The sequence below is a fragment of the Micromonospora sp. genome (genome assembly GCF_048594385.1).
In the GTDB taxonomy this organism is placed as follows: domain Bacteria; phylum Actinomycetota; class Actinomycetes; order Mycobacteriales; family Micromonosporaceae; genus Micromonospora; species Micromonospora wenchangensis.
The window spans coordinates 1-55,552 of record NZ_JBMDWU010000234.1; the positions used below are offsets into that span (position 1 = coordinate 1).

The following is a 55,552-nucleotide window of genomic DNA, read 5'->3' on the forward strand; positions in this document are numbered from 1 at the left end:
GGTCGTCGGGGCCGCCGGGGTCGGGGCGGCCGGGGTCGGCGCGGCGGCGGCCGGCACCACCGGCGGCGGGGAGCCGCCACCGCCGAGCACGCCGGTGGCGAAGAAGACCCCCAGCAGTACGCCCGCCAGGCCGGCGGCCAGCGCGAACCGCATCAGCGGATCGGCGGGCAGCCCGGGGCGGGCCACCCGACGGGCCCCGTACACGGTGCCGGACGGATCGTGGTGGGGATCGGGGACGGCCATGCCAGCATGGTGACCCACCGGGCGGGCCGACGGCCAGTCGGCCCGCGGGCCGGCGGGATCAGTCGACGACCCGGACGTCCTTCCAGAACGCCACCCGGTCGCGGATCTGCTCCGCCTCGGGCTTCGGGTCCGGGTAGTACCAGACGGCGTCGGGGCTCGTGCGCTCACCGTCGGTGAGGGAGTAGTAGGAGGCGGTGCCCTTCCAGGGGCAGACCGTCTGCGTCGCCGACTCGGTGATCAGGTCGTCGCGCAGGGTGCTTCGGGGGAAGTAGTGGTTGCCCTCCACCAGGACGGTGTCGTCGCTCTCGGCCACGACCTGGTCGTTCCACACGGCTTTCGGCATGTCACCACGCTACGCCCCCGGTGGGCCCCGGTCGCGGGCCCCTCGTGGACCGTCCCCTCCGCCGGTGCCGGGCGGGGTGGCCAACCCCGCTGAGCAGCCCGGCGAGGACACCACGTCGGAGGTTGCCGCCTGATCCGAAACGGTCAGCGGTGCGGTCCCCCGGAACGGCACATCACGCGTAAGGTGATCTCATGCGCGCGCTGCGTGATCATGAGCTGGCGGTGGACGCGTTGCGACGGTCGTACGCCGCCGTGCCCCCCGGGCATCCCGTACGCCTGGCCAAACGCACCTCCAACCTGTTCCGGCCCCGATCGGCCACCGGCACCCCCGGGCTCGACGTCAGCGGTCTGGACGGTGTCCTGTCGGTCGACCCGGTGGCCCGCACCGCCGACGTGCAGGGCATGTGCACCTATGAGGACCTGGTCGACGCGACCCTCCCGCACGGGCTGATGCCGTTGGTCGTGCCGCAGTTGCGCACGATCACCCTGGGTGGCGCGGTCACCGGGCTGGGCATCGAGTCGACGTCGTTCCGCAACGGGCTCCCGCACGAGTCGGTCATCGAGCTGGACGTCCTCACCGGCGCGGGGGAGATCGTCACCGCCCGCCCGGACGGTCCGGACGCCGAGCTGTTCGCCGCCTTCCCCAACTCGCTGGGCAGCCTCGGGTACGCCACCCGGCTGCGCATCGAACTCCAACCGGTCGGGCGGGCGGTGGCCCTGCGCAACATCCGGTTCACCCGGCTGGAGGAGCTGACCGCCGCCGTCGCCGACGTGGTCGCCAAGGGCGAGTGGGAGGGTCGGCCGGTCGACGCGATGGACGGCGTCATGTTCAGCCCCGGCGAGTCCTACCTGGTGCTCGGCTCGTTCACCGACGAGCCCGAGCGGCCCAGCGACTACACCGGCCAGGACATCTACTACCGCTCGCTGCGCCGCCGGGTGCGTGACACCCTCAGCGGCCACGACTACCTGTGGCGGTGGGACACCGACTGGTTCTGGTGTTCGGCCGCGTTCGGGGTGCAGCACCCGGTGGTACGCCGGCTCTGGCCGGCCCGCTGGCGGCGCAGCGACGTCTACCACCGGCTGGTCCGGCTGGAACACCGTCACCAGGTGGCCGCCCGGGTGGACCGGTGGCGTGGCCGGCCGGCCCGGGAACGCGTCGTGCAGGACGTCGAGATCCCGCTGGACGGCACGGCCGACTTCCTGCGCTGGTTCGACCGGAACGTGGGGATGACCCCGGTGTGGCTGTGCCCGTTGCGGCTGCGCGAGCCCGACGGCCCCGGCTCCGCCCGCGCCTGGCCGTTGTATCCGCTACGCCCCGGCCAGACGTACGTCAACATCGGCTTCTGGGGCAGTGTGCCGATCGCGGAGGGCGCCGCGGACGGCGAGGTGAACCGCTCCATCGAGCGGATGGTGTCGGAGTTCGGCGGACACAAGTCGCTCTACTCCGACGCGTACTACGACCGGGCGGCCTTCGACCGGCTCTACGGCGGGAAGACCTGGCGTGCCGTGAGGGACCGCTACGACCCGGACCATCGGCTCACCGGACTCTACGAGAAGGCGGTTGCACGAGAATGAGCCTGACCGACCGAGAACAGGGGGCGGCGAGCGCCCCGGCCAGCCCGCCGGCGGGGGGTCGGCGGGCACCGACCGTCGCCGACGTCGTCCGCGCGGTCACCATGCGGGACCTGCCGGTCCGCATCACCGGCTACGACGGCAGCGCGATCGGCCCGGCCGACGCCGGGATCACCCTCGACATCCGTTCCGAGCGGGGGCTGTCCTACCTGCTCACCGCCCCGGGCGACCTGGGTATGGCCCGGGCCTACGTCAGCGGCGACCTCGGGCTCGGCGGGGTGCACCCCGGTGACCCGTACGAGGCCCTGCGGGTGCTGACGGACCTGCGGCTGCGCATCCCCTCGCTGGCCGAGGGGCTGGCCCTGGTGCGCGGGCTCGGCTGGGAGCGGCTGCGGCCCCCGCCGGCCCCGCCGCAGGAGGCGCTGCCCCGCTGGCGGCGGGTGATGGGCGGGCTCCGGCACTCCCGCAGCCGGGACAGCACCGCCATCTCGCACCACTACGACGTGTCCAACGCCTTCTACGAGAAGGTGCTCGGCGACTCGATGACGTACACCTGCGCGGTCTACCACAGCCCGACCGACACCCTGGAGCAGGCCCAGTCGGCCAAGTACGACCTGGTCGCCGGCAAGCTGGCGCTCAAGCCGGGGATGCGCCTGCTCGACGTGGGCTGCGGCTGGGGCGGCATGGTCCGGCACGCGGCCCGCGAGTACGGCGTCACGGCGCTCGGCGTGACCCTGTCCCGGGAGCAGGCGCAGTGGGCCCAGGAGGCAATCGCCCGGGAGGGGCTGACCGGGCTGGCCGAGGTGCGTCACCTCGACTACCGCGACGCGCCCCGCGAGCAGTTCGACGCGATCTCCTCGATCGGGCTGACCGAGCACATCGGGGTACGCAACTATCCGGCCTACTTCCGGGCGCTGCGGGAGCGGCTGCGTCCCGGCGGCCGGCTGCTCAACCACTGCATCACCCGGGCCGACAACCGGGCCCCGCACCGCTCCGGCGCGTTCATCGACCGCTACGTCTTCCCCGACGGTGAGCTGGCCGGGCCGGGCCGCCTGATCAGCGAGGTGCACGACGCCGGGTTCGAGGTGCACCACGAGGAGAACCTGCGGCAGCACTACGCGTCGACGCTTGCCGCCTGGTGCCGCAACCTCGTGGCGAACTGGGACTTCTGCGTCGACGAGGTGGGCCGGGGCACCGCCCGGGTCTGGGGCCTCTACATGGCCGGGTCGCGGTTGGCCTTCGAACGCAACGGCATCCAACTGCACCAGGTGCTGGCCACCCGCAACGGCCTGGACGGCGTGAACGGCTACCCGCTGCGCCCGAACTGGACGCCCTGACCGCACCGCCCGTACCGGTCCGACGGGAGCCGCGCCACGGTGGCGCGGCTCCCGCCGTCCGCCGACGCATCGCAGCGCCCGCGCCCCGCACGGCGGACGCACCGGTACGGAGTTGTCCGCCGGTGGTTCCCGGGGCGTCGGGCTGGGTAATGCCCGGCGATGTTCCTCATCTTCGGACTCCGTACCAGGGTCACCCGGTCGGGGGTGGTGACCGCCGTCTGCCGGCACTGCGGCAACCAGGCCGCACAGGTGATCAGCCGCCGGTCGACGAAGTTCACCCTGTTCTTCGTCCCGCTGATCCCGATCCGAACAAAGTACGTGCAACAGTGCTCGTTCTGTGGCGTCGAGTCCGTCGTCGACGCCGACGAGGCCCGTCGCCTCCCGGTCGGCTGACCGTGGCCCGCTTCCTCTGCTGGCTGATCGGCCGCCCGCCAGGTCCGCCGACCGCGCCGGTGCACACCGCCTCCCGCCCGCCCTGCACCCCCGGTCGTCGCCCGTCGCGCCGCCGCCGGCGGCCGACAGCCGGTGCCCGTTCCCCCCGTTCGCCCTGGAACCGGTCCGCCGGCCGCTGACCCGGCCGCCCCGCAGCGGGCGTCGGCTGCCGGCCGGGGTCGGTCGGGGCGGCTATCGTGGCCTGTCGTGACGAGCACCGCGCAACGCCTGGCCGCGATCCGGGGCGACGTGCCCCCGAAACGGCACAACGCCCGGACCATCGCCGCGCTCACCGGAAACCCCGGCTGCGCCCGCCGGGCCGTGCTGGACGGGGCCGGGGTGGACAAGTCGGCGCTCGCGCAGCGGGTCGGCTTCCCCGCCCGGTTCGGCCAGTCCCGGTTCGCCATCACCCGGGGCAACGCGTTCGAGGCGCAGGTCAAGGCCGACGGTGGGGCGGAGCTGCTGCGGCTGGTCGCGCAGCGGTTGGGCGTACCGGTGCCGCAGCGGGCGAGCTGGACGGACCTGGGCGGCGCGGACGACCTGCCCGACCGGCGGGAACGCTCGCGGGCCGCGCTGACCGCCACCGGGCCGGACGCGGCGCTGTTCGACCATCCACTGCTCGGCCTGGACGTGGCCGGTCAGCGGGTGCACCTGGAACCGGATCTGGTCGCCGCCCGGCTCGGCGGCCGGTTCCACGTCGTGGAGATCAAGTCGTTCCCGGTGATCGACGGGCAGGCCGACCCGGCGAAGGTGTCCGCCGCGGCCGTCCAGTCCGCCGTCTACGTGCTGGCGCTGCGCGACCTGCTCGCCGCCGAGGGGCGGGACCCGGAGTCGGTGTCGCACGACGTGGTGCTGGTCTGCCCGCGTGACTTCGCCAACCAGCCGATGGCCAGCCTGATCGACGTCCGCAAGCAACTGCTGGTGCTGCGCCGCCAACTGGAGCGGATGGCCCGGCTGGACGACCTGCTCACCGCCGTGCCGGCCGGGTTCACCGTCGACCCGGCCGTCGACCCGGTGACGCTGACCGCCGCGCTGCACACCGTGCCGGCCCGGTACGCGCCGGACTGCCTGGCCGGCTGCGAGCTGGCGTACTTCTGCCGGGACGAGGCGCGCGGGCAGACCGGGGCGTTGGGCCGGCCGGTGCGGGAGGCCCTGGGCGGCATCGCCGAGGTGGCCGAGGTGCTGGCCCTGGCGGCCGGCGGGCCGGCCGTCGACCCGGAGCGGGAGGAGGCAGCCGCGCTGCTGCGCTCCGCCGCCCGGCTGCGCGCCGACGCCCTCGCCGGCCACCGGTCATGAGTACGCTGCGCGCGCTGGCGAAGGCGCAGGCGCTCGCCGCGGGGGTGGCCCAGCCGGTCGCCACCGTCCGGCACCTGCACCTGGCGCAGCGCCCGCTGGTGCTGGTGCCGCTGGCGATGGCCGGTGAGGCGCACGCCCCGCTCGCCGCGCTGGTCGGCACCGACCCGGCCGACGCACGGCTGCTGGTCGTGCCGCAGCCCCGCAACCGGGACCAGCGGTTCCGGTTCGTCACCGAGCTGGCCGCGACCGTGCTGCCCTGGCTCGACGGCTTCCGGGGTGTCTCGGAGGCGGTGGCCGTGGACCGGGGCCGCGACGTCCGCTACCGGTACGCCGACGCCCCGCAGCTGTGGGTGCCGAACCCGGCCGGGATCACCTTCCTGCGGCTGCTGGGCCGCTCCACCCGGTTCCGCCGCCCCGACGGGGAGTATCCGGTGCACCCGGCCGTCCCGCTGCTCGGCCGTTGGCTGACGTTCTTCGCCGAGCGGGCCGAGCAGCCCGGCTCGTCGGCGCTGCTGGCGATGACCGACGCGCTCACCCTGCACTGGGCGACCGGGCAGAGCGCGGTGGAGGACCAGCACCTGCCGGCGCTGCTCGGCTGGATCGACCCGCCGGCCGGCTCGACCGGGGCCGAGGCCGCCGCGCGGGCCGAGGACCCGGCGGTGTGCCCGCCGGCCGGCCCGGCCACCGACCCGGAGTTCGACAACGTGGCGCTCGCCCCGGTGATGGCGGCCTGGGCGGCGGCCGACGACGACCCGACCGCCCGCGACGAGGCGTACGCGGAGCTGGTGCGGTTGCTGCGCGGGCAGCTCGCGCCCACCTGGGAGCTGATGTGGCGCGGCCTGGGGCTGCTCGACGGGCTGCCGCCCGGTGCCCGGGTGGCGGCCCGATGGGCCGGTGACCGGGACGCCTTCACCGGTTACGCCGAGCACCTTGACGCCGACGGCGGGCCGCAGCCCCGGCACGACGGCGCGGTCGCGGCGGCGGTCCGGCTGCACCGGCTGGAACGTGCCGCGACCAGCTACGCCGTGCAGCGCGCCTATGACGACCCGCTGGTGATGGCCGAGCACCGGCTGGCCGGGGAGGCGTTCGTCGCCGACGTGACCCTGGCCGACCCGGGGCGGGTGGACGACAGCGGCAAGCGGCCGGTGCTGCGGCCGAGGATCCAGGTGGTGACCACCGAACCGGTGCGGATGCCGGTCGGGGCGACCCTGTGGTCGACGGCGCGGCCGGCCCAGAAGGCGACGGTGGTCTTCGTGACCCCGGCGGCGGACGGCCGGACCGAGGTGGTGCTGGAGCTGTCGGGCGGGATGGGACGGGGGCTGACCGCGCCGCCGGGCAGCGTGCCGCAGGTGGGGGAGCGGCTCTGCCTGACCACCCTGTCGGAGGCGTACCTGCCCGCCGGGACGTTCCCCACGGCCGAGGAGACACCGTGGACGCACGGGGGACCGCCGACCTACGAACTGCCCGAGGCGCTGTCCTCAGTGGTCGGATAGCCGACCCGGTGAGTGTGGCGGTGACCCGCCCGGCTGGCTAGGCTTCGATGGTTCGCCGTCCGTGATCCGTCCGCACGGTCGAGGTGCGCGTTGGAGAGAGAGCCGGAGCGATCACCGTGCTACCCCAGGACGCCGTCTCCGGCGCGCCGACCCGACCGCTGACCCTCCCCCGGGTGGGTGCGGTCGTCGCCGCGGTGGCCGTCGTGCTGGAGTTGTTCTGGCTGCTCGCCGCGCTGCCCAGGGCGGCCCTGGTCAGTGACGTCACCGCCACCGCCGTGGCGAGCTGGGCCAGCTACGCCTGCGTCCGCACGATGCGCCGGCACCCCGCCCCGCTGCGCCGGTTCTGGGCGCTGCTCGCGCTCACCATGGGGCTGGCCGCCGCCGGCCGGCTGCTGTGGACGGTGGACCGGCTGCGCGCCGACGAGCTGCCGCACACCCCGCTGATCGGGGCGGTCTTCACCGCCGGCATCGTCACCGGCACGGCCGCGCTGCTGACCTCGCTGACCGCGCCACGCAGCGCGGTGGGCCGGGCCCGCACCGTGCTGGACGGGGTGATCGTCGGGCTGGCCCTGATCCCGATCGGCTGGGTGGTGGTGTTCCGCGACGTCGCCGCCGCCGACCTCGACGATCCGCTGCGCACCCTCGGCCTGCTCTACCCGATGATCGACCTGATGCAGCTGACCATCCTGGTGGCGGTGGCCGGCCCGGCCCGCTCGGTGTGGCCGCCGCTGACCCTGATCGGGGCGAGCCTGGTCACCCGGGCCGGCGCGGACGCGGTCTACGTCTCGCTGGTCGCGCACGGCAGCTACACCCCCGGGCACCCGATCGACGTCTGCTGGCCGCTGAGCTACCTGCTGATCGGCATCGCCACCACCCGGCCACCGCCGCCCACCTGCGACGGCGCCGAGGAGATCGGCGAGTCCCCGCTCCCGTCCTGGTGGCGGGTGGCGCTGCCGTACCTGCCGGTCGGCGGGGCGATCATCGCGGTGGTGCTGGCCCGTCGCCCCACCGGGCAGACCCCGCCGCTGGTCTTCGGCGGCATGATGGCGCTGCTCGGGGTGCTCGCCCTGCGGCAGGGGCTGGCCGCCAACGAGAACCTGCGGCTGGTGGCCCGGCTGCGACGGCTCGCCTACACCGACCAGCTCACCGGCCTGCCGAACCGGCTGATGTTCAACCGGCAGCTCCGCCGGGCGCTGCGCGACGGGCCGCCGGTGGCCGTGCTGCTCCTTGACCTGGACGGCTTCAAGCAGGTCAACGACCGGTTCGGGCACGCCACCGGCGACACCCTGCTGACCAGCATCGCGCTGCGGATGCGGGCCGCCGTCGGCGGTGACGGCACCGTCGCCCGCCTCGGCGGGGACGAGTTCGCCGTGCTGGTCGCCGGGGACCGGACGGTCGTGCCGGAACGGCTCGCCGAACGGCTGCTCGCCGCCCTGCAACCGTCGGCGGGCGAGGAGGACGTCGGCGTCCACCCGTCGGCCAGCATCGGCATCGCCGAGTTCGGCCCGCAGCACGCCTCCCACACCGACGTGCTGCGCGACGCCGACATCGCGATGTACGCGGCGAAGGCCGCCGGGAAGTCCGCGTACCGCACCTGCACCCCGGCGCTGCGGGAGTCGGCGGTGACCCGGGCCGAGCTGATCGCCGACCTGCGGCGGGCCGTCGACGAGCGGCAACTGCACCTGGAGTACCAGCCGATCGTCGACCTCGCCACCGGCGTGGTCCGCAGCGCGGAGGCGCTGGTGCGTTGGCGGCACCCCCGGCTCGGACTGCTCGCCCCGGCGGCGTTCCTGCCGCTGGCCGAGGAGACCGGGCTGATCGTGCCGATCGACAGGTGGGTGATCCACGAGGCGTGCCGGGCCGCCGCGACCTGGCGGGCCCGGGTGCCCGAGGCGACCGTGGCGGTCAACATCGCCGCCGCGCACCTGCGCCGCCCCGACCTGATCGCCACCGTCACGGCGGCCACCGCCTCGGCCGGCCTGGCCCCCCGCGCGCTCACCCTGGAACTGACCGAGTCGGCGCTCATCGACGGCAGCGAGGCGGTGCTGGAACGGCTGGCCCAGCTTCGTGAGCTGGGCATCCGCATCGCCATCGACGACTTCGGCACCGGCTACTCGTCGTTGAGCTACCTGCACCGCATCCCCGCCACCGAACTCAAGATCGACCGGTCGTTCGTGGCCCGGCTGGACACCGACGCGCGGGCGTACGCCACGGTGGAGATGGTCACCCGGCTGGCCGGGGCGTTCGACCTGGCGGTGGTGGCCGAGGGGGTGGAGACCGAGGGGCAGCACGCGGCGGTCACCGCGATCGGCTGCGTCCACGGCCAGGGCTACCGGTACGGCCGTCCCGGCGGCCTGTCCGCCCTGTCCGCCCCCGCCGCCCCCCGCTGACACTCCGGCCGCCCGCCGACCCGGGAGTCGTGCCGGCCCGGCCGGGTCCACCGGCGCAGAATCGGGCTTGACCCTCACGTCGCGGCAGGCCGGAGCCTTGGTGCCGAAGGGAGGAAACCATGGCGTACACGGTGGGTCAGGTGGCGAAGGCGGCCCGGGTGACGGTCCGGACGCTGCACCACTACGACGATATCGGGCTGCTCTCGCCGGGCGGCCGGACGCCGGCCGGCTACCGCCGCTACGACGACGCGGACCTGGAGCGGTTGCAGCACATCCGCTTCTACCGGGAGCTGGGGTTTCCGCTGGAGGAGATCGCGGTGATCCTCGACGACCCGGATGCCGACCCGGCGGCGCACCTGCGCCGGCAGCACGACCTGCTGAGCGGGCGGATCGGGAAGCTCCAGGAGATGGTCGCCGCGATCGAGATCGCGATGGAGGCGAGACGGATGGAGATCAACCTGACCCCGGAGGAACGGTTCGAGGTCTTCGGTGACGTCGATCCGGAGGAGCACGCCGAGGAGGCGCGGCAGCGCTGGGGCGACACCGAGGCGTACCGGGTGTCGACCCAGCGGGCGGCGAACTACTCGAAGGAGGACTGGCTGCGCATCAAGGGGGAGCAGGAGGACTGGGGCCGGCGGATCGTGGCGGCGCTGACCGCCGGGACGCCCGCCGACTCGGCGGAGGTGATGGCGCTGGCCGAGGAGCACCGGCAGCTCATCGTCCGCTGGTTCTACGACTGCTCGTACGAGGTGCACACCGGGCTGGCCGACATGTACCTGGCCGATCCCCGGTTCACCGCCTTCTACGAGAAGATCGCGCCGGGGCTGGCGGAGTACCTGGCGGAGGCGATCCACGCCAACGCGATCAGCCGGGCCTGAGCGGTGCCGCCTGCGGTGGGTGAGGATGGGGGTCGTCCCGCCCACCCACCGGAGGTCGCCCGTGTTCATCGTCGCCGGAAGTCTCTACGTCGACCCCGCCGAGCGGGACACCTACCTGGCCTCCTGCGTGGAGGTGGTCCGGCAGGCCCGCTCGGCGCCCGGCTGCGTCGACTTCGCCATCGGCGCCGACCTGGTCGAGCCGGGCCGGATCAACGTCTACGAACGCTGGGAGTCCGACGACGAGCTGCTGGCGTTCCGGGGGTCCGGCCCGGAGCAGGAGCAGGTCGCGGCGATCCGTGGCGCGGAGGTGCATCGCTACCGCATCTCCGCCGTCGAGGCCCCCTGACCGGCCCGACCTGCCGTCGATGGGCCTGCGGTCCCGGCCGCCCTGTGGTGTCCCGGCGTCACCGCCGCCGGTCGATGCTCCCTGACCGGCGGTGGACCTGTCGTCGGCACGCGCCTGGTCGCAGCCCGTGATCCCCGGCCCTGGTCCCGCCGTCACCGCCGCCGAGCGGGTGGCCGGTCGGCGGCGAGCTGGTCGGGGGTGCCCGGTCGGCGGCCGGGTGCCGGGCTAGGCTGGCGCGACCGCTCTGTCACCAGCGTCGATCGGCTCGGCCGGCGGGCGCGCCACCCGGGGAGACCGCCGTGAAGCACCCGAAGTGGGCCGCCGCCACGGCCGCCCTCGTCGCCCTGGTGACGGCGGCCGGCTGCACCTCGGACGACAGCGGTGCGGGACCGACACCGACCGCCGGGTCGGCCACGACCGCAGCGGCCCCGACCGAGCCGGCCGCCGTACTGGCCACCGCCGCGCAGCGGGTCGAACAGCAGTCCTACCGGCTGACCCTGGGCGACGGCGCGGGCGGCGGGGACACCACCACCCTGGTCTGGGACCCGAGGGGCCGGCGCGGGCGGGAGACGACGACGCTGGCCGTGGCCAACGGCAAGGTGGTCATCGAGCGGCTCGTCACCGGCACCGACGTCTACGTGAAGGTGACCGCCCCGGACCGGCGGGTGCCGGTCTGGGACGGGCGTACCTGGTGGCACCTGGGCACCGTCGAGGCGGCCGCCGCGAAGCGGACCGGGCTGGACAACACCCGGTTGGCCAGCACCCTCGGCTCGGCCACCGAGGTGCGCGCCACCGGCGAACGGGCCTACGCCGGGACCCTGGACCTGCGGCGCAGCACCGAGGTGCTCGGCGAGGGGGTGGGTGGGGTGCTCGGCGAGCGGGCCGCCACGGTGCCGTTCACCGCGACGGTGGACGCGCAGGGGCGGCTGGTCCGCTACCGGATCGAGCTGTCCGGCGAGCCGGGCAAGACCTCGGCGCTCGACCTGACGTACGCGGACTTCGGCCTGCCCGTGTCGGCGGACCAGCCGGAGGCCGGCCTGATCGGCGAGGACCCACCCCGCAACATCCCCGGCGCCTGACCCCCCGAGCCCCGCCCAGGCGGCCCCGCCCCGCCCTGCCCGCCCCTGCCCGCCTGCCGGCCCGGCGGGGCTGGCTGGCAATATCGCCACAACTGCGGTATCCGCGCGCTCCGATACCGCTCTTGTGGCGACATTGAGTTGATCAACGTCGACCCGACCTGCGGGCGCGGGCGGGAGGGGCCTCACAGGAGCAGGTCGAGGAGGAGCACGCCGGCGAAGCCGACCACCGAGATGATCGTCTCCAGTACCGACCAGCTCTTGATCGTCTGTCCCACGGTCAGCCCGAAGTACTCCTTGACCAGCCAGAAGCCGGCGTCGTTGACGTGCGAGAAGAACAGCGACCCGCAGCCGACGGCCAGGGCCAGCAGCGCCACCCCGGGACGGTCCAGGGTGGCCGCCAGCGGGGCGACGATGCCGGCGGCGGTGATCGTGGCGACCGTCGCCGAACCGGTGGCGACCCGGATGCCCACGGCGACCAGCCAGCCCAGCAGCAGCGGGGAGAGGTTGGCGTCCTTGGCCGCGTCGGCGACCAGGTCGCCCACCCCGGCGTCCACCAGCACCTGCTTGAAGCCGCCACCGGCGGCGACGATGAGCAGGATGCCGGCGATCGGCGGCAGCGAGCCGCCGAGCACCGAGGAGACCTGGCTGCGGCTGAATCCGGCCTGGTAGCCGAGGGTGAACATGGCGACGATCACCCCGGCCAGCAGCGCCACGATCGGCGCGCCGGCGATGTCGAGGGTCTGCCGGGCGACGGTGCCGTCGGCCAGGGTCAGTTCACCGACCGCGCGCAGCAGCATCAGCACGACCGGCAGCAGCACGGTGAGCACAGCCGGCCAGAACCTGGGGGTACGCCGGGCCGTCTCGGTGCCGCTGTCGTCGACCGGGGCGCCCGGCCGGCCGGAGCCGGGGTTGACCAGGTCGTCGTCGGTGAGCAGGTCGTCGTCGCCGGCCGGTCCCCGCCCGGCGTCCCGCCCGACCGACTCCCGGGCGCGGACGGCGGCGGGGCTGCCCGGCCCGCGCCGGCCACCGCCGGTGGTGGGCGGGTGCCGGGTGGGCAGCAGCGCGGCCGGCGCGGTGGCCGGCACGTAACGGGCGATGAAGTTGCCGAACACCGGGCCGGCGACGATCACGGTGGGGATGGCGATGATCAGGCCCAGCCCGAGGGTGAGCCCCAGGTCGGCGTTGAGCGAGGAGATCGCCACCAGCGGGCCGGGGTGCGGCGGGACGAGGCCGTGCAGCACCGACAGGCCGGCCAGCGCCGGGATGCCGATCTTCATCAGCGGTACGTCGGTGCGCAGCGAGACCAGCAGCACGATCGGCACCAGCAGCACCACGCCGACCTCGAAGAACAGCGGCAGGCCGATCAGCGCGGCGACCCCGGCCATGGCCCAGGGCAGGGCGGTGCCGGAGACCCGTCCGACGACCCGGTTGACGATGCCGTCCGCCCCGCCCGACTCGGCGAGCAGGCCGCCGATCATCGCGCCGAGGGCGATCAGCAGACCCACCCCGCCGACCGTGGAGCCGACCCCGGCGCTGAACGACTCGATCATCGTGTCGGGGGCCATGGCGGCGACCACGCCGAGCACCGCCGCGCCGAGGATCAACGCCAGGAAGGGGTGCACCTTGCCCCAGGCGATGAGCACTACGACCGCGGCGATGCCCAGCAGAGCGGCCACGACCAGTTGGGCGTCACCGGCGCTGGTGGCCGGTTCCGCGGGTGCGGCGAGGAGGGTGAGCACGGCGATCACGACCTTCGGACGGGGTCCGACCCGACGAGGGGCGGGCGGTCACATGGGTGCGGGGGTGGGTGGTGGCTCCGCCGGCAGGCTGGGGGCCAGCCGGCGCAGCGACGCGAAGGTGGGCACCAGCGCGTCGTACAGCTCGGAGTGCAGGGGGAGTAGGGCGGCGTAGGTGGCGGCGGAGGCCGGTTCGGGGCGTACCGTCTCGTCGATGCGGACCAGGTCGGCGGCGACGTCGATGGAGTCGATCAGGCCGAGGGCCTGCATGCCGAGCAGCGCCGCGCCGAAGCTGGAACCCTCGTGGCCGGCGGGGAACCGCACCGGCATGCCGAGCGCGTCGGCGAGCATCTGCCGCCACAGGGGGCTGCGGGCGAAGCCGCCGCTGGCGTGTACCTCACGGACCTCGTTGCCGGCGGCCCGGACCGACGCCAGGACCAGGGCGAGCTGCTGGCAGACCCCCTCCAGCGCGGCCCGGACGAGATGCTCGCGGCGGTGCCCGTGGGTGAGCCCGACGTACGCCCCGCGCGGCAGCGCGCTCCAGTGCGGGGCGCGCTCGCTGAGCAGGTACGGCAGCATGATCAGCCCGCCGGAGCCGACCGGCGCGGTGGCGGCCAGCGCCAGCAGTTCCTCCTCGCCGTGCTCGCCGAACTCGGGGGCGAGGGTGTCGCCGGCCCACTGGAGCACGATCCCGCCGTTGTTGATCGCCCCGCCGACGACCCACCGGTCCTCGGTGAGCGCATAGCAGAACACCCCGCCGAGCGGGTCGACGGCGGGACGTTCGACGGCCACCCGCATCGCCCCGGAGGTGCCGATGGAGCAGGCGACGACGCCGGGGCGTACGGCCCCGAGGCCGAGGTTGGCCAGCGGACCGTCGCCCGCGCCGACCACGACGGGGGTGTCGGCGGGCAGGCCGGTGGCGATGGCGGCGCGGGTGGTCAGCCCCGGCAGCACGGTGGTGGTGGGCACGAGCCGGGGGAGCTGTTCCTCGGTGATGGCGGCGACGCGCAACGCCTGGGCGTCCCAGGTGAGCTGGTGGATGTCCATGAGGCCGGTGGCCGAGGCGACCGAGTGGTCGGTGACCAGTGTGTCGGTCAGCCGCAGCAGCACGTAGTCCTTGATGCCGACCCAGCGGGCGACCCGCGCGTGCAGCGTCGGCTCCTGCTCGGCGTACCAGAGGATCTTCGGCAGTGGGGCCATCGGGTGCACGGGGGTGCCGGTGCGCCGGTGCAGGGCCAGCCCCCACGGGGCGGCGCGCAGCCGTTCGGCCTGGCTGCTGGCCCGGGAGTCGGCCCAGGTCACCGACGGGGTGAGTGGTGCGCCGTCCGGGTCGAGACCGATCAGGCTGTGCATGGCGGTGCTGAACGACAGGCCGGCGATGCCGTCGCCCAGTTCGGTGACGACGGCGCGGATGGTCTCCACCACCGCGTCGAAGATGAGTTGCGGGTCCTGCTCGGCGTAGCCGGGGTGCGGCTCGTCGAGGGGGTAGCCGACGGAGTGGCTGGCGAGTTGGTGGCCGTCGGTGTCGTACGCCACGGTCTTGGTGCTGGTGGTGCCGATGTCGACGCCGAGCACCACGCGGCGGCGCTGGTCCGGACCGGTCACGGGCCCCCCTTCGCATCGGCGGTGCGGGCGTCGCGGCCCGGCTGCGGCTGACGTTACCCACGTCGGCAGCGCCCCGCACGGCGGAGAACCGGAAGGTGAGCCGGTGTGCGGTTCGTCGTGGTCCGAGGGATTTCCCTCCCCCGATCGGGTGGTAAATCCGTAATGCCGGGTCCATCGGTCTTATTCCTGCCGTTGAGCCGGGTGAACACCCCGGTTGGTGGCTCGCACGGCGGAGGGGTCGGCGCGGCGATGACTGATTCGACGGGTTCCACCTGGCGCTACACCTGGGCACGTCAGCAGAACGAGCGACGACGGCGGGCCTACCGCACCGTCGAGCGGGCCTGGCGACGCCGCGACGACGAACTGCGACGGCTACGGGCCCTCGCCGTCGGTCTGCAGGGCACCGCGGCGGCCGGGGTCGGCCTGCCGTTGGCGTTGGGCCCCGGCGAGGCGGTCCTCCGGGCGGTGCCCGGCGCGCAGCTGGTCGAGGTCCGCCACACCACCGTGCTACCCGCCCCCGACCTGGTCGTCGAGGCGGAACCGGGGCCGCTGCGCCACCGGCTGCCCGACGGGGTCCGGGTCACCGACGCCGGGATCGCGGTGGTCACCAACCGTCGGCTGGTCCTGCTCGGCGGGCGTGGCCGGCGCGACTGGGCGTACGGGAGGATGACCGGGCTGCTGCACGACCCGGCGGCCCCGGTCACCCTGATCCAGGTCCTGGACCGGCGGCAGACCTCCGGCGTGCTGCTGCCGCCGGGCGCGGCGGCCGAGTTCCGGTTCGTGCTGACCCTGGCCTTCGCCGACGCCATCGAGCAGCGGCCCGCCGTCCTCGCCCAGCTCGACGAGCTGATCGCCCTGCACGCCGAGAGCGCGCCGTTCCGGCCGGCGATCGCCACCCCGGCGCAGGCCCGGATCAGCGCCCGCGTCCCCGGCGGTCGGCGGACCGTCGCGGTGGCCGCCGCGCTGACCCTGGTGGTGCCGGCGGTGCTGGTCGAGTCCGATCCGCCGGTCACCCCCGAGGTGGCGTCGGCGGCCACCGCCGCGCCCGGTCCGGGCGTCACCCGGCCGCCACAGCCGTCCCCGTCACCGTCCGTGGTGCGGGAGCGGCGCTGCGGGGCGCCGGCCAACCCGATGGGGTACGACTACTGCGGCGGCGAACGCGTCCGGGAACCCGACCACCGGATCTGCGACTGGTTCGACTGCGTGCCGCAGTTCTGGGCCGGGCGCGGCTACCTGGTGCTGTGCCGCGACGGCGCGGTCAGCCTGACCGGGGGGCGGCCGAAGCCCTGCGCCGGCCACGACGGGGTACGCCGCACCGTCGACCGCTGACCGCCGCTCCGCCTTCCGGGGGTGCTCGTCGCAGGTGGGCCGACGTAGCGGTGTCGGGCCCTGGTCGATGCCGCCACTTCGGCCCACTGGTGATCTGCCGCCTGTGGGTGCGCGACTGATCTGCCGCCGGTGGGTGGGGTGACGGTCGGCCCCACCGCACGAACACGGATCGTCACATCGGTGTCCGATTGTGTGGGAATTCAGGCATTACTCCTACCTGGTTGTGTTTTTCATTGACACTTATTCAATCGATGGATAGTTTCTTGGGCAGAAGCTTGTCGAACGGCAATTGACTCACGGGGGAGTCGATCATGCACAGGACAATCGCCGTCAATAATGGCGTTGCTGCCCGCTGCCGGGTGGCCGCCCGCTGCCCGTCGTGGGCCGGCGTCGCCTACGACCGGCTACCGAAAGCGTCGCCATGGGGATGACGCCGGCAGCCCGACCCGCCAATGGCCTGCTCGACAGGCCGCACCGTACGCCTCCGGCACCGGACCGTCGCTGCTGACCCTCTCCGGGGGCGGCGGCTCGACGCCGTCCTGAGCAGGTCCGGCCCGCTTTCGCCGACATCATCCGTCGCCCCATAACCGTACCCTGCGTCGTCGTCGCTCAGCCGACGATCGGCACCATTTCCGCGCGCCCATTTCCGGCCGTTTTCCCGGCCGGTCGGGCGCAATTACCGCATGGCTTCGACCACGGGAATCCCTCCCGTGGAGAACATAGGGAGAATTGATGGGTAAACGCACCACGACCGGGGGAGTGGCAGCCACCGTGCTGGCCGCCTCGATGGTCGTCGCCCCGGTCGGCGGTCCGGCGTCCGCCGCCCCGCCCACCTCCGCCGCCCCCAGGACGGACACCTCGCTGGTGTCGCCCAGGTCCGGCAAGAACGTCTGGCTCTACGACAGCCCGACCCGACGCACCGCCCGTGCTGCCGCGGGGGCAGCGCCCGTGGTGCCCAAGGGCACCGGCCCGGTCCGCAACGGCACGCAGTTGTCGTTCTCGCTGACCGACCGGCTGGAGGCGAAGGTCAACGTCGGCTCCGGCAACCTGATGGTGAGCAGCACCGACCTCACCCTGCCCGGCGTCGCCGAGAACGTGACGCTCGGCGCGAGCTTCAACAGCCTGCTCGTCGGCGGCGACCTGGCCGTCGGGGCGCACGGCCCCGGTTGGCGTACCCGCTCCGGAGTGGACGTCAAGCTCTACCCGGCCGACGACGGCTCGGTCACCTACGCCGCCGCCGACGGGGTGGTCGGCAAGTTCACCGTCTCCGGCTCCGGATACTCCTCGCCCGGCGAGTTCAAGGCCGGCCTGGCCCACGACGGGAGCGGCTGGAAGCTGACCGAGCACGACAGCGGGCGGGTGCTCTTCTTCACCTCCGCCGGAGTGCTGGAGAAGACCGAGGACCGCAACGGCAACGTCACCGACTTCGTCTACAGCGCCGGCAAGATGACCCAGGTGACCTCCGACCGGGGTGGCGCCTACGCCCGCAAGGCCACAGTCGTCTACACCGGCGACCGGCTGACGAAGTACCAGCAGAGCGACGGCTACGGCGTCCTGCGCGAGGTCAGCTACGAGTACGACGCCAACAACCGGCTCAGCGCCATCCAGTCACCTGCGTCATCCCGCCGCTGGACGTTCGAGTACGACAGCGCCGGTGACCTGGTGAAGATCTGGACCAAGGACGACACCTACAGCACCGTCACCTACGACGGTCAGCACCGGGTCACCTCGTTCACCCAGGTCACCAACAACGCCACCGGGCAGGGCGCCACCACCCGGCTGGCGTACCCGACGTCGTCGCGGACGTTGGTGGCCGACCCCCGGCAGGACCTGTCCCAGCCGGTGGCGAACGTGCCGAACACCACCTACGACCTCAACAGCGACAAGCGGGTCACCAAGGTCACCGACCCGGCCGGCAACAGCCGGAGCAAGACGTACACGCCGTTCAGCGACGTGGCCAGTTCGGTCAGCCCCGAGGACGGCACCGTCACCAACACCTACGGCGCGAACGCGGGCGAGTCGCTGACCAAGTCGGCCTCGCCCACCGGGGCCAGCGCGTCCGCCGCGTACGCCAACGCGGCGACCTCGACGAACCCGACGGCGAACTTCCAGCCGTCGTCGTCGATCGACACCCAGAGCAACAGCTCGACCTACACCTACAACGGCGCCGGCAACCGCACCTCGACCGCCGACGCGCTCGCCGCCGAGGCCAAGGTCGACTACAACACCGACGGCACCGTCAAGACCTCGACCGACCCGGCCAACACCGGTAACCCCACCAACTACACCTACGACTCGAACAAGCAGGTCACCAAGGTCACCCCGCCGACCGGCAACGGGCTGGCCGTGAAGAACTTCACCTACGACAGCCTGGGCCGGCTGGAGACCGTCGACGACGGCTGCCTGACCACCTACCAGTGGAGCAAGGACGACCGGGTCCAGAAGATCAGCTACTCCGGCTGCGGCACCCTCACCGCTGTCACCTTCGAGTACGGCCGGGCCGGCAACGTGATCAGCCGGGTCGACTCCTCGGGCACCACCACCTGGGAGTACGACCTGCTCAACCGGCTGCGTCGGCGCACCAACCCGGGCACCCCGACGTTCGTGTACGCGCACGACGTCGCCGGCAACCTGACCGAGCTCACCGACGGCCGGGGCACCACGAAGTACTACTACAACACCCGCAGCTGGCTGGTCCGGATGGACACCGCCGGGAACACCCGCTACAACTTCTCGTACGACAAGAACGGCAACCGGCTCAACACGTACTTCGCCAGCGACGAGACGAACAGCGCGTACGCCATGCGGATCAAGACGGTGTACGACAAGTCGGACCGGCCCACCCGGATCACCGCCACCCGCAACTCGGCGAGCCCGGCCACCGTCTTCGACGTCACCTACTGCTACGCGAAGTACACAGCCGGTCAGCCCTGCTCGACGGCGACGGCCGACGACACCGGCCTGCGCCAGTGGCAGAAGGACGAGGTCGGCGGCGCGGTCAGCCAGTTCACCTACGACAAGGGCAACCGGCTGACCAAGGCCACCAACTACAACGGCAAGACCTACGACTACGCGTACGACAGCAACGGCAACCGGACCAGCGTCAAGGTCGACGGCAGCACCACCCAGACCCTGACCTACAACTCCGCCAACCAGATCACCACCACCAACAACACCTACGACGGGCGGGGCAACCAGACCCGGGTCAGCACGCCGTCGGTCAACCCGGTGACGTACAACCCGGCCAAGCAGATGACCGGCGCGAACGCCACCACCTACGGCTACGCCGGCAGTGACCAGGTCGAGTTGGTCCGGGCCGGCACCACCACCATGCAGTACGGCCTGGAGGACCAGCACGGGATGGCCTCGCTGCAGTCCTGGACGGCGGGCGGCACCACCGCCTACGTGGAGCGCGACGGCATCGGCACCCCGCTGGGACTGCGCGTCGGCACCACCGACCACGCGTACGTCCTGGACGCACTCGGCTCCACCGTCGCGATCGTCAAGGCCGACGGCACCGTGGCGGCGACCTACAAGTACGACCCCTACGGCAACGGCACCCTCACCGACGAGTACTACCTCGGCGCGGCCACCAACGTGGTCCGCTATGCAGGCGGCACGTACGACTCGCAGACCGGCTTCACCAAGTTCGGACAGCGCTGGTACAACCCGGGTCAGGGCCGCTTCACCCAGCAGGACAACCTCAGCTTCATCGGCAACCCGAAGCACGGCAACCGGTACGCCTACGCTGCCTGCAATCCGACCAACAATATCGATCCCACTGGAGCGGCTTCAGAGTGTTTCGTGGCGGGCATGCTTCTCGCGGTCGGAGTCGTTGGGCTTGCTGCAAGCTCGGTTGCGCTGGTGGGAATCACTGCCAGCACTGCCGCTATTCAGGTGGCGGCAACCCTGGTAGGTTTCGAAGTCTCCGTATTCTCGCTGCCTTTTGGTATCGACGCAGTTATGGACATGTGTTAAAGGTATGGAGGAATTTGTGGGAAATCGTGACAGGGGCCGCCTTGACTGGAGGGTCGGCGCGGCAACGGCAACGCCATTTCTCGGCGCACTCTCTGCTGCCGGGGTTGCTCTCCTGGCTGATGGCATCGACCCTGCAGCGAGATACGTGGCAATCGCGCTCAGTGCCGCCTGCCTCGTGCTCGGGTTGTTGATGATCGTCAAGCGACGGCGTTAGCCTTCAGGTCCAATCGGTCGCTTCCCAGCGCGATGGGGCACTCCTGCCACGGGGGAGTGCCCCATCGGCGTGGCCTGCCGTCTCCATGTTCGAGGGCTGGAACGGCCGTCAGCAGGCCGGTGGAAGACCGGTGCGGGTGAGAAGGTCACAGGTTGCGGTCGTGCTCGCCATCGTGGCCGCCCCTGCCGTCCCGGTGGCGCTCGCGCTGCTTGTCACGCGGCGGAGATGACCACCCGGGGCTTGGGCTGACGAGAGAGACGAGAGAGCAGCATGGCAGAGGGCGTCAGGAAAGCGGGCGGTCGGCCCGAGACCGTACTCATCGTGCTGTTGCTGGTAACCGGCGGAATCGGGTTGTCCGGTCGATGGTGGCCGGGTGCCGTGTTCGCGTTGCTGGTGGCGGTCCTTCTGCTGATCCGAGTCGCTGTACGTCGTCGCAGCGGCTGACCGCTGATCTGCTCCGCATCCGGGCCGCCCAGGGTATCCAGCCGTGGGCGGCCCCGGGTGCGTCGTGCAGGAGTGGACGGGTGTGCCGCTGGCCGTCCGGGTGGTGGCGGGGCCGTCGCATCATGTACGGCGTGATCCATTTCAAGCGTAAGCAGCGCAAGAAGAAGCGTGACTGGTGCGACGCCGACTGCGACGTCTGCGACTGTGACGGCCTGCCCTGCTGTGACTTCGGCCTGTTCTCGTTCCTGCTTACCCTCGGCGCGACCACCGCCCGGGTCAGCCGCGCGCCGGTGGTGGACCGGGCGGGCCGGGCGGCGATCCTCGGTTACCGACGGTGGTTGTCGCACCGCTGGCCGGGGCAGTGCCGTTACACCCCGACGTGCAGCGCGTACGGGCTGGCCGCCGTCGAACGGCACGGCCTGGCCGTCGGCGGCCGGATGGCGGCGGACCGGCTGCGCCGGTGCCGGCCGGGCGTTCCGCGGGGCACCCACGACCCGGTCCGCTGACCGTCCGGCGGGTCTAGGCGACGACGTCCCGGTAGACCTCGACGTCGTAGATGAGCCGGACGGGCTCGCCGTTGGTGGTGCCGACGAAGACGGGTTCCGCGGCGGGGGTGCGCCCCCGCCGCCACACCTCGTCGCGGGCGGCGTCCCGGGATTCGCGGTGGACCTTCCCGGCCCGGTGCAGTTCCACCACCCGGCGCGCGGTGTACCGGTCGCTGTCCAGTTGTATGCGCATCAGCGGCACGGTCGCCACCGCCCTTCCGCGGGTACCCACCGTCCACCGGGGACGCGGTCGGCGGTCCTTAATCTAACATTGTTAAATTAACTGTGCACGGTACTAGGCTGCTGCGGGTGGACGCGACCGAGTTCAGTGGCCGACCGGACGGCCGATCCGCCCCCATCTGGCTGCGGACGGAGCCGGCCCGCAACCGCCGGACCACCCCGCTGACCCGGGAACGGATCGTGACGGCGGCCGTCGACCTGCTCGACCGCACCGGCGTCGACGGGCTGACCATGCGCCGGCTGGCCGAACGCCTCACGGTCACCCCCACCGCCCTGTACTGGCACGTCACGACCCGGGACGACGTCCTCGACCTGGCCGTCGACCACATCTTCGGCGAGGTGCCGCTGCCGGCCGCCGGCCCCGACTGGCGTGCCGACGTGCGCACGCTGACCTGCGGCTGGCGGGCGGCCATGCTCCGCCATCCCTGGGCACCCGGCCTGATCGGCCGGCCCATGCTCGGCCCGCACGTCCTCGCCCGGACGGAGTTCCTGCAGGCGGCGCTGGTCCGCGCCGGGCTCACCGGCCGGCACCTCGCCGTGGTCACCCGACTGGTGGCCAACTACGTGATCGGCGCGGCGCTCACCGAGGCCACCTGGCGGCAGACCGACGACCCCGGGGCCCGCGCCGAAGCCCGCCGGCACCTCGTGGCCAACGCCGCCGCCTACCCCACCCTCACCGCCTCCGGCCACCTCGACGACGGCCGGTGGAGCGACGACGACCTCTTCGTCCGGGGCCTCGACGCGATCCTCGCCACCGCCCCGGGGAGCTGACCGCCGCCGGTATTCGGCTCGCGCGCCGACCGGGCGGCTCGCTACCGTCCGGCCATGGTCCGCACCGTCCGCCTCGTCCTGGTCGACGCCACCGGCCGGATGCTCGGCGCGCTACCCGACTTCGACGTGCCGGTGCCCTGGTGGCAGGACGCGGCGGCGGTCGTCGCGGGCGCCCGCGCCGCGTACGACGTCGAGGTGACCGTGCTGCGACTGCTGACCGGGCGGCGCGGCCGGCCACCCGGGGGCCACGTCAGCTACCTGGCCGAGGCGGCCGGCCCGGTGCGCGTACCGCTGCTGCCGGCGGAGGCGGTGCAGCCGGCGGCGCATCCGCTGCGCGCGCCCTACGCGCAGCCGGGCGGACCGGCGGCGAGCCTGGCCTGGGCCGCCACCCAGCTCGACCGGCTGGGCCGGCCGGCGAACGTGTCGGCCCAGGAGCGCACCTGGAACCTGTCGGCGGTCTGGCGGCTCGACGGGCCGCACGGCACCGCCTGGCTCAAACAGGTGCCGGTGTTCTTCCGGCACGAGGCGGCGGTGCTGCGGCTGCTCGCCGACGACCCGGCCACCCCGAGGCTGCTCGCCGCCGACGACGAGGGGCGGATGCTGCTCGACCACGTGCCGGGGGAGGACCGCTACGGGGCCGACCCCGCCGAACGCGCCACCATCGCCGCCCGGCACCACGCCCTCCAGATCCGCACGCTGCCCGACGCCGACCGGCTCGTCGCCGCCGGAGTGCCGGACCTGCGCGGTGCTGCCCTGGCCCGGTGGCTGCGCGCGACGCTCGCCCCGCACCAGGCGCACCGGCAGCTCGCCGACGTCGAGACGCGGCTCGACGAGGTGACCCGGTGCGGGCTGCCCGACACCCTCGTGCACGGCGACCTGCACCCCGGCAACGTCCGCGCGGACGGGCGGCGACACACCATCATCGACTGGGGTGACGCGTTCGTCGGCCACCCGGCCTTCGACATCCTCCGGCTGACCGAGCAGCTACCCGCCGGGTCGGCTGCCGCCCTCGTCGCCGACTGGTGCGCACGCTGGCGGGCCGACGTGCCGGGCTGCCGGCCGGAACGGGCGGTGGCGCTGCTGCGGCCGGTGGCGTGGCTGCGCATGGCGGCGGTGTACGCGATGTTCCTCGCCGGCATCGAGCCCAGCGAGCGGGTCTATCACGACCGGGACGTGCCGGAGAACCTGGCGCGGGCGAGCGCCGAAACCGGCTGACCGCCGCCGGAGGTGAAGAATGCCGACCGGAGGTCCCGTCCGGGAGGAATTCGCCGGTAGGGTGCCGGGGACCGCCACAGCCAGCAAAGGTGCCGCATGCTCTCCCGCGCCACGTCCGACATCGAATCGCCCGCGCTGATCCTGGAGCGCACCACCGCGCTGGTCGACTACCTGATGGCCGTCCGTGCCCAGCTGGAGAAGCCGGCCCGGACGGTGCCCACAGCGGACGTGTTCTGGCAGCACGACCTGCCCGAGCACCCCGACTGCCAGGTGGGCGTCTCGGCCGACGGGGTGAGCTGGCTCCAGGTCGGCCTGCCGGCGGCACCCCGGCGACTGAAGACCCCCGTCGAGTTCGTCGCGCACCTCGCCGATACCCCGCCCTACCCGGCCGAGCCGAGGCTGACCGGCGACGAGGAGACCATCGCGCGGCTGCGACCCCGCTTCGAGCAGTGGCGGGAGCAGGACTGGCGGCCCTGGGCCGAGCAGGCCGCCCGCACCGACCGGGTACGCCAGCTGCACCGCGCCCTGTTCGACCTGATGCACCGGGTCGACATGACCGCCGCCAGCCACGAACTCGTCTGGGGCCACGGCGTCATCCGCGTCGAGGTCGCCGGCCACCAGGTGCGGTACCCGCTGGTGGTGACCCCGGTCGCCGTCGAGTACGACCCGGACCGGTCGGTCGTACGGGTGGTGCCGCAGGGGCCGGCCCGGCTGCAGACCGACCCGCTGACCGGCCTCGACGAACGGTACCTGCGGCAACTGCTGGCCCTGGCCGGATCCGGCGGGCAGCTCGACCTCGACGTCTGGGCGGAGTTCGACAGGCGGGAGTTCTTCGAACGCGCGCTGCGCCGCCTCGGCCACGACCCGGTGCTGCGCGACGCCGACGCCCCCGCCCCCACCGGCCCGTACGTGCACGACACCGGGGTGCTGTTCGTCCGGCCCCGGCAGCGGATGCTGCGCCGCTTCCTGGAGGAGCTGCGGGCTCGGCTGCTGGCCGGCGACACCACCGGCATCGGCGCGCTCGCCGCCGTCCTCGCCCACGAACCGAGCCGGCTGGAGATGCCGCAGGACCAGCCGCAGCGGTGGCAGCCGCTGGGGGAGCGGCTGCTCATGCCGCTGCCCACCAACGAGGCGCAGGAGTCCATCGCCCGCCGGCTCGCCCAGCACCGCAACGTCGCCGTGCAGGGGCCACCCGGCACCGGCAAGACGCACACCATCCGCAACCTGATCTGTCACCTGATGGCGCACGGCAAGCGGGTGCTCGTCGTCGCGCAGAAGGAGGATCCGCTGCGGGTGCTGCGCGACGGCCTGCCGCCGGAGATCCAGCCGCTCTGCCTGGCGGTGCTCGGCCGTTCCGCCGACCAGCTCGTGCAGCTCCAGCTCGCCGCCCGGGAACTCTCCGACCGGGGCGCCACCCTGGACCGTCGCGCCGAACAGCAGCGGGTCGACCGGCTGCGCCGGCAACTGGAGGAGGCCGAGCGGGACCTCGGGCTCGCCCTGGCCGGCCTGCGGGCGCTCGCCGAACACGAGTCCGCCCGGTACGAGATCGACGGCATCCGGCTGTCCCCCGGCGACGTCGGCGTGTGGCTGCGCGAACGGGCCGACCGCTACGGCGACATCCCCGACCCGCTCGCGGCCGACCTGGACGCCCCGCTGACCGGGGAGGAGTTCAGCGACCTGCTCGACATCGCCAGGCGTACCCGGCGGGCCGACCGGGCGCAGGCGTTGCGGGAGCTGCCGACGGCGGCCGACCTGCCGACCGCCGAGGCGATCCGGGACGACCGCCGGGAGCTGGCCGCGACCCGGCACGAACTGGACCGGCTCGCCGACGCCGGGGTGCTGATCGCCGAGGTACGCGCCGTCGGGCAGCCCGCCCTGGAGGAGCTCGGCGGGCAGCTACGCGAGGCGCTGACCCTGCTCACCGAGCGCGAGGGCGCGTGGACCGACCGGCTCGGCGCGTTGTTGCAGGCCGACGCGAACTGGCGGATCCGGTGGGAGGACCATGTGGCCGCCAGCCAGCAGGCGCTCGCCGACCTGGCCGCCGCCGCCCGGGTCATCGCCGGGCACGAGGTCGCCGTCGCCGAGATCCACCTGACCGAACCGCGCCGACTGCTGGCGCTGCTCGACGAGCTGCGGCAACGCTTCGCCGCCGGCAAGGGCGTCAACAAGCTCTTCCAGGGCACCCTGGCCCGGATCGCCACCGACTGCCGGATCGACGGCGAGGTGCTGCGCAGCGCCGACGACGTCGACATCGTCGTCGCGTACGTCACCCGGCGTCGGCTGCGGCAGGCGCTGGCCACCCGGTGGGCGGAGTGGCGCGCGCCGCTCGGCCTGCCCGCCGAGGTCGGCGACGATCCGGAGTACTGGACGGGGCAGCTGCTCACCGCCGCCGCCACCGCGCTGGACTGGGACCGGCGGCGCTGGCCGACGCTGCTGCGCACCGTCCGCCGGGTGCTGCCGCGCGCCGAACACACCGTCGACGTACGCCGGCTGGCCGCGCTGATCGCCCTGCTCGGCCGGGCCACTGCGGTGTTCGTCCACGACGAGCTGGTGGCCGAGGAGCACCGGCTCGACGCGCTGCTCCAACGCGGCATGTCCGGGGTGGAGGCCAGCGACCTGTGGCGGCTGCTCGACCACGCCTACCAGGGTGACCTCGACGGCTGGGACGCCCTGCTCGACGAGGTGCGCCGGCTCGCCGCCCTGCGCCCCGAGGCGCAACGCTTCGCCCAGCTCACCGGGCGGCTGCGGCCCGTCGCCCCGGACTGGACCGCCCAGCTCGAGGACGGCACCGCCGCCGCCCTGCACGGCACCGGCGCGGACTGCCCCGACCGGTGGCGGTGGCGGCGCGCGCAGACCTGGTTCGACCAGGTCGTCGGCAGCGTCGACCCGGTCGCCCTGGGCCGGCGCGTCGACCGCACCCGGGAACGCATCCGCCAGCTCACCCGGGAACTCGTGGTCGCCTCCGCCTGGCTGGAGGTGTCGCTGGCGTTGGACGACCGGCGGCGGGCCGCCCTCGCCGACTGGACCACTGCCCTGCGCAAGATCGGCAAGGGGACGGGGAAGAACGCCGCCCAGTGGCAGGGCCACGCCCAGAAGGCGATGACCGCCGCCGTGGACGCCGTGCCCGTGTGGGTGATGTCCGTCGACCGGGCCATCGAACAGTTCGCCGGCGGGGCGCGCTTCGACGTGGTCATCGTCGACGAGGCGTCGCAGGCCGACCTGTTCGCCCTGCCCGTCCTCACCCTCGCCGAACGGGCCGTCGTGGTCGGCGACGACCAGCAGATCGGCCCGCAGCTCTCTTTCGTCGGCAGCGTCACCGGCCTGATCAACTCACACCTGGTCGACGTGCCGTCGGCCGAGCACTTCGACCCGGAGAGCAGCCTCTACGACCACGCGGTCCGCCGCTCGCCCGAACGTATCCTGCTCACCGAGCACTTCCGGTCCGTACCGGCGATCATCGGGTTCTCCAGCGACACCTACTACGGCGGCGAGATCGAACCGCTGCGCACCGACCGGCCCGCCGGCATCGGCGACCCGGTCGTCGCCGTGCACGTGCCCGAAGGCGTCCGCCAGGACCTGTCCGGCTACGGCAACGTCAACGTCGCCGAGGCCGAAGCGCTCGTCGCCCGGGTCGCCGCGATCGTCGCCGACCCGGCGTACGCGGGCCGCAGCGTCGGCGTGGTCAGCCTGCTCAGCACCAGCGGGCAGGCCCTTTACCTGCTGGCCCGGCTGCGCGAGGAGATCGGCGAGGAGGAGATGGAACGCCGCCGGCTGCGCGTCGGCGACTCCTACACCTTCCAGGGCGACGAGCGCGACGTGGTGCTGGTGTCGACGGTGGTCTCCCCGCACCACGGGCCGGTCGCCCCGTTCACCAAACGCGACCACCACCGCCGGGTCAACGTCGCCGCCTCCCGGGCCCGCGACCAGCTCTGGGTGTTCCACTCCGTGCAACCCGACGACCTGCGCCCCGACGACGCCCGGGGCCTGCTGCTGCGTTACTGCCAGAACGTCACCACCGCCGAGGAGGCGTACGACGACCTGGAGCGGCGCTGCGACAGCGACTTCGAACGCGAGGTGCTGCGACGCATGCTGCGCCGAGGGCTGCGGCCACTGCCGCAGTTCCGGGTCGGCTCGTACCGGATCGACTTCGTGCTGCCCGCGCCGGACGGGCGGCGGCTCGCCATCGAGTGCGACGGGGACGCCTACCACGGGCCGGAACAGTGGGAGAGCGACATGCGCCGGCAGGCGGTGCTGGAACGGGTCGGCAACTGCGTCTTCGTGCGGATCCGGGGCAGCGTGTTCAGCCGGGACCCGGAGGCGGCGCTGGCACCGCTGTGGCAGCGCGTCGAGGAGCTGGGCATCGAGGGCCATCGGAAGGTCGAGGAGCACCCGTCCTGAACGGTCGCTGCTGGCTGATACCGCTCTCCGCCCGTGCCCTGAGCTTGATGGGCAACCCGACACGCGAGTGGCACTAACGGTGAGTGACTGCCTCAAGTTATAGCATCGACGCTATGGCCTGGGTAGCGTGGAGCTGGAACCAGAAGTCCGAGACTGGTTGGAGGAACTGCCGAGCACCGATTTCGCGCGAGCGGCGTTCTATATCGACCTTCTTGCCAGTCGAGGTGTTCTTCTCGGCGAACCTCACACCAGGCAACTGGACGGCAAACTCAGAGAACTGCGCTTCTACCTGGAGCACAGCGCGGTACGCGTGACGTACTGGATAGCTTCCGAGCGGAGGACCATCCTGTTGACGGTGTTCCGCAAGACGCGGATGCGGGAGGACCGGGAGATCCAGCGGGCTCGCCGGGCGCTTGAGCGGTGCATGGCGGAGCGGCACACCGTGAACGAGGGGGCAGAACGATGAGTGATCGCGTCGACTGGAACGACCTGCGTGACCGCCGGCTGGCCGAACCCGGAGCAGCCGAGGCGTACGAGGCGACCCGAATCGCCTACGAGCTGGGCCAGGAGGTTCGGCATCTGCGTGAGCGAAGTGGCTGGAGCCAGAGTCAGTTGGCGCGAGCTGCCGGGATGACGCAGTCCGCCGTAGCGCGGTTCGAGGCTGGCGGGACGATACCCACTCTGCCCGTCCTGGAGCGGCTGGCCGGCGCCCTCGACATGCGGCTCGATGTCAGGTTCACGCCGAACGCCGACGCGGCCTGAGAGCCGACCCTCCTCGCATCGGAGCACGTTGAGTCGCGACCGATCCGGGGAAGGCGCGCCAACGATTTCCTGACAATCCGGCCGTACGTTTCCCGTCATGACATCGAAGCCAACCCCCGGTCTGCGTCGTCGCGTCGGTGTCGCGGGAGCGGTCACCGCGCTCGTGACGACGACTCTGACCGGGCTCGCTCAGCAGCCCGCCACCGCCACGCCCGGAACGGTCGCCACCCACGCCGTGGCCGTCACCGACGCCGAGCGGCAGGCGGTGCTGGCGTACTGGACGCCGCAGCGGATCGCGGCTCTGAAGACCCCGTCGGCGCAGGTGCCGCCCGTGGCGAAGCCCGACGGCGCACCCTGGACCCGGACGGACGCCGTGTCGCGTACCGTCGGCCGGCTCTTCTTCACCGACCACGGGGAGGACAGCAGTTGCACGGCGACCGTGCTGGACAGCGCCAACCGCGGCACCGTGGTGACCGCCGCGCACTGCGTGAACAACACCGATCTCATCGGTGAGGACAACCAGTGGTCGGCCAACGTGCTGTTCATCCCCGGCTACCGGGATGGCCGGGCACCGTACGGCAGGTTCGTCGCCCGGCTGTCGGTGGTCTCCCCGACGTGGCTGCTCAACGACCAGATCGAGAGCCTCTACGACTCGTACGACCAGGCGTTCGTGGTGCTCCACCCGAACAGCGACGGCCGCCGGGTGCAGGACGCCGTCGGCGCTGCCCAGCGGATCGGCTACGACGTGCCCGGCGCGCGGGTGGTGCACCAGTTCGGCTACCCCCGGGCCAGCTCCGACGAGGCCCGCGAAGGGCTGCCCGAGTACACCGGTGAACGCCTCGCCTACTGCGCCGGCCGGGCGGTCGAGCAGCAGTCCACCGAGGACTGGCCGGAGCCGCCCGGCCAGTGGGGCACCGAGTGCGTGATGGGCGGCGGCTCCAGCGGCGGCCCACGCTTCGCGCACTTCGACCGGCACACCGGGCTCGGCACCGTCGTCGGCGACAACTCCCACGGCTACATCCCGGGGAAGCGTTACCTGGTGGGGCCGCAGTTCAGCACGGCGATCACCCGCCCACTCTTCGAGCGGGCGCAACACAGCTGATCCGGGCTGGCACCGGGCAGCCCACCTCGTCACGGGTGTGGGCGTCCGGTGCCGACGGCGGGTCCCTTCCGCCGCGAGGCAGACGATCAGTCGGACGGTCTGCCATCGCCCCTCAGGCGGCGATGGTGCGGGCCGCCGCGTACAGGTCACCAGGCAGCGGGGTCGCCAGCTCCCAGACGATCCGCATCGGCCGTTCCCCGCTGTGCTGCCGGTAGGTCATCGGGCCGGCGTACAGGTAGGCCGGTGCGCCGAGGTCCCGGTCCGGCACCCGGGTCTCCCGCACGAACAGGTGCACCGTCGAGCCCAGCGCCGCGTGGTGGATGTACCGCTGCCCGGTAGGGGACGACTCCGAGGTGGTGCTCTGCGACTCCCACTGGAACAGCCGCTCGGTGATGGCCCGGTCGGCGTACATGGTGGTGGGGGAGTAGTGCTGCTCCGACTTGACCAGGGTGACGAAGAACAGGTCGGCCTGCTCGGCTTCCAGCCACTTCACGCCTTCCCGCAGCGACCCGGGATTCGGCATCCCGAACGCCGCGCACGCCTCGTTGCGGCTGTAGCGGGCGTGCACCCGCAGCGTGCCGACCGGGGCGGTGACCCGGTGGATGCGGTCCCGCAGCACCTCGGCGACCTGGCGCAACTCGGTGCAGCGGGCCGGCGTCGCCCAGAGCCGGTTCAGCCGCTCGTCCCGGGAGGTCAGCGGCACGTTGGGTCCCCACAGGTCGAAGTGCAGCATGTTCCACAGCCGCCCGTCCGGTGGCGGGTCACCGGCGGCGACCCGGGCCAGCAGGTCGAGCCGGTCGACGTCGTCCAGGTGCAGCATCCGCCCGATCGCCCGGCCCAACTCCCGGTCTGCCGGGCCGGGGGCCGAGGTGTCCAGGCCGGCGAGCCGCCGCAGCCCGGTCCACCCGCCGATCGACGCCGATCGGTAGACGTCCTCGACCTCCAGGCCCGTCTCCCGCAGGAATTCGGCGAGGCTGACGTCACCGAGCTGCCGCAGCTCGGCAACCAGACCCTTCTTGGACGTGGGCAGCGCGGTGCGCAGATTGGCGAGCACGATCTCCTTGGCGACCCGGTCGAGCTGCACGTGGCAGCCGCTGGGTAGCGACGGGAAGTCCTGTTCAACGGCGGCGCTGATGGCCCGCCGGCTGACCCCGGTCAGCGCCCGCCACCGCAGGTCGAAACGGAAGTTGGCGTGCTGCCCACCGATGAAGTCGAGCACGGTCAGGCACGGCTTGTCGTCGTCGAGGCGCAGCCCACGGCCCAACTGCTGGAGGAAGATGGTGGCGCTCTCGGTGGGCCGCAGCATCAGGATCGTGTCGACCATCGGCAGGTCGACACCCTCGTTGAACAGGTCGACCGTGAACAGCACCCGCAGCTTCCCGGCCTTGAACTCCCGCAGCAGCCGGTCGCGCTCCGCCCGGTCCGCCCGCGACGTGACCGCCGCCGACGGTACGCCGTGCCGGGTGAACCAGTCGGCCATGAACTCGGCGTGCCCGATACCCACGCAGAACCCGAGCGCCCGCATCCGGCCGGTGTCCACGGTGTCCCGCACGGCCCCGAGGATGATCCGGGCCCGCGCGTCGTCACCGGTGTAGACCCCGTCGAGATCCGCCAGGTCGTACCCCTGGCCGCGTCGCCACCGTAGGTGCGACAGATCCGTGTCGTCGTGTACCCCGAAATACTGGAACGGCGCGAGGAGTTGCCGCTCCAGCGCCTCCCACAGGTGCAGCTCCACCGCCGCCCGGCCGTCGAACCACCGCCGCACGTCGCCGCCGTCGGCCCGGTCGGGCGTCGCGGTGAGCCCCAGCAGTACGCGTGGAGCGAGCCGCTCCAACAACCGGGCGTACGTCGGTGCTTCCGCGTGATGGAACTCGTCGACGATCACCATGTCGTACGCCTGCGGGGCGATCTCCCGCCGGTGCAGCGACTGGATGGAGGCGAAGACATGCGTCCAGTGCGTTGGCACCTGGCCGCCCACCAGCGTTTCGCCGAAGCTGCCGTCCCCCATGACCTGCCGGAACGTCGACAGGCTCTGCCGCAGGATCTGCTCCTGGTGGGCGACGAAGAGCAGCGAGTCGACGGTCTTGTTTCTGTGTAGCCGCCGGTAGTCCAGCGCGGCGACGACCGTCTTGCCGGTGCCGGTCGCCATCACCACCAGGTTGCGGTGCCGGCCGTGCACCTGCCGCTCGGCGTCCAGGTCCGCCAGGATCTCCGCCTGGTACGGATACGGCCGCACGTCCAGGTTGGCGATCTGCGTCGGCGAGTCCTCGCGCCGTTCCCCGCGCAGCGCGCTGCGCAGTCGCTCGGCGTCCCGCGCAGCGTCGTAGCTTTCGAACGCCGGGTCGTTCCAGTAGTCCTCGAAGGTGGCGGTGAACGTGTCGATGACGTGCGGCTGCTCGACGTTCGAGATCCGGACGTTCCACTCCACCCCGTCGACCAGCGCGGCCTTCGACAGGTTGCTCGACCCGACGTACGCGGTGGTCAGCCCGTGGTGGCGGCGGAACAGCCACGCCTTGGCGTGCAGTCGGGTGGTCCTGGTCTCGTAGGAGACCTTGATGTCGGCCCCGAGTTCGGCGAGCCGGTCGAGGGCGCGTTGGTCGGTCGCGCCCAGGTAGGTGGTGGTGATGACGCGTAGCTTGCCGCCGCGCTGGATCAGCTCACGGATGGCGGGTTCGACGATGCGCAGGCCGTGCCACTTGATGAACGCGCAGAGTAGATCGACCCGCTGCGCCGAAGCCATCTCGTGAGTGACCTCGTGGCCGATGCGGGGCTGGTGCTTGCCGTTGACCAGCAGCGCACCAGTGGAGAGCGGGGTGGTGGGGCGCTGCGGGAAGGTCGGCTGCGCCGGGGGCGTGGGCGGGGCGGCGATGGCGTGCAGCAGGTTGCGGGCGTCGGCGATCTGGTCGTGCTGGTCGGTCGCGGCGGGGCTGAGGGTGGCGATGGCCTCGGCGATCCGGTTGGTCAACTCGACCTGGTGGCGGAGCTTGTCCTCGCCGTTGGGGACAGCTTGCAGGGCACGGCTGATCAGGGCGGCGAGGTGACGGGTGAGGGGCTGGTGGGAGTCGGCGGGGTCCAGGGGATGGTGCTGGACGTGGGCCGGGTCGAGGTGGCGGAGTTGAGCGGCGAGTTGATGGGTGATCAGATGCTCGTAGCTGCCCATCTCAAGCCCATCCATGATGGTGGAGGTTACAGTAGCGCGCCCATACTCAATGCGCGGTCATGCCAGGTTGAGCGCGTTGTTGAGAGACTTTTCGGAAGTGCAACTGATTTGTTCTTATCCGATGGCGTTCGAGGCGAATCCTGGGAGTGCTGGGAAGCTCTCTGCAGTCCACGCCGCACCCGTCACGCGATAGCGCTGGCGTAGTCCGCTGTCAGGAATCCGACAGGCTCGCATTTTCGTCCTTGTCGTAAGGCACACTTCGTGGCCGTGGTCGATGTTGCTTTAAGCGTACTTCCCGTGATAATTTCGTCCGCTGCCTTGATAGTGGCTGTAGTCTCCGGGCAGAGACAATGGCGGTCCGCGAGGAATGCGAACGCTGTAGCGGCAGTTTTGAAGCTCTTTGAAGAATATCGGGCCGACGAGCTGAGGTTGGCGCGGCGAGCGGTTTTTCGGATGGGGGAATTTCCGGCTGGCACTGCACCGGCACTGAGCAAACTACCTGACGACCTTAGGGTTCCTTGCGAACGAGTCGCCCATTATTTCGATCATGTCGGCCTCCTTGTGGGGCATCGGCTGGTACCCGCCAGGCCAATGATCTCCTTCTTTGGATTCGGCTGCGCAGCATTGTGGAGAAAGCTAGAACCCTGCATCATTGCTGAACGCGAATTGCGAGAAGTTGGCTACTATCTGGGGTACTTCGAAGGATTTGCGGTACTCTCCGAAAAGAGCGGTGCCGACGGGATGAACCGTGACGTTACGATTCATATGCGTTCCGGAAGAATGCGCCTTGAGTGAGCCGATCCGGCAGAAAGTTACCGAATAATGGGCGCTGACCATCGCCGGCAGTGCTCTGGGTGAATGGATCTATCGTCGATCGAGCGCCGCCGTGTTGTGTGGATTCCGTGCGCAGATCCCCGCTGCCGATTAATCGTTCGGCGAGGCTGCGCCGACCAGCGTCAGCACCTCTTCAACCAGGCGGGGAGTTGCGCCGAGGGTCATGGACGAGCGGGGGCGGTGGTTGCTTCCGTCGCGGTCGACGACGACGGCACCCGCCTCCCGAGCGATCGCCGTTCCTCCCGTCATGTCCCACGGATGGTTGGACAGGGTAAGTGCTGCGTCGATCCGGCCTTCAGCCAGCCAGGCCAGGTCCAGTGCGGCGGTCCCAGTCATGCGCACTCGCTGCACCGCCTCGGCCAGCCGTGCTGTCAAGGAGAGTCTGGACCGGTTCTTGGAGGCGGCGTCCGAGCCGACGGCATAGTCACCGATGGCCACCACGGCGTCGCTCAGCCTGCTGGTATGGCTCGCCCGGATGGGCTTGCCGTCGACTGTCGCGCCGTTGCCACGGGCAGCGGCGTACCGGTTGCCCAGAAAGGGTGCCTCGATGACGCCGACGACTGCGTCATCCCCGTGCAGTAGGCCCAGCGACACCGCACACAGCGGAATACCGCGTACGAAGTTGGCAGTCCCGTCGATCGGGTCGAGCACCCACTGCATCTCGCCCGTGGCTTGGACGCCGTCCTCCTCGCCAAGAAAGCCGATCTCGGGAGTGGCGGCCCGGAGGAAGGCGCGAACCTCCCGCTCGATCTCGTAGTCGAGTTGCGACGCGAAGTCCCGCTCACCCTTGGCGGTGAGCGGGCCGGGGGAGCGGCGCCGCATCATCTCGGCTGCCCGTGCCACTGCCTCCTCGGCCACCGGAAGCAGGTGTCGGTAGTCGCTCACAACTGCCGCCCTCGCTGCCACTGTGCCTCGAAGAACTGCTCGAAGACCGGATACAGGCAGGACCGGTCTTCCTGCCGTCTGACCACGAACGTCGGGGAATCGACACCTCGGCTCACCGGCAGGTACGGCTGCGCGACACAGAGGTCATCCACCAAGACCACGTTGAAACGTAGCGTGTCGTCGTAGACGGCCAGTTCCAGGCGATCACGCAGCTCTTCCGGCAGCCGCTCCCGGACCCGCATCAACGTCTCGATGTTCAGCTTGGTCAGGCCGGAGAGCTGACCTGAAGAGAACCCTTCCTCCGCCTCGCGTGCCTGTACGGCCGAGCCTGCGGGATCAAGGAACAGGCAGCGGGCCCGGCCACCTGCGTCGAGGAGGTCACGCCACTGGCTGTCCGCGAAGCCCTGAGCAAGCAGGTTGAGCGAGAGCCCGACAGCACGAACCGTCTTCGCGCCGCCCAGAAGATGGTCGGGCGAGATCTGGGTGGAGAACTCTGATCGGCTCGAAAAGACGGCGACGAGGTCACCGAGTTGCGTCGCGTCGCTGACCGGCGCATCAGGCGTAGCGGTGGGGCATGGCGCTGCGGCTCGCAGCGCGGCCGTGAAGCGGTCCCGTGCCTCCACCGGAGCCTTGCCGAACGTGGTGTCGAGGGCCGATTGCATCTCAGGGCGCGGAGTGACGCCAGCGCCACCGGCTTCCCACTTGGACACCGTCCGCTCGGCCACACCGAGATGTGCCGCGAAGTCGCGGATGCTCATGCGGAGGGCATGGCGGAGGGTCCTGCTCTCCTGACCGCTCCATCGCTGCACGGTCGTCATGGTGCCGCCTCAGCTCATGTCGAGTTAGGTCAACGTGCACTGTATCGACAGTTGGTGCAGCACGGTGACCGCGTAGGTGCAGTCCGTGGTCATGTCGTCAGCGGGGCCGTCTGAACAGGGTTGATGCATGGCCCGGGGCGGGTGCTGGGCTCCGGGGCGTGTCGACCCGAACGACGCGACCTCGCCCCCGCCCGCCCCGGTGCCCGTCACCCTCCCGCCGACGTACAGGGGCCGCAGACACCATGAACACCGCCGCAGCAGACCTCCCCGTCCCGGCCACCAACCAGGAGGAAGGAGCGCACATCCCGGCCCCGGGTCGGCTGTCCGATCGTGTGCAGGTCACGCCGGAGGAGATCGTCCACCGCTGGTTGCGGTTGGTGACGGCGGACGCGGAGTTGTCCCCGTACCTCATCGGGGTGGATCGGGTTCGGCTGGCCGCGCACCTGACGGCGAGCGTGACCGCCGCGCTCGCCGGGGAGCCGGCGGACGCCTGGGGTGGGCTCGGCCTGTCCGAGGAGCAGCACCGGCGCATCGGTGACTACCTGGTGGGGGTGTGCTGGGCGGCCGACCTGCCCGACGAACGGATCGCCCGGGTGCGGCGGGCGGTGGCCCGGTGAGGGAGGCCGACGAGTTGCGGTCGGCGCTGCCGGATCGGCTCGCCGCCCACGATGCCGAGCTGCTGATCGCCACGCTCCGCCGGCTCGCCACCGACCCGGAGCCGGCGGCGCAGGCGGTGACGCTGGCCATGCTGGGCCATGCCTTCCGCCGGTTTGCGTTGCTGCCGCACGCGGAGCTGATCAGTGCGCTGGCCGGTGCCGACGTGCCGGTGGAGTTGCTGCGGCAGGCGGCGGCGCGGGCCGACGACGATCCGCCGTGGCGGCCCGCCCAGGTGCTCGCCCGCGACAACCCCGGCGACCACATCGCAGTCCTGACGGTACGGCCGTGGCGGCGGCTGCGCTACCGGCCGGGCCAGGCCGTCGCCGTCAGCACGACGCGCAGTCCCGGTCGGTGGCGCTGGTATTCCCCCGCCAACGCGCCCCGCCCCGAGGGCACCGTCGAACTGCACGTTCGTGCCATCCCCGCCGGCAGCGTCTCGGTCAGCCTCGCCCACGAGATGAACCCCGGCGACGTGGTCTGGCTCGGGCCGCCCCGCGACACCGGCCAGCACCTGCGCGGCGGTGACCTGCTGCTGGTGGCCGGCGGCACCGGTCTGGCGCCGTTGCGCGCCCTGGTCGAACACGTCGCCGCCGCCCCCGACGGCCGCCGGGTCACCCTGGTCGTCGGTGCCCGTACCTTCGTCGACCTCTACGACCCGGTCGCCCTCGACAAGCTCCAGTGTGCCCACGACTGGCTGACCATCGTGCCCGTCTTCTCCGACGACCCCGAGGCACACCCGGCCGAGCAGGGCGACGCGCTCACCACCGCGCTGCGCCACCACCGACCCCACCAGCAGGTGTACGTCTGCGGCCCGCCCGCGATGCTCGACGACGCCCGCCGTTGGCTGCCCTTGGCCGGGGTGCCCGTGGATCGTCTTCATCTGCCCGATCCGGCAGCCACGTAGGCCCCGTGGTGAAGCAGGAGAGCAGGTCTGCCGGGCGCAGGGCTCAGGACCGGACAACAGCGCCGGCCGGGGGGAACAGCAGCACCCGCACGTCGGGCAGGTCGACGAACGCCCGCGTGATCATCGGCTGGACCACACCCCAGTCGAGCCCGCCCGCGCCGCAGCCGAGGGCGGGCACCGCCAGCGAGCGGACCTGTCGCTCCCGGACGACCCGGGCGAGATCGGACAGGCCCGACTCGATGTCGGGCAGCTTCGCGCTGGCCCGCCAGTGTCCCTTGGTCGGGAAGTTGATGACATAGCGGTGCCGACCGGCCCGGCCGGAGTCGACCACGAACATCCGGCCCAGCCGCACGTCGCCCGCCGCGCAGGCGGCCCGGTAGGCGGCGTAGTTGGCGGGGTGGGCGTGCTTGAACTGGCGGGCGATCCCCTTGCCCATCACCCCCACGGTGTTGACGGCGTTGACGAGCGCTTCGGCGTCGGCGGTGAGCAGGTCACCGTCGCTCCAGACGATCATTCGTGCCCCTTCCTGGTGCTGCTGTCGTACCAGCCGGGTGTGACGTGGACGCCCTGTCGGCGCAGGCCGGTAGGGTGCGGGAACGCTGGGGAGGAGAGGCCGATGATCGGGCTTGAGGTGCCGCCCGCCGTCGAGGCGGAACGGGTCGTCGCGGCCGTCCTGGCCGATCTGCGCGCAGGCGACCACCGGGGCGTGGTGGTGGACTCCCCGCCCGGGGCCGGCAAGTCGACCCTCGTGGTGCGGGCCGCCGTCGAGCTGGCCGCCGCCGGTGAGCCGCTGATGATCGTGGCGCAGACCAACGAGCAGGTCGACGACCTCATCGACCGGCTGGCCACCAAGGCCCCCGAGCTGCGCATCGGCCGGTTGTCGGCGACCGACTACCGGCCGTCGGAGCGGGTCCGGGGGCACGACACGGTGCGGGTCGCGTCGAAGGTCGCGGACCTGGGCGACCCGGCCGTCACCATCGGTACGGCGGCGAAGTGGGCCACGGTCACCACGGGGCGGTGGCCGTGGGCGATCGTCGACGAGGCGTACCAGATGCGCTCGGATGCCCTGCTGCGGGTGGCCGGGCGGTTCGAGCGGGCGCTGTTCGTGGGCGATCCCGGGCAGCTCGACCCGTTCTCCACCGTCGAGACGCTGCGTTGGACGGGACTGAGCTGGGACCCGATGCAGGCGGCGGTGGCGGTGCTGCTGCGGCACAACCCGGAGCTGCCGGTGCACCGGTTGCCGGTGTCCTGGCGGCTGCCCGCGTCGGCGGCCCCGGTGGTCGCGGCGGCGTTCTACCCGTTCACCGGCTTCCGCGCCGGCACCGGCCCGGCCGACCGGGCGTTGACGCTGACCCGGCCGGGGCCGGGCGACGCGCTCGACGCGGCGGTGGAGCTGGCCGCCGGCACCGGCTGGGCGTTGCACGAGCTGCCGGCCCGGCACACCCTGCGTACCGATGCGGAGGCCGCCGCGGCGTGCGCCGCGCTCGCCCTGCGGGTGCTGCACCGGGGCGCGGTCGCGGTCTCCGAGCACGCGCCGGCCGGCGCGCCGGTGACCGCCGACCGGATCGCCGTCGGCGCGGCGCACCGCGACCAGGTCGCCGCGATCCGCGCCCACCTCGGCCCGGCCGGGGCGGACGTCACGGTGGACACCGCCAACCGGCTCCAGGGCCGCGAGTACGACGTGACGATCGTGCTGCACCCGCTGTCCGGCCGGCGGGACGCGACGAACTTCCACCTGGAGTCGGGGCGGCTGTGCGTGCTGACCTCCCGGCACCGGCACTCCTGCATCGTGGTGGCCCGCGCCGGCATCGGTGAGCTGCTGGACGCCCACCCGTCGACGGAGTCGGTGCACCTGGACGTGCCGGTGAAGTTCCCCGACGGCTGGGCCGCCAACCAGACCACCATGACGTTCCTGGCGGGGCAGCGTCCGGGACGGTGAACTGCGGGTACGCGACGATCCGTACTGAGGGGTGTGCGGACGACGGAACTGGTCACCTGCCCCCGGAGCGTGTTCGACTGGCTCGGCCCGGCCGGCGTGCGCGCGGTGGTGATCCGCTGGCTGCGCCTGGTCGCGGCGGACGCCGAGTTGGCCCCGTACCTGATCGGGCTGGACCGGCCCCGGTTGGCCGGTCGCCTGACCGCCCAACTGGCCTCGGCCCTGGGCGGCCCGGGTGGCGGGCGGGCCGTGGGTGGGGCGTGGCGGCGGCTCGGGCTGACCGACGAGCAGCACTGGCGGGTGCTGGACTACCTGGCCGCCGTGCTCTGCGGCCTGGGCCTGCCGGTCGACACGATCGTCGCGGCCCAGCGCGCCGTCGCCGGGGAAGCCCGCGCCTGACGGCGGTCAGCCCCAGTTGTCGCCGTACTCGCGGACCCCGTCGACGTCGAGGGTGATCCGACTGTTGGGGGTCCACGCGCCGGTGGCCGCCTGCCAGCTCGGGTCGTCGCGTTCGTCGATCGTGGTCCAGTTGGGCCGGTGCAGCCGCAGCTGGATGGGGCCGGAGGAGGCGCCGGGGGCCAGCACGCCGGTGTCGAAGGTCAGCTCCACCCAGCCGGGGAAGGGCGTCCCGGGCACCGGGTAGACGGTCGGGGTCGGCGTGGGGCCGGGGCCGGGCGGTGGCGCGGGCGGCGGAAAATACTGGAGGGTACGCCGGATGTGGTCGCAGCCGAGCGTCGCCCAGTCGCACTCGGTGGTCAGGGCGGCGTTGCCGTTCTCGAAGCGCAGGTGGTAGCGGACCCGCACGGTGGTCAGGTCCAGCGGCCGGCCGCCCGTGTTGGTGATGTTGAGGCGGAACTGGGCCTGGTTGTCGGTGGGTGCCCAGTCGAGGTTGAGGTAGTCGACCTTCGCCCGCCCGTACGCGGTGCGCACGGTGGTGACCGCCGAGGTGTCGGAGTAGCCGCCGATGGCGTACGCCTGCAACGCGATCCGGTAGTCGGTGCCCGGAGCCAGGTCGGTCAGGGTGACGGCGTTGGTTTCCGTGCTGCCCAGGCCCCGGTAGGCGTTCGGCCCGATCGGCGAGCGCACGTCGTAGGTGATCGGGCCGCCCGGTTCACCCTTCCACGTCGACGGGGTCCAGGTCAGGCTCAGCCGGTGCGGGTCGTTGGTGACCACCACGGGTGCGCCGGGGGTGGTCAGCGCCGGGGTGTCGTCGGCACGGGCGGCGCTGACCGCGACCAGGCTGACGAGCGCGGCGGCAGCGGCGGTGGCGGTGACACGACGGGCACGCATACCCCGGATGGTACGGAGTGCCATGCACGCTCATCAATGACAGAACTGGTGATTCGTTTGCGTCATCAGCTCGACAGCATCCGCATCACCTCACGGCACCGCCGACCACCGAGGACCCGGAACGGCCCCGCAGGGCGGACGCCCGTCACCAGGGCAGCACCCCGTACGAGTCGTCGGCGGCGAGGTGCCCCCAGAGCTGCCCGGTCGGCCCGCCCGCCGCAAGCGTCGCCAGCCGCACGCTCACCTCGGCACCCTGCTCGGCGGTGCGGTACCCGGAGTGGCCGTTGAAGTCGGTCGCGCAGTAGCCCGGGTTCGCCGCGTTCACCCTGACCGGGGTGTCCCGCAGCTCCTTGGCGTACATCGCGGTGAGCATGTTCAGCGCGGCCTTCGACGACGGGTACGGCACCGAGGTCAACGGCCACACGGAACTCTCCGGGTCGGTCATCGCGGTGATCGAGCCGACCTCGCTGGAGACGTTGACGATCCGTCCGGCCGGGGCGCGCAGCAGCAGCGGCAGGAACGCGTTGGTCACCGTGACCACCGCGAAGACGTTCGTCTCGAACACCTCGCGCAGGGTGGCCAGGGTGGTCTCGCTGGGCCGCGCCATCCCGTCGGCCCGGACGATGCCGGCGTTGTTGACGAGCACGTCGAGCCGGCCGTACTCCCGCTCCACCTGCCTCGCGGCGGCGGCCACCGACACCGGGTCGGTCACCTCCAGCGGCAGCGGACGGGCGTCCGCCCCGCCGTCGCGCAGCGCGGCCACCGCCGCCGCGCCCCGGTCGGCGTCCCGTGCCCCGACCAGCACCGTCATCCCCCGCGCGGCGAGTTGCCGCGCGGTGGCGTACCCGATTCCCCGGTTGCCCCCGGTGACCAGGGCGAGTGGCGTCGTCGTCATGGTGTCGAGCGTGCCGGCTCCACGGCGGGCGCGGGAGAGGCCGGCCCAGCCTGGTACCGGCGGTACCACCCTGCGCGCCGCACGCTGCGGCAGGCTGTACGCATGACGTTGCGCCGCGCCGAACTGGCCACCTTCCTGCGCAGCCGCCGCGTGCGGTTACGTCCCGTCGAGGTCGGCCTCCCCGAGGGGGTACGCCGCCGCACGCCCGGCCTGCGCCGGCAGGAGGTCGCCCAGCTCGCCGGCATCTCCGTCGACTACTACGTCCGGTTGGAGCAGGGCCGGGGAGCGCACCCGTCGGGGCAGGTGCTGGCCGCGTTGGCCCGCGCGCTGCTGCTCGGCCGGGACGAACGGGAGTACCTGTTCCGGCTGGCCGGTCAGGGGCCGCCGCCGGTGGCCGGCCCCAGCGCGGTGGTGGCGCCGGGAATGCGGCACCTGATCGACGCGATGACGGAGACCCCGGCCTACCTGGCGGACGCCAGGTACGACGTACTGGCCTGGAACCGGCTGGCCGGGCACTTCGTGGGGGACCTGCCGACCGACGACCGCAACATGATCCGGTGGTGGTTCCGGCAGGAGGCGTCCGTGCCCTGGACCGACGCGGAGACGCTGCGCTTCGCCCGCGACTCGGTGGCCGACCTGCGCGCCGCCTACGGGCGTTACCCCGGCGACCGGGAGCTGGCCGAGCTGGTCACCGAGCTACTCGGCGTCTCGCCGAGATTCGCCGCCCTGTGGGCCGAACACGACGTGGCCACCCGCCGGCCGGTGGTCAAACGGGTGGCCCACCCCGAGCTTGGACCCCTGGAGTTCGAGTGCCGGGTGCTGCTGGTGCCCGAGAGCGACCAGCGGTTGATCGTCTATACCGCCGCGCCCGGCTCACCGACCCGCGAGGTCTTCCGCCGTCTCGGCGAGCGGATCGCCGGCTGAACCGCGCCCGCTCAGGCGGGGATGTAGTCGAACTCGTCCGGGTTCGGGCCGGTCCGGCCGGCCTCCCCCCTGTCCAGCCCGCTGATCCGCTCCATCGCCGTGTCGTCGAGGGTGAAGTCGAAGATCCGGAAGTTCTCCTCGATCCGCTTCGGGGTGGTCGACTTCGGGAAGACGATGTCGCCGCGCGGCACGTGCCCGCGCAGCACCACCTGGGCGGGGGTGCGGCCCACCTGCGCGGCGACGTCGACGATCGTCGGGTCGTCGAGCACCCGGCCCTGGGCGATCGGGGACCACGCCTCGGTGAGGATGTTGTGCCCCGCGCCGTACGCGCGCACCTGCTCGTTGGTGAGGTACGGGTGCACCTCGATCTGGTTGACCGCCGGCACCACGTCGGCCTCGGCGGCCAGTCGCTCCAGGTGCGGCACCTGGAAGTTCGACACCCCGATCGAGCGGGCCCGGCCGTCGCGCTGGAACTCCTCCAGGGCCTTCCAGGTGGAGACGAAGTCGCCGTCGTAGCGGGTGGGCAGCGGCCAGTGGATGAGGAACAGGTCGATGTAGTCCATCTTCAGGGCGGACAGCGTCGACTCGAACGCCCTGCGGGCGTCCTGCGGGCGGTGGAAGCCGTTGTTCAGCTTGCTGGTCACGAAGACCTCGCCCCGGTCCAGCCCGGAGGCGCGGACCGCCTCGCCGACCTCCGCCTCGTTGCCGTACATCTCGGCGGTGTCGATGTGCCGGTAGCCGATCTCCAGCGCCCGGCCGACGGCCTCGGCGGTGTCCCTCGGCTCGATCTGGTAGACCCCGAAGCCGAGCTGCGGGATGGTGTTGCCGTCGTTGAGGCTGATGTCGGGAACGGTGTTGGCCATGCCGGTGGATTACCCGGTCGGGCGGTTTCCTCACCGCCCGACCGGGGTGATCTGTGACAACCGGCCCGTTCAGCCCCAGATCGCGGTGGCCCACTCCGGGTGGTCGACGAACGGGTTGCGGTTGCCCTGCCAGCGCTCGTAGATACGCTGGTTGCGGCGCTGCTCGAAGGCGTCGGGCGGGTCCTGCCGGTGCCACTGCAGCAGCACCGGCAGCCGGCCCAGGTAGGGCGCGGAGCCGTTGGTGACCGAGTTGTTCATCTCCAGGTTCGGCCAGCCGTCGTCGCCCTCGTACCGGATCGCCATATACATGATCATGCGGGCGACGTCGCCCTTGACGGCGTTGCGGGGCTCGAACGAGTCGGCGTCGCTGTAGCTGCCCGGGGCCTCGGCGACCGCGCTGCCGCCGGTGTCGAAGTCCTTGTTGCCGCGGGTGGAGTTGACCGTCACGTCCTCGGGGCGCAGGTGGTGCACGTCGGTGCCCGGCCCGGTGGCGGTGCCGAAGTCACCGTGCGACTTGGCCCAGACGTGCTCCCGGTTCCAGTCGTTGGCTCCACCGCCGTTGCTGCTCTTGCTCTGCGACCGCCCGCTGTAGAGCAGGACCACGTTGTTGGCGTTCGCCGGGTCCTGGTCGGTGTCCTTCAACGCCTCCCACACCTGGTCGTAGTTGAGCTTCGTCTGGGTCTTGATGATGGTGTGCAGGGACGTGCGCAGCGCGCTGCCGGTCTTGCCCATCGCGTTCGCGTAGTACGTCGAGTCGTACGGCCCGGTGGAGCCGGTCGGCCCGGGGGTGGGGGAGGCGGTGGCGGTGGGCGTCGGGGTGCCGCCGCCGAGGCTCATCGCGGTCGGGCTCTTCAACCCGCCGTGACTGAAGTACGCGGTCAGCGTCCCGGTCGCGGTGACCTGCCGGCCGCGCAGCGACGGGTTGGTCAACAGCCCGAACGTGCTGCGGTAGTCGGCGGTGATCTGGACGTAGAGCATCCGGCTGGTGCCGGTCTCGGTGGCCGTGTCGGCCAGGGCGATGGCGGTGTCGGCGGTGTAGCCGGAGGTGAGCACCGTGCTGGTGGCGGTCGGCTGGCCGATGACGTACCCGGTGACCGTGGCGGTCCGGCCGTCCTGGCTGGCGAGGGCCTGCGCCACGGTCGACGTGGCCGCCGCGGACGCCGACGTCGCGACCACCGTCACCGGGATCGCCAGGGTGACGGCGGCGGTGAGCACGGTGACCAGCCGCCCGGTTCGCGGGCGGATGCTGCTCTTCATATCCATGCCCGGCGATGTTATCGGCCGGAACCCGCCCGGCGGGAGGTCGCCGGGGTGAATTCCCGTCGACCGTCTCGCCGACGCTGCGCCGGACACCGGCCGGTGCCCGGCGGGCCGGGCGACGCCGGGGCCGCGCGGGCCCCGGCCCGGTGCCTCACTTGACCAGCGGCTGGCCCTGCTTGTCGCGGAACGCGCCGACCAGGATCATGATCAGATCGATGAACGTCCAGATGCCGAACCCGCCGATGGTGATCAACTGGAGCACGCCGGTACCGACCTTGCCGGTGTAGAACCGGTGCGCGCCGAGCACGCCGACGAAGAAGCAGAGCAGCAGGGCGACGACCCAGGACTTCTGAGTGTTGACAGGAGCGGTCACTGCGGTCCTTTCTCGGGTGGAGACAGCCGCGGGAGCGTATCCACCGCCCCGGCCCCACACAAGATCGAGACAGCCGGCTCCGCCCGGACGGACGAGCAGGTCCGGGCCGGTCAGGCCGGCTTCCCCCGACTGCGGGCCGACGCCGCAGGGCGCGCCGGTGCCCGTTGCTCCCGCCCGGTGCGGTCGGGCCGGGACGGCTCAGCGGGCACGCACGGCGGCGGAGGCGACCCGGAACCCGATCGTCCGGTCGACCAGCCGCTCCACCAGTTCCGCCTTGCGCAGGCCGGTCACCCCGCGCAGGCCGAGCCGGGCGGCCAACGCCCGCAGGTCCCGCACCGCCCAGGGCGTCAGGTATTCCGTGCCGTCCCGGCGGTGCGCGAACGCGTCCAGGGTGGCCGACGCGGCGGCCAGGTCGACGCCCGACGGGGCGGACGGCGTCGAAGCAGCCGGCCGGTCCGCACCGTCCCGGGGCGGCGTCACCGGGGCGACGACCAGCCGGGCCCGCCCCTGCGCCAGCGCGGCGGCGTCGGCGGCCGACAGCCCGGCCAGCAGCTCGTCCACCCGGGCCAGGACGCCGACCGCGACGTCCCCCGTCGACTCCGGACCGCTCACACCGTCACCTCGCGGGGTTGCAGGTGGGCGATGAACTCGGTGGTGATCTGCCGCAGCTCCTCCTGCACCACCGGCGAGGTGACCCGGTTCCGCAGCACCACCGGGACGCCGCGCGGGGTGTTCCCGGCGAACAGGGTGACGTTCTCCCGCAATGCGGTGGGGAAGACCGGCAGGCCGAGCGCCCGTACCTGGTCCAGGTAGCCCTGGTGGGCGGCGATCGGCCGCTGCGCGGTCAACTGGATCATGGTGAAGACCACCCCGGCGACGTCCGGGGCGACCTTGTGGTGCCGGCGGCTGGTGGCGAACCGGCGGGCGTCGGCGTTGTACCGGTCCACCAGTTCCCGGACGCTGCCGCAGAGGTGGTCGATGCCGAGGGTGGACAGGTAGTCGGCCTTCGCCGGGATGAGCAGGTGGTCGCTGGCGATGACGGCGGACTGGGTGACCACGTTGAAGTTCGGCGGGCAGTCGATCAGCACCAGGTCGTAGCCGTCGAGGGCGGCGTCGTGCAGCCCCTCGGCCAGCGCGCCCCGGACCCGGAACAGCTCCCGGTCGTAGTCCTCCCCGTCGGCCACGCCCCGGGCCAGCGCGAGGTCGATGTCGGCCAGGCCGAGGTGCGAGGCGATCAGGTCCAGCCGGCCGGCCCCGGTCAGGTGGGCGTTGGCCGGGCCGGGGGAGACCACAAGTTCACCCAGCGTCACCGCCGGGGTGTCCCCGCGCAGGCCGTCGTACCAGCGTTTCACGGTACGGCCGTCGCGCAGCCGTTCCCGCCAGTCGTCCGGGTCGTAGAAGCTGAACGTCAGGCTGGTCTGCGGATCGAGGTCGATCAGCAGCACCTTCATCCCCCGGTTCGCCAGTTCGGCCCCGAGGTTCGCGGTCACGGTGGTCTTGCCCACCCCGCCCTTGTAGTTGATCACGGACACGACGTACACCGACGGCACCTCCCCAGAGGGGGAACCGTAGCCGCCCGGATGGCGTCTGACCATCCATGATGCCCATTCCGAGCGGTCACGCTCCGCGATCGGGCCGCCGGCTCGCCGCCGCCGGCATCGGGCTCGCGGCCCTGGCCGTGCCGCTCTGGGCGATCGGCATGACCCGGTGGCAACCGCTCACCGAACCGGTCGGCCCGTGGTCGGAGCGGCTCCCCGAGGCGTCCACCTACTGGGCCCGCGACCTGCGTTTCCTGGCACTGATGGCGGTCGTGTGCGGGTTGGTGCTGGCCGGTGCGGGCCGACGCCCGTGGCTGACGCCGGCCGTGCTGCTCGGCGGCGGCGCGCTGGCCGCCGACATCGCCGTCGACCGGGCCGACCTCACCGGCCCCGGCGCGACCGTGTCACTCGTCGCCGCAGGCTGGCTGGCCGTCGGCGTCACCGTGCTGCTCGCCGTACGCCGGGACGGCGCGACCGGTGTGGACGGTCCGCACCGTCGGACGGCCGGGGCCGGCGCGGTGGGAGCGGCCGGGCCGGACCGTACCGTCCCGGGGGTGGGCCCGCACCGGACGGGCGGCCGGGACCGGGCCGTCCTGGCCGGGGTGGCCGCCGTCGCGGCGGTGCTGGCGCTGACCGCCGTGCTGACCCGGTCGCCTACCGGCCGGGAACCCGCGCTCGACCCGGCAGCCCTGGTCACCGCCCTGCTCCTGCTGGCGGTGACCGTGGCCGGCGCGGCGGCCGCCGCCCCCGCCCGGGGTCGACGTCGGCTCGCGGCGGCGGTGGGCCTGGCCGTGACCGGCGGGATCGGCCTGCCGCTGGTCCGGCTCGTCGGGCCGGCCGGCCGACTCGTGCCGGTGGCGCTGCTCGGCGCGGTCCTGCTGCTGGGGGTGACGCTGCTGACCCGCCCCGCCCTGCCGGCCAACCGGTACGCGGTGCTCGTCCCGGTGGTCATGCTCGCCCCGCTCGCGCTGTGGCACGTCGCGTTGCTGGTCAGCGCGGTCCTGTCACCCGGTGCGCCGTTGACCGTGCTGGCCGGCAACAGCCCGGTCGGCGGCGGCGACCCCGACGTGCTCCCCGCGCTGACCGGCCTGGTCGCCGGCCTCGGCACCGCGCTGGTGCTGGCCCGGGCGGCAGGCGTCCCGGGGCGGCCCGGTCACCGCCCGGCACCGTCGGCCGGTGGGTCGGCACGGCCGGCCAGCGCGGAGCGCCGGTACCCGTAGCACGCGTAGATCAGCCCGCCGAGCAGGAACCAGGCGGCGAACCGCAGCCAGGTGACGTGGTCGAGGAAGCTGATCAGCCAGACCGAGAAGACAACCCCGAGCGCCGGCACCACCGGCATCCCGGGCAACCGGAACGTGCGCGGGGCGTCCGGGCTGCGGTAGCGCAGCACGATCACCGCGACGCAGACCACCACGAAAGCCAGCAGGATGCCGATGTTGGTCAGCTCGGCGGCCTGCCGGATCGGCAGGAAGCCGGCGATCACCGCCGAGGCCACCCCGACGATCCAGGTGACCCGGGTGGGCACCCGGCGCACCGGATGCACCTTGGCGAACCAGGCCGGCAGCAGGCCGTCGCGGCTCATCGAGAACCACACCCGGGTCACCCCGAGCATGAAGGTGAACATCACCGTCAGGATGCCGATGATCGCCCCGACGGCGATGACGCTGGCCAGGCCCGAGAGGCCCACCGAGGCGAACGCGGAGGAGAAGCCGCTCTCCGGGTCGATGTCCCGGTAGTTCTGCATCCCGGTGAGCACCAGCGTGGCCAGCACGTACAGCACCATCGAGATGACCAGCGACCAGACGATCGCCTTCGGCATGTGCCGGCGGGCGTCGCGGGACTCCTCGGCGGCGGTGCTCATCGCGTCGTAGCCGAAGACGGCGAAGAAGACCGTCGCCGCGCCGGTGAACGCCCCGCCGAGCCCGAACGGGAAGAACGGCGAGTAGTTGGCGGTGCGGACGTGGAAGAAGCCGACCACGACCACCAGCAGCACCGCGGCCACCTTCACCCCGACCACGACCGTCTCGAACCGGGCGGCGGTCCGGATGCCCAACGTCAGCAGGAAGGCGATCAGCAGGCAGAGCAGCACGGCGAACAGGTCCACCACGTGCCCGTCGCCGGTGCCCGGGGCGCCCAGCATCCAGGCCGGCAGGTCGACGCCGAGCTGCCCGACGAGGAAGCCGAAGTAGCCGGAGATGCCGATCGCCACCACCGCCACGATCGCGGTGTACTCCAGCAGCAGGTCCCAGCCGATGAACCAGCCGACCGCCTCGCCGAGCACCGCGTAGCCGTAGGTGTAGGCCGAGCCGGCCCTGGGGATCATGCCGGCGAACTCGGCGTACGACAGCGCCGCCGCCGCGCTGGCCAGGCCGGCGATCAGGAACGACACCAGCACTGCGGGACCGGCGGTCTCGTTGGCGACCGCCCCGGCCAGGGCGAAGATGCCGGCGCCGATGATGCCGCCGACGCCGATCGCGGTGAGTTGCCACAACCCCAGCGAGCGGGACAACCCCTGGTCGGTCTCGTCGGCGATCGCCTCGACCGGCTTGCGGCGGAAGATCCCTCCGCGGTCGACTGTGGAGTCCATCGTCGTCCCCTTCCGCCGGGAATGCATCCACCTAGGTTGATACTCCCTGGGCGGCGGATGCACAATCGGCGACGACCCGGTCACGCTCGAATGAGGTGCCGGGTGGCCGGACCGGGGACACCTGGCTACGGCTGCGGCGGGGCCTGCCCACCCGGGGGCGGGGCCGCCCGCCAGTACTGCCGTCCACCCTCGTCCCGGACGACCACCCCGATCCGGGCCAGTTCCCCACCCAGCTCCCGGACGTCGCGCGCCCGGTCGGCGTCGACGGCCCGCTGGCGGGCGCGCAGCAGCGGGTCCGCCCCCGGCGGCAGGTCGGGCAACCCCTCCACCCACCGCCGGTACGCGTCCCGGTGCGGGTCGGCGTCCCGCCACGGCCACCCGTGCCCGTCGAAGGCGTCCTTCAGCCGCTGCCGGCTCAGGTCGGAGCGTTCCCGGGCCAGCTCCGCACCGGCCGGGCCGAGCAGCACCAGTTCCCTGCCGTCGACGAAGACGGCGGCGACGGTGCGCCGGGCCAGTTCGCGGTCGACGCCGTCGCGGCGTAGCCGGACACCGTCCCGGTCCACCGTGACGATCAACCGTTCCCGGGTGCCGACGTAGGCGAGGAGCAGCCCGGCCAGCATCCCGAGCAGCAGGCCCCCAGCCAGCGCCCGCCGGTACGGCAACCCGGCGACCAGCTCGAACCAGCCCTGCACCGGGGCCCAGGGCAGCCCCGCCACCCAGTCGGCGACCATGGGAAGCCGCCCGCCCAGGGCACCGCCCAGCAGCGGGAAGCCGACCCACATCACCAGCAGCTCCCCGACGTCGCCACCGACCCTGGTCGCGACGCCCGGCTCCCGCGCCCGCATCGTCAGTGCACCTCGCGCCGCAGTGTGCGCACCATTCCCACGGCGAGCGGCGCGACCACCCAGACCAGCAGGGACACCGCGAGCCGACCCCACTGCCCGGCGGTCATGTCCGGGCCGAGCAGCGGCTCCATGGTGATCGACGTGTCCAGCCAGCGGGCCGGGCCGTGCAGCGCCGCGATCATCGCGGACAGGATGCCCCACACGGTCGGCAGCAGCAGCGAGGTGACGATCGCCAGCGGGGTGTTGAGCAGCAGCAACCCGAATCCCGCGCCGATCAGCACGTTGATCGACTGGAACACGGCGGCGTGCCCGGCCACCGTCGGGTCGAAGTCCCAGCTCCCCGCCCCGCCGGTGATCCCCGAGAGCAGGGTGCCCACGGCGGCGACGGCCAGGCTCACCAGCACCGACGCCAACGCGGCGAGCAGCACGGCGGCGAGCTTGGCGACGATCACCCGTTCCCGGCGCGGCACCAGGGCGAACGTGGTCAGTGCGGTGCGCTGGGACCACTCGGCGGTGATCGACAGGATGCCCAGCACCGGCAGCAGCAGCGCCACCGGCGCGAGCGACGCGGTGAAGAAGTTGGTGAAGGTCTGCGCGGTGTCGTCGACGAAGCGCAGTTGCAGCGCGACGATCGCGGCGGCGATCAGCCCGATCGAGGCCAGCAGCCAACGTCCGGCCCGGGTGTCGCCGAGTTTGCGCAGCTCCACCCCGATCAGCCGGGCCAGGGACGGCCCGGGGACCGCTTTCCGGACGGTGGTGGGGGGAGTGGTCGTCATGGTGGTCACTGCACGGCCTCCTTGGTGCTCGCGCCGGCGGTCAGGGTGAGGAAGAGCTGTTCCAGGCCACCGCCGCCGGCCGGCCGCAGCTCGGTCAGGACCAGCCCGGCGTCGGCGGCGGCCTGCCCGACGACGTCGGGTTCGGCGCGGACCACGCACCCGCCGTCGGCGCCGGCGGTGGCGTCCAGCCCGGCCCGGTCGAGGGTGAGCCGCAGCGCGTGCGGGTCGCGGGCCCGGACCAGGGTGCCGGCCCCGGCCAGCAGTTCGTCCTTGCCGCCCTGGGCGACGACCCGGCCGCCGCCGATCACCACCAGCCGGTCGGCGACCGCCTCCACCTCCCGCAGCAGGTGGGAGGAGAGCAGCACGGTGCCGCCCCGGTCGGCGAAGTCGCGCAGCAGGCCGCGCATCCAGAAGATCCCCTCCGGGTCCAGGCCGTTGGCCGGCTCGTCGAGGACCAGCACCCGGGGCTCGCCCAGCAGCGCCAGCGCCAGGCCGAGCCGCTGCCGCATCCCCAGCGAGTACGCCCCGACCCGCCGCTTCGCCGCCACCGCGTTCAGGCCCACCCGGTCGAGCACGGCGGGCACCCGGTCGGCCTCCACGCCCATGGTCCGGGCGGCCAGGAACAACGTCTCGCGCCCGCTGCGCCCGACGTGCTGCGCGGAGGCGTCCAGCAGCACGCCCACCTCGCGGCCCGGGTTGGGCAGCTCGCGGTAGGGCTGACCGGCGACGGTGGCGGTGCCGGAGGTCGGGCGGGTCAGCCCGCACAGCATCCGCATGGTGGTGGACTTGCCCGCCCCGTTCGGGCCGAGGAAACCGGTCACCGTGCCCGCTTCGCAGCGGAACGAGACGTCGTCGACGGCGGGGTGCGGGCCGTACCGTTTGGTGAGGTGGTCGACTGCGATCATGCCGTCGAGCCTGTCCCGACCACCCGGCCGGGCGCTGCGGCCGACCGTCGAGAGCCGCCCCTACCTCGGTCTACCCGTAGACCTCGACTTTGGTTGGTGTCCGGGGCGCCGTTCGGCTTTCTAGCATGGGTGGGTGAGTGCTGCCGTCGTACCCGATCATCCCTGGCTGCTGCCGGGGGCGCTGACGCCCGAGGCCAGGACGCCCCGGCGCACGCCCCGGGACTGGCTGGTCGACACGGTGGCCTTCCTGCTCGCCGTCGGCTGGGCGTTGGTGGGCTTCGGTGACGCGGTGTCGCCCGACCCGCAGTTCGCCCACAACGCCGGGCCGTCCTGGCTGGTCGGGGTGGACCTGGCGGCGGGTCTGACCTTCTGCGCGGCGCTGTGGCTGCGCCGCCGCTGGCCGGTCGGGCTGGCCGTGGCCGGCCTGCCGCTGGCGCTGTTCTCGGTGACCGCCGGGGTGGCGTTGCTGGTCGTGGTCTTCACCGTGCTGGTCCACCGGCCGCTGCCGATCGGCGCGGCGCTCGTCGGCTTCCACCTGGCGGTCATCCCGCTCTACACCGTCGTGCGCCCCGACCCGTCGCTGCCCTACTGGGCGACGGTGGCCTGGACGGTGATGTTCGTCGGGATCGTGGTGGCGTGGGCGCTGTTCGTCCGGGCCCGCCGGCAGTTGGTGCTGTCGCTGCGGGACCGGGCCCACCGGGCCGAGTCCGAGCAGCAGCTCCGCGTCGAACAGGCCCGCCAGTTGGAGCGCACCCGGATCGCCCGGGAGATGCACGACGTGCTGGCGCACCGGATCTCGCTGCTCAGCCTGCACGCCGGGGCGTTGGAGTTCCGCCCGGACGCCCCGCCGCAGGAGGTGGCGCGGGCGGCCGGGGTGATCCGGGGCAGCGCCCACGCCGCCCTGCAGGATCTGCGCGAGGTGATCGGGGTGCTGCGGGCCGACACCGCCGACGGCGACGCCGCACCGGAACGCCCCCAGCCCACCCTCGCCGACGTGCCGGCGCTGATCGCCGAGTCCCGGGCCGCCGGGGTTCGGGTCACCCTGGTCGACGAGGTCGCCGACCCGACGCGGGTGCCGACGGCGGTGGGACGCAGCGCGTACCGGATCGTGCAGGAGGGGCTGACCAACGCGCGCAAGCACGCCCCCGACACGACGGTCGGCGTCCGGCTGGCCGGCGGCCCGGGACGGGAGCTGGCGGTGGAGATCCGCAACCCCTGGCCGGTGGGCACCTCCGCGCCGGCCCTGCCGGGCGCCGGCACCGGGCTGGTCGGCATCGCCGAGCGGGTCACCCTGGCCGGCGGCCGGCTGACCCACGGCCGGGACGGGGCGACCGGCGACTTCCGGTTGGCGGCCCGGCTGCCGTGGCCGGCATGAGCCGCCCGGTCGGCGTGGCCGACGCGAGTAGCCCGGCTGCCGTGGCCGGCGTGAGCCGCCCGGCTGCCGTGGCCGGCGTGAGTCGCCCGGCTGTCCGGTGGCGAGGGGGTGCCCGGTGACGACCGACGGCGACGCCGCCCCGGTGCGGGTGTTGATCGTCGACGACGACGCGCTGGTCCGCGCCGGGCTGTCGATGATCCTCGGGGGTGTGCCGCAGGTGCGGGTGGTGGGCGAGGCCGCCGACGGCGACGAGGTGCCCGCCGCCGTCGCCCGGTGCACGCCCGACGTGGTGCTGATGGACATCCGGATGCCCCGGGTCGACGGACTGGCCGCCACCGAGGCGTTACGGGCGCTGCCGGACCCGCCGGAGGTGCTGGTGCTGACCACCTTCGACGCCGACGAGCAGGTGCTGCGGGCGTTGCGGGCCGGGGCGGGCGGTTTCCTGCTCAAGGACACCCCGCCCGCCGAGATCGTCCGGGCGGTGCTGCGGGTGGCCGCCGGTGAGGCCACCCTGTCGCCGACGGTGACCAGGCAGTTGATCAGCCACCTGACCGTGGGGCCCACGCCGGGTCCGGACCAGCGTCGGGACCGGGCGCTGCGACTGCTGGCCGGGCTCACCGAGCGGGAGCACGAGGTCGCGGTGGCGCTCGGTCACGGCCGGACCAATGCGGAGATCTCGGCGGAGCTGTTCATGAGCGTGGCGACGGTGAAGGCGTACGTGTCCCGGCTGCTGACCAAGCTGGCGCTGAACAACCGGGTCCAGGTGGCGCTGCTGGTCCACGACGCGGGCCTGGTCTGACGATCTGAAGCACCCAGACTTGATACCCTCATTTTTGGTGGTATCAGATCTGAGTGTATCGGAGTGGGGTATGCACGGTTTCGTGGGGCGGGACCGGGAACTCGCCCTGCTCGACGGCATGCTGGCCAAGGTCAGCCGGGGAGGGCGGGCTGGTCGCCCCGGGCGGGCACTGCTGATGCGGGGACGGCGTCGGGTCGGCAAGTCCCGCCTGGTCGAGGAGTTTGTCGACCGGGCCGGGGTGCCGCACCTGTTCTTCACCGCGTCCGCCCAGCCCACCGTGGCTGCCGATCTTGCGCTGTTCGTCGAGGCGGTGGTCGGGTCCAGCCTGCCCGGCGCGCACCTGTTCGCCGCTCAGCGTCCGGGCACCTGGGACGCCGCGCTCACCCTGCTGGTCGCCGCGTTGCCGACGGACCGGCCGGCCGTGGTGGTGCTCGACGAGTTGCCCTATCTGATCGCCACGGACCCCGGGCTGGAGGGCACCCTGCAGAAGGTGTTCGACCGGGAGCTGTCCCGGCTACCGGTGTTGGTGATCGGCATCGGCTCCGACGTGGCCATGATGGAGGCGTTGAACGCCTACGGACGGCCGTTCCACCAGCGGGCGACGGAGTTGGTGGTGCCGCCGCTGAGTCCCGCCGACGTCCGGGAGATGCTCGGGGCGGCACCGGCCGACGCCTTCGACGCCTATCTCGTCTCCGGTGGCCTGCCGCTGATCCTCGACGAGTGGCCCAGCGGGGCCAGCCTCGCCGACTACCTCGCCGACGCGGTGACCGACCCGACCTCCGCCCTGCTGGTCAGTGCGGAACGGGCGCTGGCGGCCGAGTTCCCCACCCAGTCGCAGGCCGGACTGGTGCTGCGGGCCATCGGCTCCGGGGAGCGGACGTTCTCGCTGATCGCCCGGGCCGCTGGTGACCTGCCCCAGGCCTCGCTCAGCCGTGCGCTGCGATTGCTTGTCGACAAGCGCATGGTCGAGGTGACCACCCCGCTGTCCACCCGCCCCTCGCGGGAGACCCGTTACACCGTCGCCGACCCGTACCTGCGCTTCTGGCTTACCTTTCTCGGCCCGTACCTGCCCGAGATCGAGCGTGGGCGGGGCGATCTCACCCTGGCCCGGCTGCGTACTTCCTGGACGTCCTGGCGGGGGCGGGCGATCGAGCCGGTGGTACGGGAGTCGCTGCGCCGGCTGCCCGCCGGCCACCTGCCGGAGGACACCGGCGTGGTGGGCGGCTACTGGACCCGGACCAACGACCCGGAGATCGACCTGGTCGGGGCGGACCGTGGACCGGTCGCCCGGCGGATCACCGTCGTCGGCTCGGTGAAGTGGCTGGAGAACCGGCCCTTCGACGGGCACGACCTGGGACGGCTCACCCTGCACCGGTCCCGGCTGCCCGGTGCCGACGAACAGGTGCCGCTGCTGGCGGTGACCCGGGCCGGCGCGGTGGTGGACGGGGCGCGGGTGTTGACGCCGGAGGATCTGCTCACCGCGTGGGGGGATTGAACCGCCGCCGGTCACCGCCCGTACCACTGCGCGAGGATGCGTTGTGGCGATTCAGCCGCAGTCGCTGCCGAGTTGCGGGAGGCCTGCCGTGCGAGTTGGTGAGCAGTCGACGGACCCCATCGATCAGGTTCTGGGCGAGGTGCCGGTGCCCGCCTCGTTGACACCCGAGGACGTCCGGCTCGCGGTGCGAGCGGTCGTGGTGCACGCCGCCGAGGAGTGGCCCAACGGCCCGCTGTGCCGCAACGACGGGGCGTCGTACCCGTGCCGGCTGCACCGTTGGGGGCGGCGGGTGCTGGAGAACCACGGGTTGAACGAGCGTCAGATCGACGCGCTGATCCGGCACGGCAACCCGTTCGTGCACGTGCCCTTCCCGTTCACCTACACCACACCCCGGCCCGGCGCGGCCCCGGCGCGGACCGCCCCGGCGGCCGGCTACCCGGCCCGTGGCCAGGTCGGTCGGCCCGGTGTGCCCGCGGCGCGGCCCGCTGCGGCGGGGATGCGGCCGGGCGTGCGCTCCGGCGTCCCCGGCCGGCCGGTGACGCCCCCGGCTGCCGCGCCGCGCTGGCCCCGGGCGAGCTGAGCGCCCGGCCCCGGTGCCCCGACGCCGGCCCCGCCCCGGGGGTCCCGTGGGGGCGGGGCGGCGGCGGCCGGGGCGGCGGGCACCGGGCGGCGCCCCCGTCCCGGGC

The 55,552-nt window shown here is 72.7% G+C and carries 48 protein-coding genes and 1 pseudogene; 29 read left to right on the forward strand and 20 right to left on the reverse strand.

The window, feature by feature from the left end; translation table 11 throughout:
• Both ACOJTC_RS12140 and ACOJTC_RS12145 read right to left on the reverse strand, forming a co-directional pair.
• Nucleotides 1–243, reverse strand: a pseudogene (locus tag ACOJTC_RS12140) (hypothetical protein); the annotation flags it as partial.
• 58 nt (nt 244–301) lie between these two features.
• Complete coding sequence (locus ACOJTC_RS12145; RefSeq protein WP_204927283.1) at nt 302–586, reverse strand: DUF427 domain-containing protein; 285 nt, start codon at nt 584–586, stop codon at nt 302–304.
• 191 nt (nt 587–777) lie between these two features.
• On the opposite strand from ACOJTC_RS12145, the gene ACOJTC_RS12150 reads away from it, so the two are divergent.
• The 9 genes from ACOJTC_RS12150 to ACOJTC_RS12190 all read left to right on the forward strand — a co-directional run bounded on the left by ACOJTC_RS12150 (nt 778) and on the right by ACOJTC_RS12190 (nt 11,408).
• Complete coding sequence (locus ACOJTC_RS12150; protein ID WP_420116921.1) at nt 778–2,160, forward strand: FAD-binding oxidoreductase; 1,383 nt, start codon at nt 778–780, stop codon at nt 2,158–2,160.
• Nucleotides 2,157–3,494 (forward strand): class I SAM-dependent methyltransferase, encoded by a 1,338-nt coding sequence (locus ACOJTC_RS12155; protein WP_420116922.1) that lies wholly within the window; start codon nt 2,157–2,159, stop codon nt 3,492–3,494. Before ACOJTC_RS12150 ends, ACOJTC_RS12155 begins: the two co-directional genes overlap by 4 nt.
• A 159-nt stretch (nt 3,495–3,653) precedes the next feature.
• On the forward strand, nt 3,654–3,887 hold the full coding sequence (locus ACOJTC_RS12160; RefSeq protein ID WP_204927278.1) for a zinc-ribbon domain-containing protein: 234 nt from the start codon (nt 3,654–3,656) through the stop codon (nt 3,885–3,887).
• Between the two features lie 246 nt (nt 3,888–4,133).
• Nucleotides 4,134–5,222 (forward strand): hypothetical protein, encoded by a 1,089-nt coding sequence (locus ACOJTC_RS12165; protein ID WP_420116923.1) that lies wholly within the window; start codon nt 4,134–4,136, stop codon nt 5,220–5,222.
• Nucleotides 5,219–6,715, forward strand: a complete 1,497-nt coding sequence (locus tag ACOJTC_RS12170) for a hypothetical protein (RefSeq protein WP_420116924.1) — start codon at nt 5,219–5,221, stop codon at nt 6,713–6,715. The genes ACOJTC_RS12165 and ACOJTC_RS12170 overlap by 4 nt, the downstream gene beginning before the upstream one ends.
• Before the next feature lie 83 nt (nt 6,716–6,798).
• Nucleotides 6,799–9,105, forward strand: a complete 2,307-nt coding sequence (locus tag ACOJTC_RS12175; protein WP_420116925.1) for a putative bifunctional diguanylate cyclase/phosphodiesterase — start codon at nt 6,799–6,801, stop codon at nt 9,103–9,105.
• Nucleotides 9,106–9,224: 119 nt separating this feature from the next.
• Nucleotides 9,225–9,983 carry a MerR family transcriptional regulator gene (locus ACOJTC_RS12180; RefSeq protein ID WP_357931485.1) on the forward strand — a complete coding sequence of 253 codons (759 nt, stop codon included), beginning with the start codon at nt 9,225–9,227 and terminating at the stop codon, nt 9,981–9,983.
• A gap of 25 nt (nt 9,984–10,008) precedes the next feature.
• Entirely contained in the window at nt 10,009–10,329 is a 321-nt protein-coding gene (locus ACOJTC_RS12185; protein WP_204927274.1) for a putative quinol monooxygenase, read from the forward strand.
• A gap of 299 nt (nt 10,330–10,628) precedes the next feature.
• Nucleotides 10,629–11,408: a hypothetical protein gene (locus ACOJTC_RS12190; protein WP_420116926.1), complete on the forward strand. Its 780-nt coding sequence runs from the start codon at nt 10,629–10,631 to the stop codon at nt 11,406–11,408.
• Between the two features lie 182 nt (nt 11,409–11,590).
• Here ACOJTC_RS12190 and ACOJTC_RS12195 read toward each other — a convergent pair whose 3' ends face one another.
• On the reverse strand, nt 11,591–13,147 hold the full coding sequence (locus ACOJTC_RS12195) for an SLC13 family permease (RefSeq protein ID WP_420116957.1): 1,557 nt from the start codon (nt 13,145–13,147) through the stop codon (nt 11,591–11,593).
• 48 nt (nt 13,148–13,195) lie between these two features.
• The gene (locus ACOJTC_RS12200; RefSeq protein ID WP_420116927.1) at nt 13,196–14,749 is read right to left on the reverse strand and encodes a gluconokinase; all 1,554 of its coding nucleotides are present in this window, start codon (nt 14,747–14,749) and stop codon (nt 13,196–13,198) included.
• A gap of 249 nt (nt 14,750–14,998) precedes the next feature.
• Here ACOJTC_RS12200 and ACOJTC_RS12205 point away from each other — a divergent pair, with 249 nt between their 5' ends.
• The 3 genes from ACOJTC_RS12205 to yidD all read left to right on the forward strand — a co-directional run bounded on the left by ACOJTC_RS12205 (nt 14,999) and on the right by yidD (nt 21,220).
• Nucleotides 14,999–16,078, forward strand: a complete 1,080-nt coding sequence (locus tag ACOJTC_RS12205; RefSeq protein WP_420116928.1) for a hypothetical protein — start codon at nt 14,999–15,001, stop codon at nt 16,076–16,078.
• A gap of 732 nt (nt 16,079–16,810) precedes the next feature.
• The gene (locus tag ACOJTC_RS12210) at nt 16,811–20,056 is read left to right on the forward strand and encodes an RHS repeat-associated core domain-containing protein (protein ID WP_420116929.1); all 3,246 of its coding nucleotides are present in this window, start codon (nt 16,811–16,813) and stop codon (nt 20,054–20,056) included.
• 780 nt (nt 20,057–20,836) lie between these two features.
• Nucleotides 20,837–21,220 carry a membrane protein insertion efficiency factor YidD gene (yidD, locus tag ACOJTC_RS12215; RefSeq protein WP_357931494.1) on the forward strand — a complete coding sequence of 128 codons (384 nt, stop codon included), beginning with the start codon at nt 20,837–20,839 and terminating at the stop codon, nt 21,218–21,220.
• Nucleotides 21,221–21,233: 13 nt separating this feature from the next.
• Here the strand turns inward: yidD and ACOJTC_RS12220 are convergent, their stop codons facing one another.
• On the reverse strand, nt 21,234–21,452 hold the full coding sequence (locus ACOJTC_RS12220; protein ID WP_357931497.1) for a hypothetical protein: 219 nt from the start codon (nt 21,450–21,452) through the stop codon (nt 21,234–21,236).
• A 116-nt stretch (nt 21,453–21,568) separates the two neighbouring features.
• On the opposite strand from ACOJTC_RS12220, the gene ACOJTC_RS12225 reads away from it, so the two are divergent.
• The 6 genes from ACOJTC_RS12225 to ACOJTC_RS12250 all read left to right on the forward strand — a co-directional run bounded on the left by ACOJTC_RS12225 (nt 21,569) and on the right by ACOJTC_RS12250 (nt 29,747).
• Nucleotides 21,569–22,270 (forward strand): TetR/AcrR family transcriptional regulator C-terminal domain-containing protein, encoded by a 702-nt coding sequence (locus ACOJTC_RS12225; RefSeq protein ID WP_420116930.1) that lies wholly within the window; start codon nt 21,569–21,571, stop codon nt 22,268–22,270.
• A 54-nt stretch (nt 22,271–22,324) separates the two neighbouring features.
• A complete protein-coding gene (locus tag ACOJTC_RS12230) occupies nt 22,325–23,485 on the forward strand; it encodes a phosphotransferase family protein (RefSeq protein WP_420116931.1) in 1,161 nt (386 codons plus the stop codon).
• Nucleotides 23,486–23,581: 96 nt separating this feature from the next.
• On the forward strand, nt 23,582–27,883 hold the full coding sequence (locus ACOJTC_RS12235; RefSeq protein ID WP_420116932.1) for an AAA domain-containing protein: 4,302 nt from the start codon (nt 23,582–23,584) through the stop codon (nt 27,881–27,883).
• Between the two features lie 127 nt (nt 27,884–28,010).
• Nucleotides 28,011–28,349 carry a type II toxin-antitoxin system RelE/ParE family toxin gene (locus ACOJTC_RS12240; protein WP_420116933.1) on the forward strand — a complete coding sequence of 113 codons (339 nt, stop codon included), beginning with the start codon at nt 28,011–28,013 and terminating at the stop codon, nt 28,347–28,349.
• The gene (locus tag ACOJTC_RS12245; RefSeq protein ID WP_091251473.1) at nt 28,346–28,645 is read left to right on the forward strand and encodes a helix-turn-helix domain-containing protein; all 300 of its coding nucleotides are present in this window, start codon (nt 28,346–28,348) and stop codon (nt 28,643–28,645) included. The genes ACOJTC_RS12240 and ACOJTC_RS12245 overlap by 4 nt, the downstream gene beginning before the upstream one ends.
• Nucleotides 28,646–28,742: 97 nt before the next feature.
• Complete coding sequence (locus tag ACOJTC_RS12250; protein WP_420116934.1) at nt 28,743–29,747, forward strand: trypsin-like serine peptidase; 1,005 nt, start codon at nt 28,743–28,745, stop codon at nt 29,745–29,747.
• A 112-nt stretch (nt 29,748–29,859) separates the two neighbouring features.
• Here ACOJTC_RS12250 and ACOJTC_RS12255 read toward each other — a convergent pair whose 3' ends face one another.
• The gene (locus ACOJTC_RS12255; protein ID WP_420116935.1) at nt 29,860–32,922 is read right to left on the reverse strand and encodes a DUF3427 domain-containing protein; all 3,063 of its coding nucleotides are present in this window, start codon (nt 32,920–32,922) and stop codon (nt 29,860–29,862) included.
• Between the two features lie 246 nt (nt 32,923–33,168).
• On the opposite strand from ACOJTC_RS12255, the gene ACOJTC_RS12260 reads away from it, so the two are divergent.
• Nucleotides 33,169–33,702: a hypothetical protein gene (locus ACOJTC_RS12260; RefSeq protein ID WP_420116936.1), complete on the forward strand. Its 534-nt coding sequence runs from the start codon at nt 33,169–33,171 to the stop codon at nt 33,700–33,702.
• A 129-nt stretch (nt 33,703–33,831) separates the two neighbouring features.
• Here ACOJTC_RS12260 and ACOJTC_RS12265 read toward each other — a convergent pair whose 3' ends face one another.
• Both ACOJTC_RS12265 and ACOJTC_RS12270 read right to left on the reverse strand, forming a co-directional pair.
• Nucleotides 33,832–34,626, reverse strand: a complete 795-nt coding sequence (locus tag ACOJTC_RS12265; protein ID WP_420116937.1) for an inositol monophosphatase family protein — start codon at nt 34,624–34,626, stop codon at nt 33,832–33,834.
• Nucleotides 34,623–35,384: a DUF5919 domain-containing protein gene (locus tag ACOJTC_RS12270; protein WP_420116938.1), complete on the reverse strand. Its 762-nt coding sequence runs from the start codon at nt 35,382–35,384 to the stop codon at nt 34,623–34,625. The genes ACOJTC_RS12265 and ACOJTC_RS12270 overlap by 4 nt, the downstream gene beginning before the upstream one ends.
• Nucleotides 35,385–35,686: 302 nt before the next feature.
• On the opposite strand from ACOJTC_RS12270, the gene ACOJTC_RS12275 reads away from it, so the two are divergent.
• Together ACOJTC_RS12275 and ACOJTC_RS12280 are read left to right on the forward strand one after the other, a co-directional pair.
• The gene (locus ACOJTC_RS12275; protein ID WP_420116939.1) at nt 35,687–36,061 is read left to right on the forward strand and encodes a hypothetical protein; all 375 of its coding nucleotides are present in this window, start codon (nt 35,687–35,689) and stop codon (nt 36,059–36,061) included.
• On the forward strand, nt 36,058–37,005 hold the full coding sequence (locus ACOJTC_RS12280; RefSeq protein ID WP_420116940.1) for an FAD-binding oxidoreductase: 948 nt from the start codon (nt 36,058–36,060) through the stop codon (nt 37,003–37,005). The genes ACOJTC_RS12275 and ACOJTC_RS12280 overlap by 4 nt, the downstream gene beginning before the upstream one ends.
• A 43-nt stretch (nt 37,006–37,048) precedes the next feature.
• On the opposite strand, the gene ACOJTC_RS12285 is transcribed toward ACOJTC_RS12280, so the two are convergent.
• Nucleotides 37,049–37,519, reverse strand: a complete 471-nt coding sequence (locus ACOJTC_RS12285) for a macro domain-containing protein (protein ID WP_420116941.1) — start codon at nt 37,517–37,519, stop codon at nt 37,049–37,051.
• Nucleotides 37,520–37,621: 102 nt separating this feature from the next.
• On the opposite strand from ACOJTC_RS12285, the gene ACOJTC_RS12290 reads away from it, so the two are divergent.
• Together ACOJTC_RS12290 and ACOJTC_RS12295 are read left to right on the forward strand one after the other, a co-directional pair.
• A complete protein-coding gene (locus ACOJTC_RS12290; protein WP_420116942.1) occupies nt 37,622–38,944 on the forward strand; it encodes an AAA family ATPase in 1,323 nt (440 codons plus the stop codon).
• Between the two features lie 33 nt (nt 38,945–38,977).
• Nucleotides 38,978–39,340, forward strand: a complete 363-nt coding sequence (locus tag ACOJTC_RS12295; RefSeq protein ID WP_204927255.1) for a globin — start codon at nt 38,978–38,980, stop codon at nt 39,338–39,340.
• A gap of 6 nt (nt 39,341–39,346) precedes the next feature.
• Here the strand turns inward: ACOJTC_RS12295 and ACOJTC_RS12300 are convergent, their stop codons facing one another.
• Entirely contained in the window at nt 39,347–40,231 is an 885-nt protein-coding gene (locus ACOJTC_RS12300; RefSeq protein ID WP_420116943.1) for a cellulose binding domain-containing protein, read from the reverse strand.
• A 145-nt stretch (nt 40,232–40,376) separates the two neighbouring features.
• Nucleotides 40,377–41,126 carry an SDR family oxidoreductase gene (locus ACOJTC_RS12305; protein ID WP_420116944.1) on the reverse strand — a complete coding sequence of 250 codons (750 nt, stop codon included), beginning with the start codon at nt 41,124–41,126 and terminating at the stop codon, nt 40,377–40,379.
• Between the two features lie 102 nt (nt 41,127–41,228).
• Between ACOJTC_RS12305 and ACOJTC_RS12310 the strand changes: the two genes are divergently transcribed.
• Nucleotides 41,229–42,050, forward strand: coding sequence for a helix-turn-helix domain-containing protein (locus ACOJTC_RS12310; RefSeq protein WP_420116945.1), 822 nt, complete (start codon nt 41,229–41,231; stop codon nt 42,048–42,050).
• A gap of 11 nt (nt 42,051–42,061) precedes the next feature.
• Here the strand turns inward: ACOJTC_RS12310 and ACOJTC_RS12315 are convergent, their stop codons facing one another.
• From ACOJTC_RS12315 to ACOJTC_RS12335, 5 genes are all read right to left on the reverse strand, one after another.
• Nucleotides 42,062–42,913, reverse strand: a complete 852-nt coding sequence (locus ACOJTC_RS12315) for an aldo/keto reductase (RefSeq protein ID WP_420116946.1) — start codon at nt 42,911–42,913, stop codon at nt 42,062–42,064.
• A gap of 69 nt (nt 42,914–42,982) precedes the next feature.
• Nucleotides 42,983–44,176: an endonuclease gene (locus tag ACOJTC_RS12320; protein WP_420116947.1), complete on the reverse strand. Its 1,194-nt coding sequence runs from the start codon at nt 44,174–44,176 to the stop codon at nt 42,983–42,985.
• Nucleotides 44,177–44,324: 148 nt separating this feature from the next.
• Nucleotides 44,325–44,546 carry a TM2 domain-containing protein gene (locus tag ACOJTC_RS12325; protein WP_420116948.1) on the reverse strand — a complete coding sequence of 74 codons (222 nt, stop codon included), beginning with the start codon at nt 44,544–44,546 and terminating at the stop codon, nt 44,325–44,327.
• 198 nt (nt 44,547–44,744) lie between these two features.
• The gene (locus ACOJTC_RS12330; RefSeq protein ID WP_420116949.1) at nt 44,745–45,158 is read right to left on the reverse strand and encodes a hypothetical protein; all 414 of its coding nucleotides are present in this window, start codon (nt 45,156–45,158) and stop codon (nt 44,745–44,747) included.
• Nucleotides 45,155–46,087, reverse strand: coding sequence for a ParA family protein (locus tag ACOJTC_RS12335; protein WP_357931567.1), 933 nt, complete (start codon nt 46,085–46,087; stop codon nt 45,155–45,157). The genes ACOJTC_RS12330 and ACOJTC_RS12335 overlap by 4 nt, the downstream gene beginning before the upstream one ends.
• Nucleotides 46,088–46,146: 59 nt before the next feature.
• On the opposite strand from ACOJTC_RS12335, the gene ACOJTC_RS12340 reads away from it, so the two are divergent.
• Nucleotides 46,147–47,304, forward strand: coding sequence for a hypothetical protein (locus ACOJTC_RS12340; RefSeq protein ID WP_420116950.1), 1,158 nt, complete (start codon nt 46,147–46,149; stop codon nt 47,302–47,304).
• Here the strand turns inward: ACOJTC_RS12340 and ACOJTC_RS12345 are convergent.
• The 4 genes from ACOJTC_RS12345 to ACOJTC_RS12360 form a co-directional block, all read right to left on the reverse strand.
• Complete coding sequence (locus ACOJTC_RS12345) at nt 47,238–48,671, reverse strand: amino acid permease (RefSeq protein ID WP_420116951.1); 1,434 nt, start codon at nt 48,669–48,671, stop codon at nt 47,238–47,240. The two genes, ACOJTC_RS12340 and ACOJTC_RS12345, sit on opposite strands and share 67 nt — an antisense overlap.
• A gap of 125 nt (nt 48,672–48,796) precedes the next feature.
• Complete coding sequence (locus ACOJTC_RS12350) at nt 48,797–49,516, reverse strand: YqeB family protein (protein WP_420116952.1); 720 nt, start codon at nt 49,514–49,516, stop codon at nt 48,797–48,799.
• Nucleotides 49,517–49,518: 2 nt separating this feature from the next.
• Nucleotides 49,519–50,292, reverse strand: coding sequence for an ABC transporter permease (locus ACOJTC_RS12355; RefSeq protein WP_420116958.1), 774 nt, complete (start codon nt 50,290–50,292; stop codon nt 49,519–49,521).
• A gap of 5 nt (nt 50,293–50,297) precedes the next feature.
• A complete protein-coding gene (locus ACOJTC_RS12360; RefSeq protein WP_420116953.1) occupies nt 50,298–51,197 on the reverse strand; it encodes an ABC transporter ATP-binding protein in 900 nt (299 codons plus the stop codon).
• A gap of 133 nt (nt 51,198–51,330) precedes the next feature.
• On the opposite strand from ACOJTC_RS12360, the gene ACOJTC_RS12365 reads away from it, so the two are divergent.
• The 4 genes from ACOJTC_RS12365 to ACOJTC_RS12380 all read left to right on the forward strand — a co-directional run bounded on the left by ACOJTC_RS12365 (nt 51,331) and on the right by ACOJTC_RS12380 (nt 55,446).
• On the forward strand, nt 51,331–52,572 hold the full coding sequence (locus tag ACOJTC_RS12365) for a sensor histidine kinase (protein ID WP_420116954.1): 1,242 nt from the start codon (nt 51,331–51,333) through the stop codon (nt 52,570–52,572).
• A gap of 97 nt (nt 52,573–52,669) precedes the next feature.
• Nucleotides 52,670–53,371, forward strand: a complete 702-nt coding sequence (locus ACOJTC_RS12370) for a response regulator (RefSeq protein ID WP_420116955.1) — start codon at nt 52,670–52,672, stop codon at nt 53,369–53,371.
• Between the two features lie 70 nt (nt 53,372–53,441).
• Nucleotides 53,442–54,866, forward strand: coding sequence for an ATP-binding protein (locus ACOJTC_RS12375; protein ID WP_420116956.1), 1,425 nt, complete (start codon nt 53,442–53,444; stop codon nt 54,864–54,866).
• A gap of 88 nt (nt 54,867–54,954) precedes the next feature.
• Complete coding sequence (locus ACOJTC_RS12380; RefSeq protein WP_204927242.1) at nt 54,955–55,446, forward strand: hypothetical protein; 492 nt, start codon at nt 54,955–54,957, stop codon at nt 55,444–55,446.
• Nucleotides 55,447–55,552: the final 106 nt, after the last annotated feature.

Excerpts from the sequence above, each read along its gene's own strand:
- ACOJTC_RS12355 (WP_420116958.1), bottom strand. The coding sequence starts at position 50,292 with ATGACGACCACTCCCCCCACCACCGTCCGGAAAGCGGTCCCCGGGCCG.
- ACOJTC_RS12345 (WP_420116951.1), bottom strand. The coding sequence starts at position 48,671 with ATGGACTCCACAGTCGACCGCGGAGGGATCTTCCGCCGCAAGCCGGTC.
- ACOJTC_RS12300 (WP_420116943.1), bottom strand. The coding sequence starts at position 40,231 with ATGCGTGCCCGTCGTGTCACCGCCACCGCCGCTGCCGCCGCGCTCGTC.
- ACOJTC_RS12290 (WP_420116942.1), top strand. The coding sequence starts at position 37,622 with ATGATCGGGCTTGAGGTGCCGCCCGCCGTCGAGGCGGAACGGGTCGTC.
- ACOJTC_RS12210 (WP_420116929.1), top strand. The coding sequence starts at position 16,811 with ATGGGTAAACGCACCACGACCGGGGGAGTGGCAGCCACCGTGCTGGCC.
- ACOJTC_RS12160 (WP_204927278.1), top strand. The coding sequence starts at position 3,654 with ATGTTCCTCATCTTCGGACTCCGTACCAGGGTCACCCGGTCGGGGGTG.
- ACOJTC_RS12275 (WP_420116939.1), top strand. The coding sequence starts at position 35,687 with ATGAACACCGCCGCAGCAGACCTCCCCGTCCCGGCCACCAACCAGGAG.
- ACOJTC_RS12245 (WP_091251473.1), top strand. The coding sequence starts at position 28,346 with ATGAGTGATCGCGTCGACTGGAACGACCTGCGTGACCGCCGGCTGGCC.
- ACOJTC_RS12150 (WP_420116921.1), top strand. The coding sequence starts at position 778 with ATGCGCGCGCTGCGTGATCATGAGCTGGCGGTGGACGCGTTGCGACGG.
- ACOJTC_RS12340 (WP_420116950.1), top strand. The coding sequence starts at position 46,147 with ATGCCCATTCCGAGCGGTCACGCTCCGCGATCGGGCCGCCGGCTCGCC.
- ACOJTC_RS12205 (WP_420116928.1), top strand. The coding sequence starts at position 14,999 with ATGACTGATTCGACGGGTTCCACCTGGCGCTACACCTGGGCACGTCAG.
- ACOJTC_RS12170 (WP_420116924.1), top strand. The coding sequence starts at position 5,219 with ATGAGTACGCTGCGCGCGCTGGCGAAGGCGCAGGCGCTCGCCGCGGGG.
- ACOJTC_RS12375 (WP_420116956.1), top strand. The coding sequence starts at position 53,442 with ATGCACGGTTTCGTGGGGCGGGACCGGGAACTCGCCCTGCTCGACGGC.
- ACOJTC_RS12310 (WP_420116945.1), top strand. The coding sequence starts at position 41,229 with ATGACGTTGCGCCGCGCCGAACTGGCCACCTTCCTGCGCAGCCGCCGC.
- ACOJTC_RS12320 (WP_420116947.1), bottom strand. The coding sequence starts at position 44,176 with ATGGATATGAAGAGCAGCATCCGCCCGCGAACCGGGCGGCTGGTCACC.
- yidD (WP_357931494.1), top strand. The coding sequence starts at position 20,837 with ATGTACGGCGTGATCCATTTCAAGCGTAAGCAGCGCAAGAAGAAGCGT.
- ACOJTC_RS12315 (WP_420116946.1), bottom strand. The coding sequence starts at position 42,913 with ATGGCCAACACCGTTCCCGACATCAGCCTCAACGACGGCAACACCATC.
- ACOJTC_RS12255 (WP_420116935.1), bottom strand. The coding sequence starts at position 32,922 with ATGGATGGGCTTGAGATGGGCAGCTACGAGCATCTGATCACCCATCAA.
- ACOJTC_RS12250 (WP_420116934.1), top strand. The coding sequence starts at position 28,743 with ATGACATCGAAGCCAACCCCCGGTCTGCGTCGTCGCGTCGGTGTCGCG.
- ACOJTC_RS12360 (WP_420116953.1), bottom strand. The coding sequence starts at position 51,197 with ATGATCGCAGTCGACCACCTCACCAAACGGTACGGCCCGCACCCCGCC.
- ACOJTC_RS12305 (WP_420116944.1), bottom strand. The coding sequence starts at position 41,126 with ATGACGACGACGCCACTCGCCCTGGTCACCGGGGGCAACCGGGGAATC.
- ACOJTC_RS12230 (WP_420116931.1), top strand. The coding sequence starts at position 22,325 with ATGGTCCGCACCGTCCGCCTCGTCCTGGTCGACGCCACCGGCCGGATG.
- ACOJTC_RS12270 (WP_420116938.1), bottom strand. The coding sequence starts at position 35,384 with ATGAGCATCCGCGACTTCGCGGCACATCTCGGTGTGGCCGAGCGGACG.
- ACOJTC_RS12350 (WP_420116952.1), bottom strand. The coding sequence starts at position 49,516 with ATGCGGGCGCGGGAGCCGGGCGTCGCGACCAGGGTCGGTGGCGACGTC.
- ACOJTC_RS12285 (WP_420116941.1), bottom strand. The coding sequence starts at position 37,519 with ATGATCGTCTGGAGCGACGGTGACCTGCTCACCGCCGACGCCGAAGCG.
- ACOJTC_RS12235 (WP_420116932.1), top strand. The coding sequence starts at position 23,582 with ATGCTCTCCCGCGCCACGTCCGACATCGAATCGCCCGCGCTGATCCTG.
- ACOJTC_RS12145 (WP_204927283.1), bottom strand. The coding sequence starts at position 586 with ATGCCGAAAGCCGTGTGGAACGACCAGGTCGTGGCCGAGAGCGACGAC.
- ACOJTC_RS12220 (WP_357931497.1), bottom strand. The coding sequence starts at position 21,452 with ATGCGCATACAACTGGACAGCGACCGGTACACCGCGCGCCGGGTGGTG.
- ACOJTC_RS12185 (WP_204927274.1), top strand. The coding sequence starts at position 10,009 with ATGGGGGTCGTCCCGCCCACCCACCGGAGGTCGCCCGTGTTCATCGTC.
- ACOJTC_RS12180 (WP_357931485.1), top strand. The coding sequence starts at position 9,225 with ATGGCGTACACGGTGGGTCAGGTGGCGAAGGCGGCCCGGGTGACGGTC.
- ACOJTC_RS12155 (WP_420116922.1), top strand. The coding sequence starts at position 2,157 with ATGAGCCTGACCGACCGAGAACAGGGGGCGGCGAGCGCCCCGGCCAGC.